General features: G+C 46.9%; 40 protein-coding genes. 14 read left to right on the top strand and 26 right to left on the bottom strand.

The genetic code is table 11. The features are described from left to right. The first annotated feature begins 626 nt into the window (after window positions 1-626). The 3 genes from WG89_RS02430 to WG89_RS02420 all read left to right on the top strand — a co-directional run bounded on the left by WG89_RS02430 (window position 627) and on the right by WG89_RS02420 (window position 3738). The gene (locus tag WG89_RS02430; RefSeq protein ID WP_062260765.1) at window positions 627-1196 is read left to right on the top strand and encodes a PhnA domain-containing protein; all 570 of its coding nucleotides are present in this window, start codon (window positions 627-629) and stop codon (window positions 1194-1196) included. A gap of 72 nt (window positions 1197-1268) precedes the next feature. After that, the gene (locus WG89_RS02425) at window positions 1269-2783 is read left to right on the top strand and encodes an anthrax toxin-like adenylyl cyclase domain-containing protein (RefSeq protein WP_062260763.1); all 1515 of its coding nucleotides are present in this window, start codon (window positions 1269-1271) and stop codon (window positions 2781-2783) included. Further along, the gene (locus tag WG89_RS02420) at window positions 2776-3738 is read left to right on the top strand and encodes a hypothetical protein (RefSeq protein ID WP_153301381.1); all 963 of its coding nucleotides are present in this window, start codon (window positions 2776-2778) and stop codon (window positions 3736-3738) included. Before WG89_RS02425 ends, WG89_RS02420 begins: the two co-directional genes overlap by 8 nt. 92 nt (window positions 3739-3830) lie before the next feature. On the opposite strand, the gene WG89_RS02415 is transcribed toward WG89_RS02420, so the two are convergent. The 10 genes from WG89_RS02415 to WG89_RS02370 form a co-directional block, all read right to left on the bottom strand. Next, on the bottom strand, window positions 3831-4256 hold the full coding sequence (locus tag WG89_RS02415; protein WP_062260759.1) for a F0F1 ATP synthase subunit epsilon: 426 nt from the start codon (window positions 4254-4256) through the stop codon (window positions 3831-3833). Between the two features lie 110 nt (window positions 4257-4366). Beyond that, a complete protein-coding gene (gene atpD / locus WG89_RS02410; protein WP_062260758.1) occupies window positions 4367-5743 on the bottom strand; it encodes a F0F1 ATP synthase subunit beta in 1377 nt (458 codons plus the stop codon). A 25-nt stretch (window positions 5744-5768) separates the two neighbouring features. Next, window positions 5769-6629, bottom strand: coding sequence for a F0F1 ATP synthase subunit gamma (atpG, locus tag WG89_RS02405; protein ID WP_062260755.1), 861 nt, complete (start codon window positions 6627-6629; stop codon window positions 5769-5771). 60 nt (window positions 6630-6689) lie between these two features. Beyond that, window positions 6690-8231, bottom strand: coding sequence for a F0F1 ATP synthase subunit alpha (gene atpA / locus WG89_RS02400; protein WP_062260753.1), 1542 nt, complete (start codon window positions 8229-8231; stop codon window positions 6690-6692). 23 nt (window positions 8232-8254) lie between these two features. Next, the gene (locus WG89_RS02395; RefSeq protein ID WP_216638419.1) at window positions 8255-8788 is read right to left on the bottom strand and encodes a F0F1 ATP synthase subunit delta; all 534 of its coding nucleotides are present in this window, start codon (window positions 8786-8788) and stop codon (window positions 8255-8257) included. Between the two features lie 13 nt (window positions 8789-8801). Beyond that, window positions 8802-9272, bottom strand: a complete 471-nt coding sequence (locus WG89_RS02390) for a F0F1 ATP synthase subunit B (RefSeq protein ID WP_062260750.1) — start codon at window positions 9270-9272, stop codon at window positions 8802-8804. Window positions 9273-9463: 191 nt separating this feature from the next. Next, window positions 9464-9718, bottom strand: a complete 255-nt coding sequence (gene atpE, locus WG89_RS02385; protein WP_034840208.1) for a F0F1 ATP synthase subunit C — start codon at window positions 9716-9718, stop codon at window positions 9464-9466. Between the two features lie 172 nt (window positions 9719-9890). Further along, the gene (gene atpB / locus WG89_RS02380; protein WP_062260748.1) at window positions 9891-10772 is read right to left on the bottom strand and encodes a F0F1 ATP synthase subunit A; all 882 of its coding nucleotides are present in this window, start codon (window positions 10770-10772) and stop codon (window positions 9891-9893) included. Window positions 10773-10826: 54 nt separating this feature from the next. Then, window positions 10827-11261 carry an ATP synthase subunit I gene (locus tag WG89_RS02375; RefSeq protein ID WP_062260746.1) on the bottom strand — a complete coding sequence of 145 codons (435 nt, stop codon included), beginning with the start codon at window positions 11259-11261 and terminating at the stop codon, window positions 10827-10829. A 283-nt stretch (window positions 11262-11544) separates the two neighbouring features. Further along, window positions 11545-12447, bottom strand: coding sequence for a LysR substrate-binding domain-containing protein (locus WG89_RS02370; RefSeq protein WP_062260744.1), 903 nt, complete (start codon window positions 12445-12447; stop codon window positions 11545-11547). A 198-nt stretch (window positions 12448-12645) separates the two neighbouring features. On the opposite strand from WG89_RS02370, the gene WG89_RS30120 reads away from it, so the two are divergent. Beyond that, the gene (locus WG89_RS30120; RefSeq protein WP_153301380.1) at window positions 12646-12801 is read left to right on the top strand and encodes a hypothetical protein; all 156 of its coding nucleotides are present in this window, start codon (window positions 12646-12648) and stop codon (window positions 12799-12801) included. Window positions 12802-13877: 1076 nt separating this feature from the next. Here the strand turns inward: WG89_RS30120 and WG89_RS02365 are convergent. The 9 genes from WG89_RS02365 to mnmG form a co-directional block, all read right to left on the bottom strand. Then, window positions 13878-15809 (bottom strand): hypothetical protein, encoded by a 1932-nt coding sequence (locus WG89_RS02365; protein ID WP_062260742.1) that lies wholly within the window; start codon window positions 15807-15809, stop codon window positions 13878-13880. A gap of 73 nt (window positions 15810-15882) precedes the next feature. Next, window positions 15883-17784 carry a DUF3604 domain-containing protein gene (locus WG89_RS02360; RefSeq protein WP_062260740.1) on the bottom strand — a complete coding sequence of 634 codons (1902 nt, stop codon included), beginning with the start codon at window positions 17782-17784 and terminating at the stop codon, window positions 15883-15885. 64 nt (window positions 17785-17848) lie between these two features. Further along, window positions 17849-18568: a sulfite exporter TauE/SafE family protein gene (locus WG89_RS02355; RefSeq protein WP_062260739.1), complete on the bottom strand. Its 720-nt coding sequence runs from the start codon at window positions 18566-18568 to the stop codon at window positions 17849-17851. Window positions 18569-18674: 106 nt separating this feature from the next. Further along, window positions 18675-20648 (bottom strand): bifunctional 2',3'-cyclic-nucleotide 2'-phosphodiesterase/3'-nucleotidase, encoded by a 1974-nt coding sequence (locus WG89_RS02350; RefSeq protein WP_062260737.1) that lies wholly within the window; start codon window positions 20646-20648, stop codon window positions 18675-18677. Window positions 20649-21085: 437 nt separating this feature from the next. Next, window positions 21086-21571 (bottom strand): hypothetical protein, encoded by a 486-nt coding sequence (locus tag WG89_RS02345; RefSeq protein WP_062260735.1) that lies wholly within the window; start codon window positions 21569-21571, stop codon window positions 21086-21088. Between the two features lie 391 nt (window positions 21572-21962). Further along, the gene (locus WG89_RS02340) at window positions 21963-22865 is read right to left on the bottom strand and encodes a ParB/RepB/Spo0J family partition protein (protein WP_062260733.1); all 903 of its coding nucleotides are present in this window, start codon (window positions 22863-22865) and stop codon (window positions 21963-21965) included. Beyond that, window positions 22865-23671, bottom strand: a complete 807-nt coding sequence (locus WG89_RS02335) for a ParA family protein (RefSeq protein ID WP_062260774.1) — start codon at window positions 23669-23671, stop codon at window positions 22865-22867. Before WG89_RS02335 ends, WG89_RS02340 begins: the two co-directional genes overlap by 1 nt. Window positions 23672-23723: 52 nt before the next feature. Further along, window positions 23724-24386, bottom strand: coding sequence for a 16S rRNA (guanine(527)-N(7))-methyltransferase RsmG (rsmG, locus tag WG89_RS02330; RefSeq protein WP_153301379.1), 663 nt, complete (start codon window positions 24384-24386; stop codon window positions 23724-23726). 495 nt (window positions 24387-24881) lie between these two features. Continuing rightward, window positions 24882-26756 carry a tRNA uridine-5-carboxymethylaminomethyl(34) synthesis enzyme MnmG gene (gene mnmG, locus WG89_RS02325; protein WP_062260771.1) on the bottom strand — a complete coding sequence of 625 codons (1875 nt, stop codon included), beginning with the start codon at window positions 26754-26756 and terminating at the stop codon, window positions 24882-24884. Between the two features lie 824 nt (window positions 26757-27580). Here mnmG and WG89_RS02320 point away from each other — a divergent pair. The 3 genes from WG89_RS02320 (at window position 27581) to WG89_RS02310 (ending at window position 31524) form a co-directional block, all read left to right on the top strand. After that, complete coding sequence (locus tag WG89_RS02320) at window positions 27581-28594, top strand: Fe(3+) ABC transporter substrate-binding protein (protein WP_062260731.1); 1014 nt, start codon at window positions 27581-27583, stop codon at window positions 28592-28594. Between the two features lie 162 nt (window positions 28595-28756). Next, entirely contained in the window at window positions 28757-30469 is a 1713-nt protein-coding gene (locus WG89_RS02315) for an ABC transporter permease (RefSeq protein ID WP_079253611.1), read from the top strand. Further along, window positions 30466-31524, top strand: coding sequence for an ABC transporter ATP-binding protein (locus tag WG89_RS02310; RefSeq protein WP_062260730.1), 1059 nt, complete (start codon window positions 30466-30468; stop codon window positions 31522-31524). The genes WG89_RS02315 and WG89_RS02310 overlap by 4 nt, the downstream gene beginning before the upstream one ends. Window positions 31525-31531: 7 nt before the next feature. Here the strand turns inward: WG89_RS02310 and WG89_RS02305 are convergent, their stop codons facing one another. Beyond that, window positions 31532-33319 (bottom strand): SGNH/GDSL hydrolase family protein, encoded by a 1788-nt coding sequence (locus WG89_RS02305; protein ID WP_062260729.1) that lies wholly within the window; start codon window positions 33317-33319, stop codon window positions 31532-31534. A gap of 256 nt (window positions 33320-33575) precedes the next feature. Between WG89_RS02305 and WG89_RS02300 the strand changes: the two genes are divergently transcribed. Beyond that, window positions 33576-34013 (top strand): DUF1499 domain-containing protein, encoded by a 438-nt coding sequence (locus tag WG89_RS02300; protein WP_062260727.1) that lies wholly within the window; start codon window positions 33576-33578, stop codon window positions 34011-34013. Between the two features lie 74 nt (window positions 34014-34087). Beyond that, window positions 34088-34729, top strand: a complete 642-nt coding sequence (locus WG89_RS02295) for a MarC family protein (RefSeq protein ID WP_062260725.1) — start codon at window positions 34088-34090, stop codon at window positions 34727-34729. Window positions 34730-34735: 6 nt separating this feature from the next. Here the strand turns inward: WG89_RS02295 and mnmE are convergent, their stop codons facing one another. Next, a complete protein-coding gene (mnmE, locus tag WG89_RS02290; RefSeq protein ID WP_062260723.1) occupies window positions 34736-36112 on the bottom strand; it encodes a tRNA uridine-5-carboxymethylaminomethyl(34) synthesis GTPase MnmE in 1377 nt (458 codons plus the stop codon). A gap of 172 nt (window positions 36113-36284) precedes the next feature. Between mnmE and WG89_RS02285 the strand changes: the two genes are divergently transcribed. Then, window positions 36285-36656, top strand: coding sequence for a hypothetical protein (locus tag WG89_RS02285; RefSeq protein WP_153301378.1), 372 nt, complete (start codon window positions 36285-36287; stop codon window positions 36654-36656). Between the two features lie 75 nt (window positions 36657-36731). Here WG89_RS02285 and yidC read toward each other — a convergent pair whose 3' ends face one another. From yidC to rpmH, 4 genes are all read right to left on the bottom strand, one after another. After that, a complete protein-coding gene (gene yidC / locus WG89_RS02280; RefSeq protein ID WP_062260719.1) occupies window positions 36732-38414 on the bottom strand; it encodes a membrane protein insertase YidC in 1683 nt (560 codons plus the stop codon). Beyond that, window positions 38390-38635, bottom strand: a complete 246-nt coding sequence (gene yidD, locus WG89_RS29165) for a membrane protein insertion efficiency factor YidD (RefSeq protein ID WP_342669242.1) — start codon at window positions 38633-38635, stop codon at window positions 38390-38392. Before yidD ends, yidC begins: the two co-directional genes overlap by 25 nt. A 281-nt stretch (window positions 38636-38916) precedes the next feature. Beyond that, the gene (gene rnpA, locus WG89_RS02270; protein ID WP_062260715.1) at window positions 38917-39294 is read right to left on the bottom strand and encodes a ribonuclease P protein component; all 378 of its coding nucleotides are present in this window, start codon (window positions 39292-39294) and stop codon (window positions 38917-38919) included. 13 nt (window positions 39295-39307) lie between these two features. Beyond that, window positions 39308-39442 carry a 50S ribosomal protein L34 gene (rpmH, locus tag WG89_RS29160; RefSeq protein ID WP_034840262.1) on the bottom strand — a complete coding sequence of 45 codons (135 nt, stop codon included), beginning with the start codon at window positions 39440-39442 and terminating at the stop codon, window positions 39308-39310. Window positions 39443-40258: 816 nt separating this feature from the next. Here rpmH and dnaA point away from each other — a divergent pair. The 4 genes from dnaA to gyrB all read left to right on the top strand — a co-directional run bounded on the left by dnaA (window position 40259) and on the right by gyrB (window position 46695). Beyond that, window positions 40259-41857, top strand: coding sequence for a chromosomal replication initiator protein DnaA (gene dnaA, locus WG89_RS02265; RefSeq protein ID WP_414630386.1), 1599 nt, complete (start codon window positions 40259-40261; stop codon window positions 41855-41857). A gap of 90 nt (window positions 41858-41947) precedes the next feature. Further along, window positions 41948-43051: a DNA polymerase III subunit beta gene (dnaN, locus tag WG89_RS02260; protein WP_062260713.1), complete on the top strand. Its 1104-nt coding sequence runs from the start codon at window positions 41948-41950 to the stop codon at window positions 43049-43051. Between the two features lie 82 nt (window positions 43052-43133). After that, the gene (gene recF, locus WG89_RS02255; protein ID WP_062260711.1) at window positions 43134-44288 is read left to right on the top strand and encodes a DNA replication/repair protein RecF; all 1155 of its coding nucleotides are present in this window, start codon (window positions 43134-43136) and stop codon (window positions 44286-44288) included. Continuing rightward, a complete protein-coding gene (gene gyrB / locus WG89_RS02250) occupies window positions 44281-46695 on the top strand; it encodes a DNA topoisomerase (ATP-hydrolyzing) subunit B (RefSeq protein WP_062260709.1) in 2415 nt (804 codons plus the stop codon). Before recF ends, gyrB begins: the two co-directional genes overlap by 8 nt. A 65-nt stretch (window positions 46696-46760) precedes the next feature. On the opposite strand, the gene WG89_RS31050 is transcribed toward gyrB, so the two are convergent. Further along, window positions 46761-47193: hypothetical protein (locus tag WG89_RS31050; protein WP_172806682.1), on the bottom strand; the 433-nt coding region annotated here is incomplete at its 5' end.

The raw sequence follows: 47193 nt of genomic DNA, 5'->3' as shown, positions 1-47193 counted from the left end.
TTGCAATTAAACGTACATGAATTTACAGGTATGTTCGCTTGCTTGATCAGCATTTAAATCATTTCAAAAGCCGAAGCTTTTGTTGACCGATGCCATTCACACAAGCGCCCACACGAATTGTCTGATATGTTTTTAAAGAACATTGATTAGAACCGGAAGGTTTTAATCGGCTGAATCAGCGGTTGGCGCCGATCAGCGAGATCGCTCATCTTACCGTGGCGCCGTTCGTTGTCAAGCGATCATTTCAAGGAAGAGAAATAAAATACTTGAAAACATCGCTGAACATCCTACCCAGAAGATAGAAACCTCGTTCAGCGAGGTGTGCATATCTGCACTCACCAAGACATCTGCCAACAACTGCAATATACTGCTCTTGCAATGACAACTTGGCTGCCGGTCGGTACATCTCAGCCCCGATCGATGTACATAGATTACTCCTGCAACCGCTTTACTGAAAAGATCGGATTACACCTATCTTTGTGCGAGAGATACCTTAGAGGCTTTGCTACGCAAGGCCTTGGGGGAATATAGAAAGCCCCACTGATAATTAACGATGATTAGTCAGCCTTTATAAAAGGGGGCATAATCGCTGCCCACTTCTTCCTTCGTAAGATCAGTACTTATATATGTCTATCGAAAACACTCTGCAAGAACGCAGTGGTTCCAAATGCGAGCTCTGCTCTTCCAACGAAGACCTTTCTATATATGTTGTACCAGAGTCACCTGACTCTTCTGCTGAAAGTCATCTCTTGCTTTGCACAACTTGTGTTGATCAGATTGATCAGCCCAATAACATCAATGCAAATCACTGGCGCTGTCTGAATGACAGTATGTGGAGCCAGGTGCCTGCTGTTCAGGTCATGGCATGGCGTATGCTCAATCAGCTTTCATCAGAGCCCTGGGCTCAGGATCTGCTGGATATGATGTATCTGGAAGAAGAGGTAAAAGAGTGGGCAGAGGCAGGACTTTCTAATGATGATGATTCTGCCCCTACATTGGATAGCAACGGTACTCGCCTTGAAGCTGGCGATACGGTCACTCTGATTAAAGATCTTGATGTTAAAGGTGCGGGTTTTACAGCCAAGCGGGGAACCACCGTCAAAAATATATCCCTGACCAGCAACCCTGAACATATAGAAGGTCGGGTTAATGGTGTAAGGATCGTTCTGGTGAGCAAATTCCTTAAAAAAGCCTAGTAGATAATAGCTATAACCCTATCCGGGTTATACTTGGCTATCCTTAAAGCATTAATCACAAGGAATGTGGCTATGGCTGGTGGCGTCACGACAGGCGGGTATCCAACTGACTATTCATTCGGTCCAAAAAAGACTGAGGCTGATGAACTCCTTATTCGTCAGGCTTTTGCCAGAAAAGTTGAACTGCACCCCGTACAAGAAGCTTATTTAAAACTCCAACCTAAACAAGCTTTTCTGACAGACAGCCAACTCCTGGTAAAACCATTAAGGGAGCGAAGTTTAGAAAAGCAGAAAGTTGACAATCAGATACCAAGACCTGGCCGTGACAGCGACAACATTCCAGCCTCTCCTCCACCTGTCAGGCCCAAGCCAAAAGTAGATCGACGTTCGATAGACCTTGATAAGAATCCGTTCCTTAAATCTGATCACCGGGTACTGAATAAAAAAGAACCTGAAAGCCCACCTCAATCACGAAGGGGTAGCTTTCAAGCTCTTGCCAAAAAAGCCATTAATGTAGACTCAGTCCAGCGTGCCTTTTCCCGTAGAGGATCATTAAGTGAAAATGTGCTGATTGGTTTTAATAAAGTTTCTAACTATGAAAACCAGGGCATTCCTCCTGACTACTTGAAACAAACCCAGGCAGTAGCAGATCGAGAAAATGTCGTCATCGCCATCAGGCCGGTAGAGATGATCTGTCGAACTCTGATTGAGGAAGGTTTTCAATCAAAGCCTCTATCCATTAAAGGAAAGAGTTCCAATTGGGGGCCTATGGCAGGCCTGATTCCTGTTGACCAGCATTTCAGTAAACTATCAGGAAAGCCTGATAAGGTTGCAGATTCCAATGAGGTGAATCGCAAGGCTATTGAAGTTGATAAAGTCGCAGTACCTGAGCACCTTCATATATCCCAAAAGCGACTCAGAGAGCTGGAGTCAATGGGCATACTTGAGAACCTGACGCCAATACACCCCACCCCAGGCTACACAGAAGCTCTTACTTTCACATCAGCTCCTCGTAATGGCGCCGGTCCAGCAGAACCCTTTGAAGCTCATCTCAGAGAAGATGGTCAATGGGATATTTTCTCAGGCACAGGTGTGAGCAAACAAAAGCTAATGGTCTTACCTTATACCGCTGATTTTGACCTTCTATTTGTCCACTCCCGATATGAAGATGTCGACCTCGGTCAGCAGGATCGTTATGGCGAACTCGACCCGGTTCTCGGTATATATTCCAAAAGAAAACTGGAAGTCATTCACGCTCTCAACCTTGAATATGGTCGTGAAGACAATCCTATGGTGCATCACGGTACTGACAACAAGAACCCCTATACCGATATGAAAGCCAACCTGCCCACAACGGTTTTCATTCCAGAATCGATGCTCAACAAAATGGGTATCTACTCTGATACCCCTGTTCTGGTCAGGACTGAAGATGAATTATCCAGACTCTACAGAACCATGCGTGACAATGGCATCAAGATTGAAATGAATAATTTATGGGATGAGTTCAAGGATGTGGCTCTCGAACCCATCAGAGATAAAGTGAAGAGTTTAGAAAAGTCTGAAGGGAGAAAAGGTCAAAATGGATAGAATGGGACCCAAGGATGAAAAAGCCATAGGCTTTCAAAAAAGCTCTCCCCCTCCACGACGCAAGAAGTCAGACAAGGTGCAAGGAAGAACTCTGGAGGCTATTCAAGAAGATGTCGATCTTAAAGTCGGTCAGGAGCAAACTACAACGCCTTCAAGCTCAAGAAACCCGTCACCTAAAACCAGAAGAGCTAAAAAAGTAGAGACCAGGCAGTTTCTTAATCCTGAGAAAGGTCGCATTCTACTGCGACATCGGAATCTGGCTGAAGTCATCGCGTTGCTAACCCCCATTCCACTTCCAGAGAAAGGCTATGTTGAACCAGAAGTCATTGATGATCGAAGAGAGGCCATGTTCAAAGTACTTTCCATGGCTTCTGGCATTCAGCTTCTTCAACAGAAAGGGAAGAGCAGTAAAGTTAAAAGTACACAACTGATTTCGAAAGCTGAAACCCAGAATCTGGTGGCAAAACTCTTCGATAAACGTACTGATGCAAAGGAGATGAAAAAAAGTCTGAATTTGCACGAAGTACCAGATCAATTATTCAAAGAAATCAGCCAAGGTCTTGCGTACTGCGACAGTCCTGAAATGCTTTCAATACTGATCGCCTCTTCAGTGCTCTTACTTAAAAAGGAATTACCACCGACTGATGCTAACCACGAAGTCCTGGCTTATATCTTTCTCTACCTATGTGTCATCACTGGTCAAAATCCAGTAACGATTGACGTATCGGAAGCATTAGATGATGAAGCTTTTATGAAAAGCGTCATACCCCGAATTTTCAATCGCGATCAGGAGCCGCCTAAAGACGCTCGCCCCAAGCTGTCGCCCCACCTTAATGAAGCAAAAGATCGGTTAACTACAAAAAAAGCAGACTTGAGTGGCACCATGCCTTTATCCGAAGCAGATTTCTGGTTAACAGACGAGAATATTGAAGGTGATCCGTCAGACTGGGATTAAGACCTTTAAAGTGAAGTCTGCTGGTAAATAGCTTTTCATCAGACATAAAAAAACCCGGAACAAACCGGGTTTTTTTATAAGACGCAAGTTGCTTATTTACCAAGCTTCTTACGAATCGCCTGCAGAGTTCGCAGCTGGGCAGCGGCTTCAGCCAACTGAGTTGCTGCACGGGAGTAATCAAACTCACCGCTCTGATTTGTCAGCTCCTGTTCAGCCAGTTTCTTGGCTTCTTCAGCAGCTAACTCATCCATATCATCTGCACGCAGAGCCGTGTCAGCCAGTACCTTAACCTGGTTAGGCTGCACTTCCAGGAATCCACCCGAGATGTAGAACACCTCTTCTTCACCACCCTGGGTGATCAGGCGGATTGGACCTGGGTTCAGATCGGTCAGCAGAGGCGCGTGGCCAGGGGCAATACCCAGGTCACCCAGAGAACCGGTAGCAATAACCATCTCTACCAGCCCGGAGAAGATCTCCTCCTCGGCGCTAACGATGTCACAGTGAACCGTGATCGCCATTTGTGTCACCTCCTGTTATGTCCATGCACGGACGGTACGCTAGAAATGCAGGAGCAATTTCTAGCGTGAGGAGACGCTCTTCCTTATAGAAAGGTTGAGCGCCCCAGGCATTACATGGACTTGGCTTTCTCGATAGCTTCGTCGATTCCGCCGACCATGTAGAACGCCTGCTCAGGCAGGTTGTCATACTCACCAGCCAGGATGCCCTTGAAGGCACTGATGGTGTCTTTCAGGGAAACGTATTTACCTGGAGAACCGGTGAATACTTCCGCTACGAAGAATGGCTGAGACAGGAAACGCTCAATCTTACGAGCACGGGTTACTGTCTGCTTGTCAGTTTCAGACAGTTCATCCATACCCAGAATGGCGATGATGTCTTTCAGTTCCTTGTAACGCTGCAGTACAGTCTGTACGCCACGAGCAACATCATAGTGATCCTGACCAATAACCAGAGGATCCAGCTGACGGGAAGTAGAGTCCAGAGGATCGATCGCTGGGTAGATACCCTTGGAAGCGATGTCACGGCTCAGTACTACTGTCGCATCAAGGTGCGAGAAAGTGGTCGCTGGAGACGGGTCAGTCAAGTCATCCGCTGGTACGTATACCGCCTGGATAGAAGTGATAGAACCTTTCTTGGTGGAAGTAATACGCTCCTGCAGTACACCCATCTCTTCCGCCAGAGTTGGCTGGTAACCTACCGCAGAAGGCATACGACCCAGCAGAGCTGATACTTCAGTTCCCGCCAGGGTGTAACGGTAGATGTTGTCGATGAACAGCAGTACGTCACGACCTTCGTCACGGAACTTCTCAGCCATGGTCAGACCGGTCAGAGCTACACGCAGACGGTTTCCTGGTGGCTCATTCATCTGACCGTAAACCAGAGATACTTTGTCGATTACGTTGGAATCGGTCATCTCGTGGTAGAAGTCGTTACCTTCACGAGTACGCTCACCTACACCGGCGAAAACCGAGAAACCGGAGTGCTCGATCGCGATGTTACGGATCAGCTCCATCATGTTTACGGTTTTACCTACACCGGCACCACCGAACAGACCGACCTTACCACCTTTCGCGAAGGGGCAAACCAGATCGATTACCTTGATGCCGGTTTCCAACAGTTCGTTCGAAGCGGACTGTTCAGCATAGGAAGGTGGTTTACGGTGGATGGACGCACGCTCTTCTTCACCGATTGGACCCTTCTCATCGATAGGGTTACCCAGTACGTCCATGATACGACCCAGAGTCTTGGTACCTACTGGTACCTGAATGGGTTCGTTGGTATTGCTAACTGTCAGACCACGGGATACACCTTCGGTGGAACCCATGGCGATGGTACGAACGATACCGTCACCCAGCTGCTGCTGAACTTCCAGTACCAGTTCTTTGCCTTCGACGTTCAGAGCGTCGTAGACTTTGGGAACACTTTCCCTTGGGAATTCGACGTCAACGACGGCGCCGATGATTTGTAAGATACGACCGCTACTCATAGCCTTTCCTCTACCCTTTAATCTTTTATACAGCCGCTGCGCCACTGACGATTTCGGACAGTTCCTGTGTGATTGCAGCCTGACGGGCCTTGTTGTATACCAACTGAAGCTCATCGATCAGGTTGCCGGCGTTATCGGTTGCGTTCTTCATCGCAATCATTCGCGCGGCCTGCTCACAGGCGTTGTTTTCAACTACTGCCTGGAATACCTGGGATTCGATATACCTGACTAACAGGCCATCGAGCAACTCTTTGGCATCAGGTTCGTAAATGTAGTCCCAGGGTCTTTTCAGTGACTCATCTTCATCGGGGACCAGAGGCAACAACTGCAATACCTCGGGAGACTGGGTCATGGTGTTGACGAAGCGGTTGTGAACAACGTACAGGCGGTCAATTTCACCGTTTTCGTACTTGTCCAGCATCACCTTTACACCACCGATCAGATCAGCAATGTTGGGTGAGTCACCAATATGGGTTGTGGCTGCCACGACGTTCCCGCCGTAACTACGGAAAAATCCAACTGCCTTGCTGCCGATCAGGCAAAGATCTATCTCAGCACCCTGATCTTTCCATTGAGTCATACTCTCAATGGTTTTCTTGAACAGGTTGATGTTCAGACCTCCACAGAGGCCTCGATCCGTGGAAACGATGATAAAACCGACACGCTTCACCTCACGTTCTGTCATGAAGGTGTGCTTGTACTCGGCATTGGCGTGAGCTACATGCCCTACGACCTGACGGATACGTTCAGCATAAGGGCGGCTGGTTTCTCTCCGCTCCTGAGCTTTACGCATCTTACTCGCCGCCACCATTTCCATGGCGCTGGTGATCTTCTGCGTACCTTTGATGGACGATATCTGCGTCCGGATCTCTTTTGCGCCTGCCATTGTGTTTCCTCAGCTACCGTTGACGGCTACCGAGGCAGGCAGCCGTCAACCATGAGCCTGTTACCAGGACTGGGTGGCCTTGAACTTCTCAATGGCCCCTTTGATACCCTCTTCAATTTCACCGTTGTAATCTCCAGATTCATTGATGCGAGCCATCAGCTCACTGAATTCAGAGTTCACAAAGCTCAACAGAGCAGCTTCAAAGTCCAGGATCTTGTTCAGCTCAACGTCTTCCAGGTAGCCTTTTTCAGCGGCATAGATGACAACACCCATGTCGGCAACAGACATTGGCGCGTACTGCTTCTGTTTCATCAGTTCAGTAACACGCTGACCGTGCTCAAGCTGCTTACGGGTAGCTTCATCCAGGTCAGAAGCAAACTGGGCAAACGCCTGCAGTTCACGATACTGAGCCAGCGCCAGACGGATACCACCGCCAAGCTTTTTGATGATCTTGGTCTGAGCAGCACCACCTACACGGGATACAGAGATACCGGCGTTCATCGCAGGACGGATACCGGCGTTGAACAGGTCTGTTTCCAGGAAGATCTGACCGTCAGTAATAGAGATTACGTTGGTCGGTACGAATGCAGATACGTCACCTGCCTGGGTTTCGATGATAGGCAGAGCGGTCAGGGAACCTGTCTGGCCTTTCACTTCACCGTTAGTGAGGTTTTCAATGTGCTCAGCGTTAACTCGAGCAGCACGCTCCAGCAGACGGGAGTGCAAGTAGAAAACGTCACCCGGGTAAGCTTCACGACCCGGTGGACGACGCAGCAGCAGGGAAATCTGACGATAGGCCCAGGCTTGCTTGGTCAAGTCATCGTATACGATCAGGGCGTCTTCACCCAGATCACGGAAGAATTCACCCATGGTGCAACCGGCGAAAGGAGCCAGGAACTGCATGGAAGCAGGATCAGAAGCACCCGCAGCCACAACAATGGTGTGTTCCATAGCGCCGTGTTCTTCCAGCTTGCGTACTACGTTGGCAATAGAAGATTGCTTCTGGCCAATCGCTACGTACACACACTTGATGCCGGTGCCTTTCTGGTTGATGATCGCGTCGATGGCCAGAGCGGTCTTACCGGTCTGACGGTCACCGATGATCAGCTCACGCTGACCACGACCAACAGGAACCATGGCGTCAACGGACTTGTAACCTGTTTGAATCGGCTCATCAACAGACTGACGAGCAATAACGCCGGGCGCTACTTTTTCGATTGGAGCGGTTTCGGTAGCTTCAACAGGACCTTTGCCATCGATTGGGTTACCCAATGCGTCGACAACACGTCCCAGCAACTGCCTGCCTACAGGTACTTCAAGAATTCGTCCGGTGCACTGAACAGTCTGGCCTTCGGCCAGCTGACTGTAATCACCTAATACAACGGCGCCGACGGAGTCTTGCTCCAGGTTCAACGCCATACCGTATACACCGCCGGGGAATTTAATCATTTCCCCGTACATAACGTCTGCAAGACCGTGTATACGAACAATACCGTCAGTTACACTGACGATGGAGCCCTCATTGCGGGCTTCACTGGACACATCAAGTTGCTCTATACGGCTCTTGATAATGTCACTGACCTCGGAAGGATTCAGTTGCATAGCTTACCTGCCAAACCTTGTAACTATGAAATCATCGCATCGGCAAGCTTAGTCAAGCGTGAGCGGACACTACCGTCGATAACGAGGTCTCCAGCTTTCACGATGACGCCGCCGATCAGGTAGTTATCTACCTGTGTATGCATTCGTACTGAGCGACCAAGACGTTTTTCAACCTTCTCCGCGATCTTGTCCTGCTGTTCATCGGACAGCGGGAAAGCGGAAGTAACGACTACATCCTGATAACTCTGATCTTGTGCCTTCATCTGCTCGAAGATCGCGTCGATCTGGGGAAGCAGAAAAATGCGTTTTTTATTCGTTAGGATCCGAATGTAATTCTCGACTTCAACCGTAAGGCTGCCTTCGCACAGTTTGATAAAGGCGTCTGCCTTCATGTCCCCAGTGGTGGACGGGTCTTTAAGCATCCTGCCCACAGCCTCACGCCTGGAAACGCTCGCACATAAAGTTAGCATCTGAGACCATTCACACAATTGGTCATGCTCTTTTGCTATCTTGAAGGCGGCCTTGGCATAGGGACGGGCACATGTGGTTAATTCCATGATCTATCCCCTATTAGAGTTCCGCAACCAGGTCATCAACCAGACGGCTGTTAGCAGACTCATCCAGGTTCTCACCCAGAATACGCTCAGCACCCGCTACAGCCAGAGCTGCAACCTGGGTACGCAGAACTTCGCGAGCTCTGTTGGTTTCCTGCTCAATGTCAGCCTGTGCAGCGACTTTGATGCGATCAGCCTCTTCACGAGCCTGCTCTTTGGCTTCATCAACGATCTGTGCAGAACGCTTATTAGCCAGCTCAATGATTTCCTGAGCCTTTTCACGAGCTTCACGCAGTTCTTCGCGGACTTTTTCCTGAGCCAGTTCAAGCTCTTTCTGACCACGAGCTGCAGCGTCCAGTCCGTCAGCGATTTGTTTCTTACGGTCATTAAGGGCCTGCATGATGGGTGGCCATACATACTTCATGCAGAACCAGACAAAGACAGCGAAAGCGATTGTCTGACCAATGATAGTTGCATTGATATTCATGCGAACTCCAAATGCTCCAGTTGTTTTGTTTCAAACCCGACAGTACAGTCTTGTGCGACTATGAAATATCAGTGCGACTACTGGACCGGGTTTTGCTTCGGCTTTTGTTCCGACTCTGGTTACTTATAAAGCGTTACTCAATAAGTAACCGGCCGTACTGCAACACCTAGCCGGGCACTAAACTGCAGCTTTTACTGCACCAGGGCTACGAATGGGTTAGCGAAGGTGAAGAACAGGGCAATACCCACACCGATCATGGTTACAGCGTCAAGCAGACCAGCAACGATGAACATTTTAACCTGCAGCATTGGAACCATTTCAGGCTGACGAGCAGCACCTTCCAGGAACTTTCCGCCCAGCAGACCAAAACCAATAGCAGTACCCAGTGCACCGAAGCCAATCAGTAGAGCTACTGCAACTGCGGTCAGACCAACTACCAGATCCATATTTCCTCCCGACCTATGTCGATTTTTTAGATAAAATCAGTAAGTTTTGCTTTGATCCGGGTTGCAGTTTTTCAATCAGACTTGGCTGCAACCCAAATTTTTTGAACTCTTTTTTGAACAGTTACCCACTCAGTGCAAGTAACTGCTCATGACCTCGCGGCCATTCATTCGATCAGTGATCTTCGTGAGCCAGACTCAGGTAAACAATGGTCAGCATCATGAAGATGAATGCCTGCAGTGTCACTACCAGAATGTGGAATACAGCCCAACCGAAGTGCAATGGCAACTGAGCATAGCCCACCAGAGCAATCAGGATGAAGATAAGCTCACCTGCATACATGTTACCGAAGAGACGCAGAGCCAGAGAGATAGGCTTGGCGATCAGGGTAACGAACTCCAGCAGGAAGTTGATCGGAATCAGCAGAGCCTGAATAGCTTTATTCGGGCTGTTGAACGGATGCAGTGTTAACTCACCGAGGAATCCGCCAATACCTTTCACTTTGATGGAGTAGAAGATGATCAGCATGAAGACAGACAGAGACAGACCCAGTGTAATGTTAGGATCCGTACTTGGTACAATCTTCATGTATGGAATGCCTACTGCTGTAGCCAGACCTGGAATCCAGTCTACTGGAATCAAGTCCATCAGGTTCATGAAGAAAACCCAACAGAAGATAGTCAGAGCCAGAGGTGCGATCAGATTGTTCTTGCCATGGAAGGTGTCTTTCACACTGCCATCAACAAACTCAACAACCATTTCGACCAGGTTTTGCATACCGCCCGGAACGCCTGTAGATGCGCGTCTGGCAACCATGCGGAAAATAGTGACAAACACTACACCCAGCAGAACAGACCAGAACAAACTGTCTACATGAAACGCCCAGAAGCCCATCTCTTTAGCTTCAGCAGCGGTTTTAGCAAAGGTCCAGGTGTCTTCCGACAGAACACCCAGTTCTTTACCGTAATTATCGACACGTTCAAAACCTGCTGGCAGCTTACCGTATGTAAGATTCTGCAGGTGGTGACCTATGTACTCAGATGCAGTAGTCGCCATGAATTTTCCCGTACACCATCATCATTGTATAAATCTGTCGTCAGTAAACTGGCGTCAACTCTTTATGAGCAAGGGGGTCAGCCAGTTTACCGCCTGAATCAAAGCAAAAGCACCGAATAACGCCAAAGGCTCAATTGACGGTACCAGTGTAAAAATCAGAATGAACGCAAGGACAGTTAAAACAAACTTCCCAGCTTCACCCTGGTAAAAAGACCTGGCTATTTTCTGTGCTGCACTGGCTCCCCGATAACGAAACGCTCTCCAGACCAGAAAAGCATTGGGGATACTGCATGCCAAACCACCTGACAGAGCGGATATAGCGTAAAACTTACCCAAAGGTAACAAAAGCAGCGACAAACATACTGTAGCCAACAGCTGGGCAACGACAACACGATGCATTCGTGGCTGTTGCAAATGTGGGTACTTTTCCCCAACACCAGTTTTGAACATCACTTCACTTTTGCTTTTCCACGCCTTTACTACAGACATAGATTCCTGTGCCTGGCCTGACAACCAAGTCAGGCCTGAGTAAGTCTTAATCCGCCCCCTCAGAAACTAGCAGGGGTTTCAGCCTTTGCGGTGTGTGAAGACGGTGAAACATCAGATGACAAAACTTCACACGACTGAAAATCTTAGAACTTTTTTCACCCCTCCGGCGCGCGCAAGTATACTAGTGACATGCACCTACGTTCAACTAATATCTTAAGGGGTAGCGCTTATACGACTGCGGAATACGAACATCCCGCGACTCTCAAACAATTACACTTAATAGTTAACTGATTAAAAGCTTGTCTTCCCAGCCCAAAATGAATTCTGAGACTTTCTTGATCACTCCGCTTCGGTACTTTTTCCTGTTTAGTAACAGATAAAAATGACGATTCAGTGCCAGGTCTTTTATCTGGATCGTAGATACCAGACCCGCTTTCTTGGCTCGCCATATCGCCAGGTTAGAAATGCAACCAATTCCCAGCCCTTCCATCACTGCCTGCTTGACTGCCTCGGCCCGGTTCAAACTCATAATGACATTGGGAGTGCACAAACGTGTCGCCACTACTTCATCAAAAAGCTCTCGAGTCCCTGAACCTGACTCTCTCAATACCCACTCTTCATCTTTGAGTGCATCAAGATCGACAGTCTTTCCAGCCATTGGGTGATCTGGGTGACAAATGATTACAAGTTCATCTTCACGCCAGGGAATCACTTCAATATCCGGGTGCAGGCAACTGCCTTCGACAACCGCCATGTCAATTTCCATGGCTAGCAATCTCTGCTGGATACTCCTTGTATTATCAACAGCCAGCTCAGCCCTGATATGAGGGAACTCCCTGAAGAAGTCTCCCAAAATACGGGGCATAAGGTTGTTTCCGATGGTAGAACTCGCATGAATCTTGAGAGTCCCCTGCTCGTAACAACTGTCCTCGATAAACTGAGTTTCTATTTCATGAGCCCGATCAATCAGCTCTGCGGCCATTGGCAGTAATGCTCGTCCAGAGTCGTTCAAGGTCATGGAGGCGCCAGCATGTCGGTCAAACAATGGACCCAAATGCTTTTCAAGCTCTGACAGAGCCATACTGGCAGCAGGCTGAGAAATAAAAAGAGACTCTGCTGCGGCTGTGACTCTGCCGGACTGGGCGACCGCCTTGAATATCTCAAGCTGTCTCAATGTGATATGCATTTACTGCTCCGCTATCAATTGCCAACTCGAAAGATACGATACGACCTTGGGGTGGCATAGATTAAGGGCGATTGAAACCAATCTCAAGAGACATAAAAGACTCTTATATCTCTTGCATAAATTATTGATTTTTAATTAATAAGATAACTACTCATACTTCGCCCATCTTGTTTAAGCGCAAACGATTTAGGAGTCCGTATGAGCGAGCAAAGCATCAAGAGCTGGGTGGAACTGAAAAAAATGACACCCGCCTTTAAAGAAGTACTTCGCTATAAGCACATTATAAAGAAGAGCACCTCATCCCTCGACAGTCTTGAGACTTTCTGCAAAGAAGCCGACAAGGTTTTAAAGTAAAACAGTATTCCCCTGGATTAGCCTATTTTAAACAGCCCATAACTCTCGCTTATAAGTGTCTGTAGATTTATTGATTATTCAGGGAGCAAATTCGCTTCTTATAATGAGCTCACCATCACCAGACCAGTGAAACAAACGACTATAAGAGCCTTTCAAATCCGTACAGAGAGGTTCAAATAGTTACCTAGATAATCCAGGAACATCACTATGCACAGCGAGTATACTGATCCAGCCGTCAGACATTGGGTAGACCTTAAAAAGCAAACCTCGGTTCTTGAAAAGATCATGGATTGCAAACAAAAGAGAAAGCATACATCAACACTTGATAGTTTAGGTGCTTTTTTTCGCGAAGCGGACAAGCATCTAAAGTAATACTGCCAGAAAAAGTTACCGAGTTTTGTCCTCTCTCTTCCCCCTATAAAGGACAAAATCCGATAGCTTTTTCCAAGCTAACCAGTGTGCGACAAGGTATTAGGCTACTTATATAGTAGCCCTTTTTTTGTTTGAAATTTAAGAACAAAAAGCTCAGAACGGCTTATAGTATGATTAGGCATTACCAATCATCTGGGTTTAATGTCACCCTCCTCCTTCTATTTACCTGCATAACCTCTGATTCCACCTAAGGTCTCTTTTATTAATGCAGTCGACCTATAAAATTAATTTATCGGTGTATCTAGTTTTATTGATTATCCAGTGAGCTATTCCTCTCCTTATAATGAACTAACCATCATCAGACCAGACCAGTAATAACAAACGTCAGGTTGTTGCTTTCTAATCCGACAAAGAAAGATTAACAACTGCAAAAAAACCAGGAATTAATTTTAGTTAAGATCACTTTAAAACCTGTTTATTTAACATCTAAAAAGAACTGAAATATTTTTAAAATTCATAGCACATGCAAAGAAAAAATTATCATATTTTGTTTTTACTTCCATCATCATCAAGACAAAATCTGATAGCTTTTTCTAAGCTGACCAGTGTGCGACAAGGTATTAGGCTGCCCCAGGCAGCCGTTTTTTTATCTGCTATTTCTATTCCCATCACCTAAGCATCCCAAACTTTTCTTATACTTGGAATTAAATAAAGCTATTCAACAAGGCAATAAAACTAAGCGTCATCACTAAAACACTGATTCCTGATGTCATAGAAGCACTGTCAGGCGTAGGCGTTGCCGAAGGTGATGGCTGAGGGTATGCAATCAACGTCTGATTCAAGGTGTCTAATTGGGATTGGGCCCGCTGATAAGCCGCTTGATTATTTGCCACATTGGCTGCTTCTTTTAAACCTTCCAATGATTTTCTTCTTCTGGGAAAGAACTCATCCAGCTCCTTCTGAAAATATGTCACCGCACTGGCCATCTCCTGAGAAGGAACAATGACGACTGGAGTCGATCCTGCTCCTCCCTGCAATGCTGGCTGATAAGCTATCCCTGACCTGGCCATTTCCATATAAAGCTCACCGATGTATTCAAGCAGGGGCTTCACCACCAGCGGAACACCATGATCCCAGTGCATGTTCACATATTGGGATTCCACTGCCAGAGCGGTCTGGAGTGCACCACTCAGATTCTGCTTTTGTCTCAACTCTTCTGCTTTCAGTTGTTCCACCATGACCGGGATGGCGTCATTGTTCATAGGGGAAAGATCAATGCTGCTATCAGTGAGCAGTGCTTGCAGCTGATTCCGAAAGCTTTCAGCGCCCGAATACTCTTGCTGCTGCAGAGCATTCCAACTCTTCATAAAATAGTAAGCGGTTTTACCCCACCCCGATATCAGATTGTCTTCCAAGGCCTGCTGATCAAGATCAGTCAAGTGGGCGTTATTATCGGGTAGCTCAAGTTTCAGGTAAGCCTGTTCAAAAGCGTAATAAGTTCGCATAACTCTGGTATCTGCATCCGTTGTACCCGACTTGGCCTGAAGACTGGTAATTCTCTGATAAAGATCACTGGCATCACTCCAGGCATCTTCATAGAGTCCGGCTTGAAGAAGAGCGTAAACCCGCCACAGATGTTCATGAAAAGCTAAAGATGAATCACTTAAGTTCAGATCAGCCGCCCGCTGCAAAGCCTTACTCCAGGCAACACTGTTGATGGAGTAGGTGTTCACCCAGTCTCCTCTGGCAAAGTAATAATGAGTCGGCATATGAGTTAAATGAACAGAGCTGGTATTTTCTGGAGATATGCTCAGTGACTGCAGCCAGAAGGCTGATTGCTGAGAGGCAGGCATTCCCTTTGCCAGTTTTGGACTTTCAGACGCGTGAGTCAGGTAATGGTGCAAGCCGGGATGATTTTGCAGTTCAACTCTCTGCATCAAAGTGCTCATTTCATTGATCACCTCGGTTTCTAGCGGGTAATCCAGAACACTCTGGCGAGTGGCCAGATGAGCCAGACTCCTGAAGACCAGGACTTCTGATTCCAGTTGATCGCTATCTGTGACCTGCTGATCCAGATACTGATAAAACAACTGAACATTTGAGCCTGCTTCAAAGGGTTGCTTATTACGGCTATTAGTCTCATTGCCAAACAGTTTGCCCGCTGCGGTGATGAGAACCTGCTCTGAGAGGCTGAATGTTGCAGATGAATCCCTTTTCGCTTCCTGCAATCGGGTCAAAGTACTGTCACCAGCATCAAAGTCACGGGTAAACCACAGAATCTGGTAGTTACACATAAGTTCACCCCAGATAGCCATGACAAAATCCTGGTCGTCATGCCTTTTCTGGAGATCTTGAGCATTCCTGAAGGCGGCTCTGGCTTCGGGGTATTCAAAAGCATGAAGCAGCTTCAAACCGGTTAAAAATGAAGAACGGGCTTGTTCAGTGACAGGCTCCGACAATGAAAAGGAAACCCCTCCCAGATCTTTCCCTCCCTGCCAGGGGCCATATACTTGACCGTTGTCGTAGCTATAGGGTGTAGAAGATCTTGCCACTACCGCAGCGGTAGTATTGAAAGATAACCAATAGAAGAAAAAGGCAACGAAGAGAGCAGAGAATCGAGACTTCACAGAAAACATAATGATAGAGCTCCATTCATATAAGAACTCTATCACTATAGATCAGAAATATGAGTATATTTTTATACTGATCCTAAGAAGGAATGTACCAGATTGGAGAAGACCAGGCTCTTTCCTGAATAACCGGTTGATGTTCAGGTGAACAGCATCCTTCCAAACCCTCACCAATGGTTTCCGGCTTGCTGCAATCCACTTTATTGGCATTACAGATGTACTGGCTCCATCGGCAACTGGGATTCTCGACAACTCTCGTGTAATAAAAAGCACTCTGCCCGGGATCAAATTCCGGATCTTTCCAGACTGTACAGAGACTGGCGAAGCCTTCTCCTTTTCTTTCACAAGTAGCCAGATCCACCGTAGCCCCATTGTCAGGATTGCCCGCTACATCGAAGACTTTTTCCCGGCTCTCTCCCTTTTCATCAATCCAGCCTTTTATAACCTGAACACGCTGCAAAGAAGTACCGGGATTTGCCTGGGTGCCTGCATCCTTTAGGGTAGAAATCGAGAAAGTAAGGGGTTTATCGCCTCCGGAAAGGTCACCTCCCATGGGAACACCTTTAGCATATCCCTCTTTTACAAAGTCATGGCTTTGACAAAGGTTGTCTGGATACTCATAACCACCAAAGAAGCGTAAAGAAATTCTGGGTCCACTGGTTCCGTAGGCCTCTCTTCGCTTCATAGCTGAGAATAATGATTCCCGGGTATTCTCTTCAGCCCAGAGAACAGCTAGCCCTCCAGGGTTATATTCCAGCGCATCCGGCAATCCGGGTTTCACTTTATCTTTGTTAGGGCTTCCTGCACCGCCATGCCCTTTAAAATTTTTCTCATCCACTTCACCCGGTGCGCCCAGATGAGTGTCAGTACTGGCAATCATGCCGAACTTAAAAGGGTTTTCTCCCAGTTTCTTTTCCTGTTGCAGCCCTTCTCTTAGCACCTGTCGTATAAAACCACCGCTGGGTTTTGGTGCTTCCTTCATGAAGCTAAAGGTTCTGCCAGAAAACTGGTTATAGGGTAACTGCTCAAAACCACAGAGCTCATCAGCATTGTTCAAAGGCGCAGCTTGATTGAAATAGCACTCTGAACTGCCTTTATGCTGCATGACTTCCACCAGTTTTTCATAAGATGCCCTTAACTTTGCTTCTTCAGCAGTAATAGGTGTTCCGTCTTTTTTCAATGTCGGGAACATCAAGCCATTACTCAGATTGGAGTTATGGGGAATCGCCAAAGCATCACAACCCTTTTTTCCCTCTCGACACTCTTTTTCCAGTGACTGAAAAAGTTGCTCTGCAGAGGGCCCATCGATATAACTTACTGGTAATTCTGGAACCTGATTGTTTTTGAAAATCACATTTCGGTGGATGTTCTGACTGTCTGGTGCCCCAGTCCATTCGTAACCAATAAATGAAGTGAATTGACAACGATCATAAGCGCTTTCTGCCGCCGCCTGAATTTTCTTCCAGGGACCGATAGCTGCCTGCCGACAGAACTCACCACTCTCACCACAAAAACCCAATCGCTTACCTTCTGACATTCCCACCAGATTGAAAAGAAAATAACCACCACGGGGAAAATCCCTCAACATCACGCATTGCCAGGAGGAATAGAGCTCACTCTCAGGATTGTTGCAGATGCTCACTTCTCCCAGCAGTTCAGCATGGTCACTCACCATGGCAAAATCGAGAGGTCTGCTCAGCTGCAAAAACCTTTGAGCTTCGCCCTTACTATTCCAGGGCTGAATACCCAGTTTTTTCCCTCGGGCAAACTCATAAGCTTGTTCAGGTGTTGTCCTCGTATCCTGGGTACTGGCATCCAGAGAGTAACGGGAATGTATGTGGGTATCGCCAAAAAAGGCTGTTCGGTGGGGGTTATAGTCTTCACAAGTGGCAGAGTTGGTCACCGAATCCGCCACACTTAAATCAGTTATGAGTGAAGAAAAAATCATAACGACCAGGGTTCGCAAGGACTTATACGACATAAGTTTTATTCTTATTGTTCTTATGAGTGGTCAGTAGACCAACTATTTAAGTCGCATGCAATAATCAACCGCTTAATGAAATCCAGATCAACCTGAAGGCCAAAACTGTAATCACCCAACGAAAAACGGAATGGAAGGAAAACTCTGGCAGGAACTTTCTTATCCAGGTACCAGCCCAGGAGCCTAAAATGACACTGATGGTCATCCAAAGCATTAGCTGCCAGTAAGGTAAAAGATTAAATCCCAGCACACCAAATGCCACTGTTTTTAAAGCATGAGCTGTCCCCATGCACATACCCACCGTTGTCACCAGAGCATCACGTTTCAGACCTTCTCTTGAAAAAAAAGCCCCTGCCATAGGGCCTGTTGCTCCGGCCAGGGTGGCCATAAATGAATGGACAATACCAAAAGATAAAAATCGGAAAGGCAGTTTCTGTGTCGGGAGAACGGGCAACCAGGTCATCAGAAGAATCATGATGCCCAGCATCATAGGGATGTAGTGACTGTTGATCGACAAGACAATTTGAGAACCGATCAAAGCCCCAATAAAGGCACCTGGGAGATAACGCCACCACATATCCCAGCGAACATTTCGCCAGTCGAACAAAGCTCGACTGATGTTGCTGAAAAACTGCACAACACCATGAACCGGCACAATGGCAGCCGCTGGAATCAACCCTGGCATCAGGGTAATCAGTAAAACCCCACCTCCAGCACCAAGGACTGCCGTAGCTGCAGAGGTTAAAAAAGCAGCCACGACCAACAGGAGATGAGTGAATTCCATACAACTTCTCTATAGATAGCGATAAGCAAAAAAAGAGGACAACATGACGTTATCCTCTTCTTTTATATCACAGCTAAGACGTTACATTCAGGCAACGACTCTGCTATTAACCACGCTTTTCAGACAGATCGATCTGATACAGAGCAAATCCTGCTTTATCCGTAGCTGTCTTCTCCATTTTATAAACAGAGTTCTTCTCAACGAAGGCTTCTGCTTTTTTGCTTGGAGAAGTTTCCACCACAACATTCAGATCCACTTCGCTGTCGATCGGCGCAATGCTCCAGTTATTGGTAGCACTAGGGATAACCTGGCCTTCTTCTTTGGTGGTTCTGCTGATGTAATCTGCCACTACCTGACGGTTTTCATCAGGGGAAGCGAAGGCAATATGCTTCTCACCCGTCCCGGCAAAGTTACCCCCACCAAAGGCTCGGTAGTTGTTGGTTGCCAGAATAAATGGCTGATCATCTTTTACCGGCTTACCGTTCAGGGTCAGCTCAGTAATACGACGCGCGTCAGCATTGATCAGTTGGCCATCGCCACTGTATCGAGCAGGTTGAGTAATATCGATCTGGTATTCAACACCTTCTACAACATCAAAGTTGTAAGTACGGAAGCTATTCCAGTTAATCAGATGTTGTGGTTCTGTGCTGGCTGGATCAATCTGATTGAACTGACCGGCGGACATTTCCAGGTATTCTTTCAGGTCTTTACCGGTAATCTTCAGGGCTACCAGGGTATTAGGGTAGAGATAGAGATCTGCAGCATTACTGAAAGTCAGTGTGCCTGCTTCCACTTCGGTGTAGCCGTTTGGATCATCTTTACGACCGCCAGCTTTGAAAGGAGCAGCGGCAGAAATAACCGGGATACCGTCCAGGTCAGGATCGCCTTGAATAAAACGTTCAACATAAGCGATCTGGGCATCGTTCACGATCTGAACAGTAGGATCATCCTGAACCAGGGACAGGAAGCTGTACATACTGTCCGATGCTTTACCGATGGGCTGATTAACAAAGTTTGTGGTCCCTTTGTGTTCAGCTTTAACAGCTTTGAGCACCGCTTCATCGGACTTAGCCAGAGACTTGTTCTGAGCTCGATCAAAAATAGGACGGCTAATGGCCTTACCTTCAACCACTTCCCACTGACCATTACTGTCATCCAAAACCAGATCAACAACACCTAAGTGATCACCCCAACGACCAGGCATTACGGACGGCACACCATTGATGGTGCCTTTTTCCAGATCAACACCTTTCAGGCTGGCAAAGGTCTCACTTGGGAATACCGCATGGGAATGGCCAAACATGATGGCATCAATGCCTTCTACCTGTGTCAGGTAATAAACGGAGTTTTCAGCCATAGCCTTGTATGGCTCCTGGCTCACACCAGAGTGAGGAATGGCTATGATGACCTCGGCGCCCTCTTTCTTCATCTGGGGCACGAGCTGCTTGGCGGTTTCAGTAATGTCTTTGGCAATGACCTTGCCTTCCAGATTCTTCTTGTCCCACTGCATGATCTGCGGAGGCACGAATCCGATGTAACCCACTTTTACCGTCTGCTCTTTGCCTTCGGTATCCGTGAAAGTTTGTTCTTTAATAAGGTAAGGCTTGAAGAGGTGCTTGCCCGTTTTAGCGTTATAGACGTTAGCACTGATATAAGGGAAGTTGGCACCACTGGTTGCCTTGTCCAGGAAATCCAGACCGTAGTTGAATTCGTGGTTACCAATGTTGCCGACATCATAATCCATCAGGTTCATGGCTTTATAGACTGGATGGACATCACCTTTCTCCAGCCCTTTATCGGCCATGTAATCACCCATCGGTGAGCCCTGGATCAGGTCGCCATTATCAACCAGAACGCTGTTTTCAACTACAGAACGAGCTTCACGAATCAAAGTAGCAACACGGGCATAACCAAACTGGTTCGTTGGTTGTCCCTTGTAGTAATCGAAATCCATGATATTGGTATGAATATCAGTGGTTTCGAGTACTCTCAGCTCAATGGTGACAGCCTGAGAAAGGCCGCTCAGTGTGGCCAGACCAGCAAAAACAGCTGCGGAAAGAGTCGTTCGGTTGAAACGCATTGAAGATCCTGATGCTGTGGATGATATCTGGTGCTGAAGTTTATATTCGTTCAGTCCCCCTTAATATCAGGGTCTTTCGCAATTATTTTCACAATCAGGGAACATGATTCTTCGGTATTCCCCCTTTTTCAAACAAAAATGCACAACCGAAACGAAATCAGACCAAGACTCTTCGTCGAGATCTCTACAAAAGGAAGCTTTTTAACGAAAATTGCAGCACATACTGCAATCAGGGAGAAGTGATATACAAGGGCTTCAGGAAAACAGCCAGTTATCCTTGAAGCCGGGAGACGACTCTTCATCGCGCCCCGGTTAATGAATAATGATTTCAGAATCCTGTTGAAAAGGATTCAAGGCCTGAGTGAAAAAACAGATGGTCTCCACCTACATCTTCCGAAGTCGATGTACTGTTTTCTCATGACGACATGAAAGAATGATTAGCGGGTGAGCGCTAACCACTCCAGCTGCTGGTTCTTCAGCATGATGTTCAGCTCTTTTTCCAGAGATTCCTGATCGTTAAAAAGAGTGAGCCCTTTATTGATTTTCAACAAGTGCAGGGCAACCGCCTTTGAAGCACTTTCAATATCAATATTATAAGAGTGATCAATACCTGACAGACAGGATCTAACCAGATTCAAGACGGTATCTTCCACTCTGAAAAATGCTGTTTGAGGTTTATAGAAGTTAGCTATCAAACCAAGTGCCTGAATGGCATCGTTCAAACATTTAGGCTTTACAAACCAGCTTAATAATTTATCAGGATCTTCATTAAACAAAGTCTGATAAAAAACATAGTCTGCTGTAACAATATGAGAGAAAACTCTTGCTCGCTGTGGACTGCCCTCAAAGAGCAGATTCGCTAAACGACTGTGATTTTGTGCATGGCTCTGAATCTTACTGCAAAAGAATCGCCTGAAGTCCATCTTTTTGCCCCTGCCTAGTGTTCCCAGATCTCTTTATTATGGATTATTATTCAAGGCCGTTTACCAGCATACGCCATAAAACCAACAAAATAGAAGAGTTATTTTTAAATAAGTAACTCATTACTGAAATGACTATCCGTTTTTCATATTTGTATACATTTTATTCGACCGGATAATGAAGGAATAATTAAATATTTATGCAACATAATGGGCATGGTTTTACCCGTTAGGTTAATAAGGAATCCATCTATTCATTAAATAGCCATCATCTTTTCTATAAGCACAGATTATGACGAACGATATCAGTGTCGAGTCTGATAATGATTATGGAATTCAGTTTGAGCTAGCTACCCAGCAGCTTTTATACGTCAGGGTAGCCAGTCAGAAAAGACTATTGAATGTGTGCCAGAACGCCATCCAGTTCATCCAGGCTGTTATAGGAAATAACCAGTTTTCCCTTGCCTTTAGCGTTATGTGTAATGGCTACTTTTGCGCCAACACGATCAGACAGATCTTCTTCCAGACGTTTGATATCAGGATCTATCTTCTTCTGGGTCTTTTTCTTGCCCTGTTCTTTTTCCTGAATCATACGACGAACAAGCGCTTCTGTTTGTCGTACAGAAAGTCCTTTGGCAACGACGGTTCTGGCCGCTTCCAGCTGCTCCATATCGGATAATGGCAACAGTGCACGGGCATGACCCATTTCCAGATCGCCGTATTCCAGCATTTTCTTTACATCTGCGCTCAGGGACATCAGACGCAGAGTATTGGCTACCGCTGTTCTTGATTTACCTACCGCTTCTGCCACCTCCTGCTGGGTCAGCTCAAACTCTTTCTGAAGACGTGACAGGGCAATAGCTTCTTCAATAGGGTTAAGATCTTCACGCTGGATGTTTTCGATCAGGGCCATGGCAATAGCCGCTTCGTCGGGAACATCTCTCACCAGCGCTGGGACTTCCGCCAGACCTGCTATCTGGGCAGCACGCCAACGACGTTCACCGGCAATAATTTCATAGCGATTCTGTGAGACCGGACGCACCACAATGGGTTGCATGATGCCTTGAGCTTTGATGCTTTCGGCCAGCTCTTCCAGCGCATCCGGATGCATATCCCTGCGTGGCTGGTATTTGCCTCGAACGACAAACTCAACTGGAATCTCCTTCAGTTCTTTATCCTGAGGAGTTTCACTTTCAGAAGCATCAGTGGGAACGGTCAATTCATCAGACACGGACGAGGAGAGGTTCGCGCCTCCCATTAGCGCACTTAAATTGGTGCCAAGACGTTTTTTAGCCATTAGGTCCCTGTCTTCCTTTCAGTCTTGAGCTCTTTGACACTTTTTTCGTGTCTGCGAACCAATTCTCCCGCCAGAGCTAAATAAGCTACGGCCCCTCTGGATGTTCTGTCGTATGCCAACACCGGCTTGCCATGACTGGGGGCTTCAGCAAGGCGCACATTTCGTGGAATCACGGTACGGTATACCTGCTCACCAAAATGCCCGATCAGCTGCCTTGATACTTCGTTAGTCAAGCCAATGCGCGGGTCATACATGGTTCTCAGCAGGCCTTCAATGTGCAACCTGGGGTTGATGGTCTGCCGAATGCCGGTAATGGTTTCCATTAAAGCGGTTAACCCTTCCAGTGCATAATATTCGCACTGCATGGGAATGATCACCCCTTCAGCGGCCGCCAGAGCATTCAAGGTCAGCATATTAAGCGACGGCGGGCAATCAATCAGAATAAAGTCATAACGATCAGCAACGGAAGTCAGGGCATCTCTCAGCCTCGTTTCCTTGGCATCCATCGACATAAGCTCTACTTCAGCCGCAGTCAGGTCAGCATTGGTGGGAACTACATCATAACCGGCTTCTTCCGAACTCTGGATAGCGTCATCAATCGAGCATCGCCCGGTCAGAACATGATACGAAGAATACTCCAGATCATGTTTGTTGATGCCACTGCCTGTGGTGGCATTCCCCTGGGGATCCATATCGACCAGCAGCACCTTTCGTTTGGTGGCTACCAGGGAGGCGGACAGGTTGATGCAGGAAGTGGTCTTCCCTACCCCACCTTTTTGGTTCGTTACCGCAAGAATTTTTCCCACTGCCAATTGCTACCGTATCATCGTTGTGTTTGTTAAAAGCTGTCTGTTTAAATTACACGTCTGCCTTCAGAATAACCAGATGCCTCTGAGCTTCACAACCCGGGACATCCAGGGCATGACTTTCTAACAGGGATATTTCCGGTCTTTCCTGTTTCAGATCAGCCAGCTCCTGTTCAGGAAATATTCCCTTCATAGCCAGAAACTTACCATCCGCCTTGATCAGATGACGGGTACCATTGATCATATCGATCAGAGAACTGAATGCTCTGGACATAATAACGTCAAAAGGCTGTTCAACCTCAAAGGATTCTACCCGGCAATTCGCCACTGTTACATTCTCAAGGCCCAGCTCGGTCTTGGCTTGAGTCATGAAACGGGTTTTCTTGCCGTTGCTGTCCAGAACTGTGAACTGTTTTTCCGGATTCAGGATAGCCATGGGAATACCCGGCAAACCAGGACCTGATCCTACGTCCATCAAACGTTCCCCTTCCATGAATGGCGCAATACTCAAACTGTCGAGTATATGTCGGGACACCATTTCAACCGGATCACGAACTGCTGTCAGATTATAGGCTTTATTCCACTTGGCAAGCAGCTCCAAGTAACGCGTCAGCAAGTCTGCCTGGCTTTCTGTAAGCTCAGGGCTGTCCGTCAATGACAGGGATTGCGCAGCTGCGCCTTTGCAGATGCGTTCACGTAAGGACAGAAATGACATCAAGAAACAGTCCGGATAGGGTACATGGATTAATAGCCATACGGCTTGCTGGATAGTGTATTGCAAATAGCGGATTCAGTCGAATTCAGAACTTTGAGCCCGAGAGGTGATTTTCATAGCCAGCTTGATCGAAAAACAGTATCAATATAATTATGAAAAAAATAATCAAACGACTTTCTCAGGCTATTGCCAGCTCGCTAAAGTCAGGCATTCATCTTTTCTGTGATCGCACCACTGAGCATGGTCTTAGCATCAGAGAACAAACGCAGCTCATCACCGACTTCTCTCATTCTCTTCTTATACCTGTAAAACCAGCCAGCACTTCACGGCATAAAAAAACCCTTAGCTTGAGAAAGGGACGACTCCACGATCGCATTATTCTGAAAACAAAAAGACAGTCTTTGAGAGACTCCTCGTTAAAAAAGAGATCTCATCGAAGAAGGAAATGAGGCTTCACTTTCCAGAGCAAAGAGTGAAGCCTGTTTTGGGTCTGTATCAGGCGATCATTGATCGCTTTTTCAGATGGATCAACAACAGAGAAACCGCTGCTGGTGTCATCCCCTGAATGCGAGAAGCACGACCTAAGGTGTCAGGCCGGTTGTCGGTCAGTTTCTGCTTCAGTTCATTGGACAAGCCTTCAATGACGCTGTAGTTCATCGCTTCTGGAATCTTTGTGCCTTCGTAACGACGGAGGCGATCAATCTCTTCAGTCTGACGGTTGATGTAACCTTCGTATTTGGTAGCAATCTCAACCTGTTCACAAACCTGAGCATTTTCTTCATGTTCGCCCGACAGAGAAGCAATGTCGTCGTAAGTCAGTTCCGGACGACGCAACAATTCCTGCAGACTGTATTCACGACTGATGGGGTTGGAAAGCTTCCCGTCAATCTTGGCAGACGCTTCTGTCTTCGGATGAATGTAAGTGGTCCGCAGGCGTTCATTTTCCTTTTCAATCCGCTCTTTTTTGTCACAGAACGAAGCCCATCGCACGTCATCTACCAAACCTAACTCGCGACCTTTTTCAGTCAAACGCAAGTCTGCATTATCTTCACGCAGAATCAGGCGGTATTCAGCCCGGCTGGTAAACATACGGTACGGCTCACTGGTACCGTTGGTAATCAGATCGTCTACCAGAACGCCTATGTAGGCTTCATCTCTTCGAGGACACCAGCTCTCTTTGCCCTGGGCTCTCAGACCCGCATTCAAACCAGCCAGCAAACCTTGGGCTGCCGCCTCTTCATAACCTGTGGTGCCATTGATTTGTCCGGCAAAGAACAATCCGCCAATGGCTTTGGTTTCCAGAGAGTACTTCAGACCTCTTGGATCAAAGTAATCGTACTCAATGGCATAACCCGGACGAGTGATATGGGCATTTTCCAGACCACGAATAGAACGAACCAGATCCACCTGAACATCAAACGGCAGACTGGTGGAGATGCCATTAGGGTAAAGCTCATTGGTATTCAAACCTTCCGGTTCAAGAAATACCTGATGAGAATTCTTGTCGGCGAAACGGGTGATCTTGTCTTCAATGGAAGGACAGTATCTTGGGCCTATACCTTCAATAACCCCGGTAAACATGGGGGAACGATCCAGACCACTACGAATAATGTCATGGGTTCGTTCGTTGGTATGAGTGATATAGCAGGATACCTGACGTGGATGCTGCTCGACCGATCCCAGATAAGACATCACCGGAATGGGCGTATCGCCAGGTTGTTCTTCCAGAACAGAGAAATCCACTGAGCGGGCATCAATACGGGCAGGCGTGCCTGTTTTCAGACGCTCAACCGCCAGATCCAGATCTCTGAGACGGTTTGCCAGAGCAATGGATGGGGGATCACCGGCACGACCACCGCTGTGATTCTCCAGACCAATATGGATACGACCACCGAGAAAAGTACCTGCGGTCAGAACCACATTGGCTGAAAGGAATCTTACTCCCATATTGGTAACCACACCGGCTACCTGACCCTGCTCAACAATGAGGTCATCAGCGGATTGCTGAAATATCCACAGATTGTCCTGGTTTTCCAGAATGTTTCTGATGGCTTCTTTATAAAGTGCACGATCTGCCTGGGCACGAGTGGCTCTAACAGCGGGCCCTTTACGGGCATTCAATACCCGAAACTGGATACCGGCCAAATCAGTGGCCAGTCCCATAGCACCGCCAAGAGCATCCACTTCTTTAACCAGGTGACTCTTGCCAATCCCGCCAATGGCCGGGTTGCAGGACATCATTCCCAGAGTTTCGATGTTGTGGGTCAACAGAAGTGTGTTAACGCCCATGCGAGCAGAAGCCAGAGCGGCCTCTGTACCAGCATGGCCACCACCAATAACGATCACATCAAAACGGGTTGGAAAGTCCACTGCCAAGGGTAAATCACCTGTATTTGTTCATGGGATTAAAAAAGAGCGCGGATTATACATCAGCTCTCTTGTTCACAACATGCATCCTTTCATCTCAGAAGTTATTCAGTCTGTTTTACAGGCTGACTTCTCTCTACTCCGTTAGCTGAAGGCTCTCTATTCCATTAGTTGAAGACTCTAATCGTCTCATAGCTTAAAGGGGTAATGCCCAGTGGTTCAGTCGTAAAGCCCGAAGTTCTGTATGTCACCTCACTAAAGCTTCTAGAGACCCTTACTTGTGAATAACAGTAAATACAATTGCCATCGCTAATGTAGTGTTTAATAGATGTTTTTATAATAAATAGTGTGAGTACTTTCTGTGGATAACTAAAAAATAACTATACACATCATAAAGTTAGAAAATGGATAAGTCTGTCAGTCTATTGTTAGAATCTTCCTGTTAAGGTGTTCTTTAGTTGTGGATAAATGTCGTTTTATCCACAACTGGAATTCATCAAGATTTTATCCCTATACCTATAAATAGCTTCTTTATATAGCTTTCCACAGGACCGTTTCTTAAGACTGCTCTCACTGAAAGCGTTATAAAACCTGCTTCTTAGGTGTATTTAGACTTATAAAGCCCAACTTTTTATCCACAGCGATTTTTTTACAACTCAGACTTCAGTTCGAGACTTTGGTATCAGAGGAAGGTTGGTTGAATAGAACGAAATAGTTAGTACTTATGTACTTAAATAACTGGCGATCGGAGGGAATTTCTGTAGAATGCGCGAATGATAATGTTTCTTGTTTAGATTGATTGTTAATAAAATCAACGGTTGTCGCCCATGTTAAAAAAAGCCCTCATCGCACTGTCCGCTACAGGCCTTATGGCCGCGTCTGCTATTTCTCAGGCAGCAGAAGTCGTAAACGTCTACTCCTATCGCCAGCCATTCCTGGTTGAACCTCTGTTTAAAGAGTTCACCAAAGACACCGGTATTGAAGTCAAAGTGGTGTTTGCTAAAAAAGGATTGAGTGAGCGATTAGAGCGTGAGGGTAAACTGAGCCCTGCAGATCTGGTTCTGACCACTGATATCAGCCGACTGATGAATCTGGTTAACAAAGATCTGAGTCAGCCAGTGAAAAGTAAGACTATCAATGAAGACATCCCGTCCCAGTTCCGTGATCCAGACGGAGAGTGGTTTGCTCTGACCAAGCGTGTAAGAAACATTTACACCACCAAGCGTTCTGATAAGCCTGAAGGCATCACCTACGATGATCTGGCCGATCCTAAATACAAAGGCAAGATCTGCACACGCAGTGGCAAGAACGCATACAACGTAGGTCTGGTCGCTTCTTATGTAGCCAATAATGGTGAAGAAGCCACCCGTGAATGGCTGAAAGGCTTCAAGGACAATCTGGCCCGTCGCCCACAGGGTAACGACCGTGCCCAGGTTAAAGCTGTAAAAGAAGGTGTCTGTGATCTGGCCATCGGTAACAGCTACTACTTTGGCGCCATGATGGCGAACGAAGAACAACGTCCATGGGCTGAGTCTGTTTACATCAACTTCCCCGACCAGAAAGGTAACGGTTCTCATGTAAACGTCAGCGGCATGGTTCTGACCAAGTACGCTCCTAACAAGGACAACGCTGTCAAACTGATGGAATTCCTGGCGGGTGACAAGGCTCAGGCTACCTATGCTGAAGTGAACATGGAATACCCTGTTAATCCAGACGTACCGGTTTCTGACATGGTTGCTTCCTGGGGTGAGTTCAAGTCCGATGACCTGCCTGTTTACAAGCTGGCAGAAAACTACGCCACAGCTCAGAAACTGTTGGATGAAGTACGTTTCGATCTGTAATTAATTTTTGTTCTGCCGCAGCTTCTCGCTATGGGGTGATCGCTCACTATAAATAGATTGAGCTCGCTCAATCCATAGTAAAATAGGCTGTAAATTCTACTGAGATTCATTTCAGTTTCTGTAGAATGCGCAGCTCGGCAGAGCTTACTTAAACAGACTTTCATGAAACACGTGCCCACCGCACAGGCCAATGTACATACTCCGCTCTCGCAAACCGAGAGCGGCAAGGCCCGCTCAATCTCACGACAAGGCCTTTCAATCTATTGGAGAGCTGGCAGCTGGTTGCTGGCTCTTTTGCTTTTTACTCCTGTACTGGCTCTGATTTATGAAGCCTCTGCCCCAACAGGAGAAATTTTTGCCCATCTGCGCAATACCGTTCTTGGTACCTATATTCTCAATACTGTTTTACTGATCTCTGGTGTAGGCATTTTAGGTCTGATTCTCGCCTTGCCGGCAGCCTGGATCATGGCAAACAGTGAAATACCGGGAAAACGCTATCTGCAATGGCTCCTGGTTTTACCCCTGGCCATGCCTTCTTATGTTGTCGCCTATATCTATACCGACCTGCTTGAATATGCCGGTCCTGTACAAAGATTACTGAGAGATGTGACGGGTTGGGAAAGCGCTGCCGATTATTACTTCCCTGATATTCGCAGCCTTGGGGGTGCCATTATTATTCTGGCTCTGGTGCTCTATCCCTATCTTTACCTGCTGGCCCGAACCGCTTTTATGGAACATTCCCAGAGCCAGATTCTCGCCAGCAGACTGTTGGGCTGTTCTCCCATCAGCAGTTTTTTGAGAGTGTCCATCCCAATGGCCAGACCTGCCATCATTACCGGCCTGGCACTTATGGGAATTGAAACGCTCGGGGATTTTGCCACTGTCGATTATTTTGCCGTACCAACCCTGACCACAGCGGTATACGACACATGGCTAGGCTATGGCAGCCTGAATGCTGCAGCCAAACTGTCCGCTATTATGCTGGTTGTAGTCATGCTGCTGATTTCCATGGAGAAATACAGTCGGAGAAGACAGCAGCTATATCAGAAGAATACTGGTCAGGATCATAAGAAAGCCTCATCACTCAAAGGCTGGAAAAAAGCTCTGGCCCTGTTCTGGTGCTGGATGCTGGTTTCTCTGGGCTTTTTACTGCCAGCCATGGTTTTGCTGGATTATGTCTTCCGGTATTTCAGTGACTCCTGGAACATTGAACTACTGACGTACAGCCTAAACAGTTTGAAGGTTTCTCTGGGGGCAGCGACTTTCGCTACTCTGGTGGCTCTCTTTCTGGGTCTGTATCAGAGACTGCAAAAAAGCCGTTTTTCCAGTATTCCATCCCGTCTGGTTTCTACCGGTTATGCCCTGCCTGGTAACGTTCTGGCAATAGGTGTGCTGACGCCTCTGACTCTCTCAGATCATGGTTTGAATGGCATCATCATGGCCTTTGAATACCCTCCTGTGGGTCTGGTGTTCAGTGGTTCCATTTTTGCCATTATTTTTGCCTATGCCGTGCGCTTTTCAGCCGTCGCAGTAGGCAGTGTTGAATCCAGTCTCGGGCGCGTCTCTCCTTCTCTCGACATGGCCAGTAGAACTCTGGGATGTACTCCATCTGAAATGGTTCGTCGCGTCCATATTCCAATGGTTCGCAAAGGTCTGCTGACCGGCTTCCTGCTGGTCTTTATCGAATCCATGAAAGAGTTACCTGCGGCATTACTTTTAAGACCCTTTGGCTTTGAATCCCTGGCCACCTGGGTGTTTCAGTTCGTTTCTGACGAAAAGCTGGAACAGGCGGCTCTGGCCGCACTGATACTTGTACTGGCAGGGCTCGTTCCCCTGATACTTCTGAACCGATCACTGGAGGCAGAACAAAAATGACAGCCCTGAATATTTCTGGCCTGAGCTGCCAATACGACCAGACGACGGTGCTCTCCAATCTGGACCTTCAGGTTGAAGACGGTGAGATTGTTTGCCTGCTGGGCAGAAGTGGCTGCGGTAAAACCACTCTTTTGAAAGCTATTTCCGGATTACTACAACCTTCGGCAGGGTCGATTTCCCTGCATGGTCGAGAAGTCAGTTCTGCTCGTGGAACACTGCCTCCGGAACAGCGTAGTATTGGCATGATTTTTCAGGATTATGCCCTCTTCCCTCACCTTACCGTGTTTCACAACATCGCTTTTGGCCTGAAAGATTTATCCCGTAAAGACACTCGCAAACGGGTTGAAGAAATGCTTGAGCTAGTTAATCTTTCTGGCCTGGAAAAACGCTATCCTCATGAGCTGTCTGGTGGTCAACAACAGAGAGTAGCTATTGCCAGAGCGTTGGCGAACAATCCTTCACTGCTCTTGCTGGATGAACCTTTCTCAAACATCGACAGTCAAGTTCGCCAGCGACTGGTGAGAGAGATCAGGGATATCCTCAAGCAACAGAAAGTAGCTGGATTATTCGTGACACACAGCCGGGATGAAGGCTTTGCTTTTGCAGACTCTGTAGCCGTAATGCATGAAGGAAAGATTCTTCAGAGAGGCCGTTCCTTTGACGTTTATAATCGTCCGGCCAACCGCTTCGTGGCTGAGTTTATGGGGTCAGGCAACCTGCTACCCTGCGAGATCATTAACAGTCGAACCGTTTCAACACCGCTTGGTCTGGTGGAATCTTCCAAAGAAATTGCTGCGAAACCTGGACAGGTTGCAGAGTTGTTTATTCGCCCGCAAATGTTCTCCATTGAAAAATGTCAGTGTGAAAATCCGGCAGATCCCGCCCAGATCAAAAGTCAGCAGTTTATGGGAACGAATCTGAGAACCGAAGTTAAGCTGAAGGAAAGTATTCTGGTAGTAGAGAACTCCATCCCCTTCCCGGAAAGCACTGCGGTAGAGCTCTCAGTCCAACCTCATGATTTGGTGTTGTTTGATCAGAAAGGGCACTCACTCTGAGCTCAGTTCAGAGCTCATCCCTTTCAGGCTTGATCGCTGCCCCGAGCGTGGGATCGTGATATCTGCTGTCTTCACGAGCTTTGCTTAAAGGGTAATTGGCTGGATCACAGTAAAGACCTTTCTCTGACATCATTTCGCAAGCCATTTTGGCTATGGCGTAGTGAGCTTCTGCACTGGGGTGAACACTGTCAGCAAAAAAAGCCACTTTTTTATCCACAACCTTCTTAGAGGTGGCTTCTTGTCTGGAGCGTCCTTTCAACTTCCAGTTATCATCAAAGGCATGGTTATCAACCAGTTCCTGGACGACAAAGTTTCGGGTAGCTTCGGCCTCCTTTCTGACCTCCTCCTTTTTATCCACACCCGGCACTTCAACATCAAGCAAAGGATTCACTGTATCCCAGTGCTCCTGGGCCAGTAAAACATCGAAAATACGATCAGCATGAATGGTCGTTACCTGATAACCCCCTTCACCGTTAAAACGTGCTCTTAACAGCTGTAATCTTTGCTCCATGCTGTCATTGTATTTTGTTATCAGGCTGGTCACTTGACGGCCTTCATCGGTCCCGTTGAATCTTGGAGTTCTACCAATATCAGGCAAGAGAACTACAACCACTCTCCGAGCTCCGGACAAGAGAATGTTGAAGATATCGTTAATGTGCTCCTGGGACACATCGTCAGGGTCTGCCCACATATTCAGGAAGTCATTGGCACCGTTAAAAAATACGACCAGAGTATTATCGGGTATCAAATCATCCTTCAGCTTTGGCTTTCTCTGGTGGTCTTTTTTAAATATTTCCCGCTTTTGATTGAGATAAGATCGGACGATAAGTCCTTCACAAGGAGGGATCAGACTGCCCTGAAACAACATAACGAAACCTTCTTTCAAGCCAGCAGCCGTTTTTTTCAGGGTTTCCATATGCTCCACTTTAGATGAGGCACAAAGAGTCCAGCTACCCGCCATTGCCCGATTATCCAGCTTGACCTGCTTTTCAGTCGTAGACATCATGCGAATCACATATTCTGCCCAGACTTTGTCCAGTTCAACACCCGCTGTCCACTTTCCGGTTATGTAGTATTCGGGATCAGGCACTAGTGGAATCATATCTTTCAGTTGCCCCGTGATTTCCAGCAATTGATTCTCTGAAAAATCCAATAACAAATCTTCAAGATCCTGTTCAATAATGCCAGTCAGAAAGTAAATCTGTTTCTTCAGGGATCTTAATGCCGTCCAGGCAATGCCATTTTTCTTTACTTTTCTCATCCATGAATCAACTTTTCCAGAAGCCTGTTCCAGCGTCCACAAAATGGCTTTATCAAACCTTTCCTCCAGTTTATCCAACCAGCCCAGGACGCCAGTAATCGCCTCTCCTATAGCTTTAAGTCCGTCTGCTTTGAGCTCTCCAAAAAAGCGACCCGGAGCATCTTTCTCCTGACTTTCTCTATAAATCTCCCTGCTCATCAGTTCGAGGTTTATATGGATATTGTTGATGCTGGCTCTTTTACTGATGATTTCACTGAGATTCATGGGACGTACTTCTGAACCATTATCATCCTTCACCATGTCTCCATTAAGCGTTCTGAGCAGGTTATAGGTGGAATAGGCTCTCTCGGGTTTTAGAAAACTGTCACCATGGCTGTCGCTCAAGCTGTCACTGAATAAAGCCACCACGTCAGGCTGCCAGATTTCAGGCTCAACCTGTTCAGGTGAACCGATATCACTTTTATCAATGGCAAAGGACGTCAATGGAAAAACAATCAAAGAGCAGATTAGAAACAGTCGGGAAAGAGTAAACATCTTGCAACCCTGTATGGCACTATCACAGGTTTAGCACAGGGTCTGAACGACAATAGTCTTTTGAATTATGCTAAGAAGTTTATCAATAACAAAATTCAGGAATAAACCTTAATCTCAAACTGAAAATATCAGGGCTTTTTTCGGGGCTCAAGGAGCCTATCCATTTTGTATGAAGATTAACGATTATGGTTCTTTCAGCCCCTGTTCAGATCCGTCATACTTCGTCCATCAACCATAAAGCCACAGGTATGACAGGATGTTGGACTTTCTTTTTACGGCCATTGATGACCGGGTTATTGATTTCGACACTCTCAAGCTCCACGAAAAACCCAATCAGTATCTGGTTCTCCCTAAAGGCGAGTTCTCTGCCAGCCCTCACTTGGTCAGTCCTGTTCTGGACATGAGCGTAGAAGAACTTCAGAAACAGTTTTCTGAAGTTGCACAAAGTCAGGAAAAAGTGGAAGTGATTAGGACCAGTCAGGATGGTCGGCAAATTGATTACGTCCAGAGAACCCCATTTATGGGTTATCCGGACACCATTACGGTACGCTTTTACAGCCAGGGAGAAAACAGCAGTACTCTGGCGATCTATTCCCGCTCCAGTTACGGCTATTCCGATCTTGGGGCGAACCAGAAACGCATTGATGCCTGGCTGGATAGTCTGAAAGCATCGCTGACAGGCGCGGAAGAGTAGCTATACGCTATGTTCTGATGAAAAGTGCGTTCTGATCTATTCTTGAGCCTTATTGTCTGTTCTCCGGCTTGAAAATGACAGAACTCTTATCTTTTGCAGCCACTGTCTTTGTTGGCTTCTTTGCCATCATGAACCCCATTGCCAATACCCCTATTTTTCTGGGTTTAACCCATGGGATTGAGCCGGCCGAAAAGCGAAAAATCGCCATACAATCCAACTTTCTGGCTTTTGTCATTGTCAGTCTATTTTGCCTGTTGGGACATGTGATCTTCAGTCTTTTTGGCATCACACTCCCGGCTTTCAGAATTGCCGGGGGTATTCTGGTATTCCTGATTGGCAAGGACATGCTGTCGGGCAATAACTCAGAGTTGCATACTCCGAGTGTCGAAGATAATCAGAGAAGCCTGGATCACCCTCATGTCAGCATTGCTATCAGTCCGCTTGCTGTTCCCATTCTGGGTGGGCCAGGAACGATTGCAACAGCAATGAATTTTGCGACAGGCAAAGGCATCCCTGAAGTAATCATATGTATCACCGTTTTTGGGGTGCTCTGTGGCATCAGTTGTCTGTTTTTTCTTTCAGGTGAACGCTTTCTCCACTACATAGGAGAAAGCGCTGTAAAAGTAATCAGTCGAATGATGGGGCTGATTCTGGCAGTGATCGGTACCCAGCTTGTCATACAGGGTGTCTACGGTGCTTCGAAATTGAATCTCTGAAAAAGCTTACTTGCCAATACAGAACGAAGAGAAGATTCGGCCCAGCAGATCATCGCTGGAGAATTCTCCGGTAATCTCACCCAATGCTTTTTGAGCATGGCGGAGGTCTTCCGCTAACAACTCCCCTGCGCCCATGTATTCCAATTGCTTCTTACCGTTGTCCAGAAACTCTTCTGCTCTGCGTAAGGCGTCAAGATGTCTGCGACGGGCCGAGAATCCACCTTCCATAGCCCCCTCATATCCCATACAGGCCTTCAAATGCTCTCTGAGGGCGTCCAGGCCATGTTCTCTCATAGCACACGCCTTGATCAGGGGAACACCAGAAACGTCCTCTACGCCCGCCTCTTCGCCTGTCAGATCAATTTTGTTACGAATCACAGTGAGTTTTTCACGGGAGGGGAGGCGGTCAACAAATTCTGGCCAGATATCATGAGGATCCGTTGCATTCGTTGTCGAGCCATCAACCATCAGTAACACACGGTCGGCATCTTCAATTTCTTTGAAGGCTCTCTCCACACCGATTTGTTCTACCTTGTCGTCTGTTTCACGCAGACCTGCGGTATCAATAACATGCAAAGGCATACCATCGATATTGATATGCTCTCGCAGAACATCTCGAGTAGTACCGGCGATATCCGTTACGATGGCTGAGTCGCGTCCAGACAATGCATTAAGCAGACTGGATTTACCGGCATTGGGACGGCCAGCAATAACTACGGTCATCCCTTCTCTCTGGATGGCACCCTGACCGGCTTCTCTCATCACTTGTGCCAGATTACTGATAATGCCTCTCAGATCTCCAGCTACCTTGCCGTCAGCCAGGAAGTCGATCTCTTCTTCCGGAAAGTCGATGGCCGCTTCCACATAAATTCTCAATTCAATGAGAGATTCAACCAGTTCATTGACTCGTCTGGAGAAGGCTCCCTGAAGTGATCTCAAGGCAGATTTTGCAGCCTGCTCTGATGTACTGTCGATTAAGTCAGCAATAGCTTCGGCCTGGGCCAGATCCATTTTATCGTTCAGGAACGCTCTTTCAGAAAACTCTCCCGGGTTGGCCAGACGAATACCCAGGGCATTGATCCTCTTCAGCAGCATATCCAGGATCACAGGGCCGCCATGTCCCTGGAACTCAACTACATCTTCACCAGTAAAAGAATTGGGATTAGGAAAATAGAGAGCCAGGCCTTCATCCAGAACTTCATCTTTCTCGTCATGAAACGGACCGTAATGAGCATAGCGAGGCTTAGGTTCAATTTTCAGAATGTCTCTGGCCACTCGAAGTGCCTCAGGGCCGGACACACGAATGATACCCACCCCACCCCTACCGGGAGCGGTAGCTTGAGCTGCAATGGTGTCTTTATGAAGTTCACTGAGGTCAGACATAACGCGATTACTGGATGAGAAAAATGATCGCGTAGTCTAATCCATGGGAGAAACAGGCGCTATGGCCGTCAAGTACTTGGGACGTCAGTATTACCAACATACTGGTCAGTCACAACGAATGAATAGAAAGATACAGTCTTCAACTCAAATCATTTATCGGGGGAACTTATCTATGAGCCTGAATATCAGTATGCCAAGCCTTGCTACCATTGGATCAACCATTGCTGCTTTACTAGGGAATATTGCTGAAGGTATTTGTCGCTTTGGACGTATGGTGAGAAGACACACAACAGGAAGACTTTTAGAAAGCACTGTTAACCGGGCTATCCGTGATGGCTCTCATGACAAGATCACAAACCCTACAAAGAAAACCGTAGGTGAAAGAGGCACTTCTGTCGTCAAAGGTAAGACTCACTATAACCTTAAAACTTCTGAAGGTGATGTAGTTCGCTCCAGAGGATTTGGTGAGTACTGTCTGGACAGAGCTCTGAAGCCTGTCATGAAGGTTTTGATGAACAGTGAAAATCCTGCCACGTCAGTGTGATAAATCAGACTGGATGACATCTCAACCATAAAAAAACGGACCGTAAAGGTCCGTTTTTTGTATGAGACTTCAGGCTCAGGAGCCTTCTTTCTCAATCTTCTTGGTAATGAAGTATTGCTGAATAATGGACAGGGTGTTGTTAGTTACCCAGTACAGTACCAGACCTGCAGGGAACCACAGGAAGAATACCGTAAAGATCACAGGCATCAGCTTCATCACCTTGGCTTGAACAGGATCAGGTGGTGTCGGGTTCAGCATCTGCTGAATGAACATGGAAGCACCCATGATCAGAGGCAGAATGAAGTATGGGTCCATCTGGGACAGATCCTGAATCCAGCCTAACCATGGAGCCTGGCGCAGATCAACAGATTCCTGCAGTACCCAGTACAGAGCAATGAATACCGGCATCTGTACAAGAATCGGCAGACAGCCACCCATTGGGTTGACCTTCTCCTTCTTGTACATCTCCATCATGGCCTGGGACATCTTCTGGCGATCGTCACCAAACTTCTCTTTCAGCTCCTGCATCTTTGGCCCCAGCTTGCGCATTTTAGCCATAGAACGGAAGCTGGCCTGGTTCAACGGGTAGAATACCGCTTTTACACAGACAGTCAGCAGAATGATGGACCAACCCCAGTTACCCACCAGAGAATGGATAAATTGAAGCAGTATGAACAGAGGTTGGGCCAGGAACCACAGAATGCCAAAGTCCATGGTCAGCTGCAGGCCATCGGCCAGATTCTTCAGTACAGGCTGATCCTTAGGACCAGAGTACAGAGTTGCACCGGTCGAAACCTTCTCACCTGGATTCGCTACCAGTGGGTCGTTATAGAAACCGACCATGAAGTATTCATTGTTACGTGATACTTGCGTGTAGTAGGTGTGAGGCTGGTTCTGACTGGGCACCCATGCGCTTACAAAGTAGTGCTGAAGAATGGCAGCATAACCACCGTCAACTCTTTCCTTGAAGGTTTCTTTCTTGAAGTCATCGAAAGGCAGCTTTTTGTATGGCTCGTCAATGGAACGCACCGCGGCACCCAGATAGGTGTTCATCGGAGCATTGGAGTTCACAGAGCTGGGATCTTCAGAACCGTCACGCTTCAGCTGAGCGTAGAAGGTATCCCGCCAAACCTTGTCACTGTTGTTTTCAATGTCATAGGCCATGGCGACTTCATAGGTGCCACGCTCAAATGTATAGCGTTTGGTCACCTGAACATCGCCTTCGTTACGGGTCAGTTTAACGATCAACTGATCCTGCCCGGTTGGCAATGTATAGCTTGTCTGTTCAGAGCTATAGAGAGGTCGGTGATTCTGGTCGTTTTTAGGACCGTCAGTAGTGATCAGACCGCTCTGTGCGGTGTAGACACAGGTTACGTCTCCAGGTGTGCAGTCAGACCTGTTAACGAGCAACTGGAATGGTGTTGCTTTTTCGCCATCTTCAGGCAGCCAGGCAGGGTATTTTGGCAGGCTGAGTCCGATGATGTCACCACCGGCTGGGTCAATCTGAACGTCCAGAGTATCGGTCTTGACGCTAATCAGTTGGCCCGTTGTCTGAACCTTGGAGTCCAGAATTTCAGGGGAGGAAGATGACGTAGACGTGATAGTGGGTAAATCAGAACCACTTTGGGAAGTGGAGACATTAGCCACAACAGCTTCGCTGGCCGGCCGGGTCTGATTGTAATCTTCATTCCATTGCTGAAGTGTCAGTACACCAACAACGGCTATAGCACCTATCAAGAGTGTTCTTTGCAGATCCATGATGTCCGAGCCAAAGAGTCTTGGTGATGAATATGATCGTCTGATGACCGGTGTTGCTTGTCAGAGGGAGCGGGCACCGGATCAAAACCTCCTGGATGCCAGGGATGGCAACGCAGCAGTCGTTTCAAGGTCAGAAAACTGCCTTTCAGAAAACCATGATGTTCGAGCGCTTCCTGAGCATAGCTGGAACAGCTGGGATAAAAGCGACAATGCCTGGCCATGATTGGACTCAAGCAGTAACGGTATACCTTGATCAACCCCATAGCGATGCGTCTGGGCAAAAGCTTGAGAAAGTTCATCACAGGTCTGGTCATGTCGGTTTTACTCTGTCTGTACCGAATCGACAGGAAACGGTCGGCTGATTTGTGTGAGACAGTATGACTGGCCTTCTGAAGAGTGACTGGAGGTAATATCACTACCTCCACTGTCACGCAGCTCCATAGAGTGCCTGCTTCAGGCTATGGTTGACTGAATGACCATGGAAATACCAATGTATTTCAGCTCATGGCTGTTCAGAAACCTTCCGCTCATTCCTACGTCTGGCCAGTTTAAACCATTGGTTGGCGAGCAGTTTATTCATATCGCAGCTTTCCAGCTCACCCAGGCCTCTTCTGGCCAGAACAACAATATCCAGGTTTCCCAGTTCCTCCTGATGGAGGCGGAAGGTTTCCCGGATATGCCGTTTGACTCGATTACGGCCGGTGGCTTTACGGATATTTTTCTTGGCAATCACCAACCCCAAGCGGGGGTGGTCCAGCTCGTTCTCACAAGCCAGTATCAGCAAATGACGACTGCTGACCTTGATATCCGTATGGTCGAAAACCTGCTTAAAATCAGCTGCTGAGCAAAGTCGCAGATCGCGACCAAAAGCGAAGCTCACCTGTCAATCCAAATCAGGCGGCTAGACGCTTACGACCTTTGGCACGACGACGGTTGATAACCGCACGACCGTTTTTGGTTGCCATACGTGCACGGAAACCATGGCTACGTTTGCGCTTCAGATTGCTGGGTTGGAATGTTCTTTTCATGACGTTACTCGTTTTATCGATTTACAAAAAGACGGGCATTCTAAGTAATTGAGGGATTAGCGTCAATTTGCATTTGTCAAGAGTTTGCCGTTGGCACTAAAGGTCAAATCCCTAGGGCTCTGGCAGCTGGCTGAGGATATCCAAAAAGGCTAGTAAGAAAGTGCATTTTTATAAGTGAAATTACTCTGGCTATATATAGGCGTGAAAGGAATCCACTTTCTGTCAATACAGCCCTGTTTAACAATTCACTGACTCATAGGAAAGAGTAAATATGAAATATATATAGTACATATGTACTTGAGTAATGTTGTTTTGTTTTTACTATAGATATAAGGCAACTCTTTTTGTGTGGATAAGTCGTATAAAGCCAGCAGTTCTCTACCTTCAACCTTGTGTGTGATTGTGTAGAAAATGAGCGATTATGCTGTTCTCTTTCTGCAAACAGCTTGTGTATAAGTTGGCACTTTATTCACAGCCAGAAAATCAGGGCTACTTATACACAGCTCAGTCAGTATTCATTACCCCCTCCCAACACAGCCTTTTCCACATTATTTTTTGATTGTTTGTAGCGCCCCTATACGCACTTTTTTATAACTAACTATTTGATAAATATAGATATTATTGGTTTTAAGCTATGGTGTGGCGAAAATTTAAGGTGTGGATAACTTTTCCCTGAAAGGATACAATTGAAGCTGTTTTTTAGCTTATTCTTACCGCATTTCTGCATTGCTCAGCTGTGGAAGGGTAAGTGTTTCTGGACAGATTCTGTTTCCTGCCTTTAGAGAAGTCGACCAGCAGGCAGGCTGACTGACTTCCATGTCACCCATTTTCAGGAGAGCGCCTGTGCCCCTAGAGCTCTGGCAAAAGTGTGTGGACTTACTTCAAGATGAATTGTCCTCACAGCAGTTCAATACCTGGATTCGCCCATTAAAAGTGATGGGTGATGAGCATGACCTTTGCCTGCTGGCTCCAAACCGCTTTGTCGCTGACTGGGTAAAAGAAAAGTTTTTGCCTCGCGTAGAAGAGATTCTTGATGAATTGACGGATGGCCAGTCTCCAGCCGTTGCTCTGGCTGTTTCGAATCGTCGTCCCCAGTCTCTTAGCCGCAGGGTATCTCCACCTGTAAGCAGGCCAGTCCAGACAGAAACCGTTAGACCTGCTACTGAAGAAAAGAAAGTGGTGACAAGGGGGCTAGTGTCCAGCCTTAATGAAGCTTCATCCGGTTCTTCACAGGTACCCGTTCAACAGGAAGCGCCTGTTGTTATAGAGCCTCCTGTCATTCAGAAAAAGGTTAATCCTCTGAAAGTTAAAGAGGACTCTGCCAGAAGTATCGTAACTGAACCTGAAGAGCCTGCACCAGGCCGACAAATAGAAGTCGAAGGTTCAATAAAACACAATAGCTCACTGAATGCTCATTTTACCTTTGACACTTTTGTTGAAGGTAAATCTAACCAGTTGGCGCTTGCAGCAGCTCGACAAGTCGCTGAAAACCCGGGTGCGGCATACAATCCGTTATTTTTATACGGCGGTGTTGGTCTAGGTAAAACCCACCTTATGCATGCTGTGGGTAATTCCCTGGTTCGTCAAAATCGTAATGCCAGAGTCGTTTATTTGCATTCTGAACGTTTCGTAGCCGATATGGTAAAAGCGCTGCAATTGAATGCTATTAATGACTTCAAACGGTATTACCGGTCAGTTGACGCCTTATTAATTGATGATATCCAGTTCTTTGCCGGTAAAGAGCGTTCCCAGGAAGAGTTTTTCCATACTTTTAATGCCCTGCTTGAGGGTGGACAGCAGATGATTCTCACCTGTGACCGCTACCCCAAAGAGATTAATGGTGTAGAAGAACGTTTGAAGTCCCGATTTGGTTGGGGTTTGACCGTTGCTGTTGAGCCCCCAGAGCTGGAAACCCGTGTTGCTATTTTGATGAAGAAAGCTGAACAGCAGAAAGTGGATTTACCCCACGAAGCCGCTTTCTTTATCGCTCAGCGTATCCGTTCCAATGTTCGTGAACTGGAAGGCGCTTTGAAAAGAGTTATAGCCAGTGCTCATTTTATGGGACGCAAAATTGATATTGATCTGATCAGGGAATCTTTGAAGGATTTGCTGGCGTTACAAGACAAACAGGTCAGTATTGATAATATTCAGCGAACAGTGGCAGAGTACTACAAGATTAAAGTCGCGGATATCCTCTCTAAGCGACGTAGCCGTTCAGTGGCACGTCCCAGACAGATAGCCATGGCTCTTTCCAAGGAGCTGACCAGCCATAGTTTGCCTGAAATTGGTGATGCGTATGGTGGACGTGATCATACTACCGTTCTGCACGCCTGTCGCAAGGTGAAAGAGCTGGTGGATGAAGACGGTGAAATCCGTGATGACTACAAGAATCTGTTGAGATCCCTGACCAGCTGATAGGGTTCAGTTTCAACAGAGAGATATTTATTGAATTAAGGAAGAAAGTCACAGGGACTTTCTTTCGGCTAGCCAAGAGAAAGGAAAGCGATGAAATTTACCATTAATCGGGAAGCATTGCTCAAGCCACTGCAATTGGTGGCTGGCGTTGTTGAGCGCAGACAGACTCTACCTGTATTGTCCAACGTCCTGATGGTGGTGGACGGTGATCAACTCTCTCTGACAGGTACTGACCTGGAGGTAGAGCTGGTGGGCAGAGTCACCCTGGATGAAGTGTCTGAAGGTGGCGAGATTACAGTTCCAGCCAGAAAGCTGATGGATATCTGTAAATCCCTGCCTGAAAATGCTTTGATTGAATTTTCTCAGGATGAACAGCGAGTGAAGCTTAAAGCCGGACGTTCACGCTTTACGCTGTCTACTCTGCCTGCTAATGAATTCCCGAGCATTGAAGAAGAAGCGGGCTCTATGACCTTTACTATTGGTCAGACCCGTTTACGTCGACTAATTGACCGCTCTGGTTTTGCCATGGCGCAGCAGGATGTTCGTTATTACCTTAACGGTATGCTGATTGAAGTCAGTCAGAATACATTGCGTTCTGTCGCTACCGACGGTCACCGTCTGGCTATGTGTACTGTAGATGCGGATATTAATCAGCAAGATCGTCACCAAGTCATCGTGCCCCGTAAAGGCATTCTGGAAATGGCTCGCCTTCTGACTGAAGGTGATGAAATGGTACATATTTCTCTGGGTGCCAATCATATCCGGGCTAAAACCGGCGACTTTATGTTTACCTCCAAATTGGTAGACGGCAAATTCCCTGATTATGATCGTGTTGTCCCTCGTGGTGGTGACAAGATCATTATTGGTGATCGTCAGGAGCTCCGTCAGGCCTTTCAGCGAGCATCTATTCTGTCTAACGAAAAGTATCGCGGCATTCGCCTGATTCTTTCTGATGGCATGCTCAAGGTTATGGCTAATAATCCAGAACAGGAAGAAGCTGAAGAAGAGATCAGTCTGGCTTACCACGGTGAAACTATGGAAATTGGCTTCAACGTGAGTTATCTGTTGGATGTACTGTCAGTGATTTCAGGAGAGTCCGTGAAAATCACACTTTCTGATCCAAACAGTAGTGCCCTGCTGGAAGAGTCAGATACCAGTGATTCCACCTATGTTGTTATGCCTATGAGACTTTAATGAAGGATCAACTTCCATCATTAAAGGCTCTTCTGCCGTCGGTTTCGATGAATAGCATCATTCCTGTGAGTTGCTGTGACTGATGACTATTCACAAGCTGATGATCAAGGATGTCAGGAACCTGGCATCCGCTACCTTCTCTCCCTCCCCTGACATTAATATTCTCTATGGTCTTAATGGCAGCGGGAAAACCAGCATTCTTGAGTCTATTCATCTTCTGGGTTTGGCAAGATCATTTCGCAGTGCCAGACTCAAACCTGTTATTCGACACAAGCATCGAAAGTGTACGGTCTTTGCCCAGGTGCAAACCAGTAATGATCGATTAATTCCTGTTGGTGTTTCCAGAGACATTGAAGATGAGTATTTTCAAATCCGTGTGGCTGGAGAAACACTGAAGTCAACTTCAGAGCTGGCCAAGCTGTTACCGCTCCAGATTATCAATCCAGATACTTTCAAATTACTTGAAGGTTCTCCTAAGCAGAGAAGGCAATTTCTGGATTGGGGGGTGTTTCACGTGAAACATAGTGAATTTCTACCACTCTGGAAGAGAGCTCAAAAGGCACTTAAACAGCGGAACAGTTTGCTTCGTCATGGTAAAATAACGGGTTCTTCCTTGTCATCTCAGCTGTCAGTCTGGGATGCAGAACTGGTAAGAGCATCTGAGGCAGTAGATCAGCTCAGACAGCAATACTTTGATCAACTGACACCCATTTTCCAGGACGTCCTTAGTCAGCTTACTGATCTGGCTGATATCAAAATCAGCTATTACAGAGGATGGGATAAGGAACGCTCCCTGGCTGAAGTTTTACAAGAAAGTGCAGTGCGAGACCTTCAGACTGGGTATACACAATCTGGACCACAAAGAGCGGATATTCGCGTTCGGCTGGAAGGCAGTAATGCCGTCGATATATTGTCACGTGGTCAGCTAAAGTTAGTAGTTTGTGCGTTAAAACTGGCGCAGGGTTATCTTTTTTCTAAAGCAACCAATAGTCAGTGCATTTTCCTTGTGGATGATCTGCCGTCAGAGCTGGATGCTCCTCATAGGAAAGCCATGTGCAAAATATTACAGAATATGCAAAGTCAGGTATTTATTACCTGTGTTGAGACGGGCTCCCTGCTGGACTGCTGGGAACCTGAAATTGATCTTAAAGTGTTTCACGTGAAACAGGGATCTGTGAACTTGGAATCTGGGCGTGAGATTCGCCAGACTGAATCGCTGGAGAAAGAGTATGAGTGAACAAAATTACGATGCGTCCAATATTAAAGTGCTGAAAGGCCTGGATGCAGTACGTAAGCGCCCAGGGATGTACATAGGCGATACAGATGATGGCACTGGCCTTCATCACATGGTGTTTGAGGTCGTAGATAACTCTATAGATGAAGCTCTTGCAGGTTTCTGTGATGAGATTGCTGTCATTATTCACCCTGATGAATCCATCACTGTTCGTGATAATGGCCGTGGTATCCCAGTTGATATTCATGAAGAAGAAGGCGTTTCTGCGGCCGAAGTTATCATGACCGTTCTCCATGCCGGCGGTAAATTTGACGACAACACTTACAAGGTTTCTGGTGGCCTTCATGGTGTAGGTGTATCTGTGGTGAACGCTCTCTCGAAAGAGTTAAAGCTGACGATTCGCAGAAGTGGTCAGGTGAACCAACAGATCTATTCTCACGGTGTTCCACAAGAACCGATGAAAGTCATTGGAGAAACTGAACGAAGCGGTACAGAAGTTCATTTCGTGCCTTCAGAAGAGACTTTCTCCAACATCCAGTTCAGCTACGATATTCTGGCAAAACGCCTCAGAGAGCTCTCATTCCTTAACTCTGGCGTATTTATCCGACTGATTGATGAGAGAACCGGTAAAGAAGATGAGTTCCGTTACGACGGTGGTCTCAGTGCCTTTGTTGAATACCTGAATACGAATAAGACCAATATCAACAAGGTTTTCCACTTCACCAAAGTCAGAGAAGACGGAATTGGTGTTGAAGTGGCTCTCCAGTGGAACGATGGCTTCCAGGAAAATATTTACTGTTTTACCAACAATATTCCCCAGCGTGATGGTGGTACCCACCTGGCTGGCTTCAGGGCAGCCCTCACCCGAAACCTGAACTCTTATATTGAGCGAGAAGGTTTCGCCAAGAATCAGAAAGTATCAACCTCCGGAGATGATGCTCGTGAAGGTCTGACAGCCATTATTTCGGTTAAAGTCCCTGATCCCAAGTTCTCATCCCAGACTAAAGACAAGCTGGTTTCTTCTGAAGTTAAAACAGCGGTCGAGCAGGAAATGAGTAGCTATCTTGCTGACTACCTGATGGAAAACCCTCAGGAAGCCCGGGCTGTTGTGAACAAGATGCTCGATGCAGCAAGAGCTCGTGAAGCCGCCCGTAAAGCCCGTGAGATGACACGGAGAAAAGGGGCTCTCGATATAGCTGGGTTACCCGGAAAGCTCGCAGACTGTCAGGAAAAAGACCCTGCACTGTCCGAACTCTACATAGTGGAGGGTGACTCTGCGGGTGGTTCTGCCAAGCAAGGACGTAACCGTAAAACACAGGCTATCCTGCCTCTGAAAGGTAAGATCCTGAACGTTGAGAAGGCCCGCTTTGACAAGATGCTCTCTTCCCAGGAAGTAGGTACCCTGATTACGGCCATGGGTTGTGGAATTGGTCGGACTGAATTCAATATTGAAAAACTCCGCTATCACAACATCATCATCATGACCGATGCGGATGTCGACGGTTCTCACATCCGTACCCTGCTGCTGACTTTCTTCTTCCGTCAGATGCCTGAGCTGATTGAAAACGGTTATATCTACATTGCTCAGCCTCCTCTCTATAAAGTGAAAAGAGGCAAGCAGGAACAGTATCTGAAAGACGATGTTGCACTGGATGATTACCTGACTCAGTCTGCCCTGGAAAGCGCCACTCTGCATGTTAATGAGAATGCTCCTGGCATTGGTGATGAGGCTCTGGAATCTCTGGTTAAAGAGTACAGAAAAGTCATAGCTACTATCGATCGCTTGTCCCGGGTTTATCCTTCCGAGATCATGAAAGAAATGATCTATATGGATGCAGTCTCTGAAGAAAACTTGAAAGATCAAAGCACAATGCAGACCTGGCTGGACGCTCTGAATGCCCGCATTGAAGAGCTGAAATTAGCGGGTCGAACCATGAGCTTTGAACTGTTTGAAGATCGTGAACATCAGGTTTGGTTGCCTAAAGTCACTATCGTTTCTCATGGTGTACCCACAGAGTACACCTGGAATGTAGACTTCTTTGGATCGGGTGATTACAACAAAATCAAACAGTTGGGTTCCAAGCTGCAGGGGTTATTGGAAGAGTCTGCGTTCATACAGAAAGGTGAGCGTAAAAAGGCTATAGAAACCTTCGAAGAAGGTCTGGAGTGGCTGATGACAGAGTCTACCAAGCGTCACAACATTCAGCGCTATAAGGGACTGGGTGAAATGAACCCTGAACAGCTCTGGGAAACCACAATGGATCCAGACGTGCGCAGGATGCTGAAAGTGACAATTGAAGATGCTATTGGTGCTGACCAGATTTTTAATACATTGATGGGGGATCAGGTTGAGCCTCGCAGAGACTTCATTGAGTCTAATGCTCTGAATGTGGCAAACCTCGATATTTAACTACTGTCAGGTTACTGCTGGTATACGAGAGCCACTCCAAGAGAGTGGCTCTTTTATTTTAAGTATTAGTTTTCCTTTGGGCACATAAAGGTCTGGTGTATCGTTAAAGCAGTAGCCGGGCAATTATAAGCACCCTGCCAGCTTTCTCCTTCTCTGACCTCGACGGTTATCTTGTCCTGGCCACTCTCACCTTCGCTGATAGTGACGTTTCTGATATAGAGTGTTGGTGCAGTTTTGACATCGTCAGGCAACATATAGTCATTCAGCCTGAGGTTGTAACTAGGCTTGATATCAGCTCTGCTTCGACTGAAAACCTTGGTTGCGGTAGCTCCTTTGAGACTGAAAGAATATGTCCAATCATCTTCTTTTTCTGTTGAGGGCTGGTCACTACGCTTCTCCAAATTGCAACCACTGATATCAATGACTGCTCGGTAATCACTGCCGTGATCATAACTGTGTTCTACCCATTTAAATGTTTCACCAGCATAACTGGATGGC

Source organism: Endozoicomonas arenosclerae (genome assembly GCF_001562015.1).
In the GTDB taxonomy this organism is placed as follows: Bacteria; Pseudomonadota; Gammaproteobacteria; order Pseudomonadales; family Endozoicomonadaceae; genus Endozoicomonas_A; species Endozoicomonas_A arenosclerae.
The sequence above is the reverse complement of the archived record's forward strand: the minus strand, read 5'-3'. Positions and strand labels throughout refer to the sequence as shown.

Excerpts from the sequence above, each read along its gene's own strand:
- WG89_RS02415 (WP_062260759.1), bottom strand. The coding sequence starts at position 4,256 with ATGGCGATCACGGTTCACTGTGACATCGTTAGCGCCGAGGAGGAGATC.
- dnaN (WP_062260713.1), top strand. The coding sequence starts at position 41,948 with ATGAAATTTACCATTAATCGGGAAGCATTGCTCAAGCCACTGCAATTG.
- WG89_RS02370 (WP_062260744.1), bottom strand. The coding sequence starts at position 12,447 with ATGCATATCACATTGAGACAGCTTGAGATATTCAAGGCGGTCGCCCAG.
- WG89_RS02300 (WP_062260727.1), top strand. The coding sequence starts at position 33,576 with ATGTTGGACTTTCTTTTTACGGCCATTGATGACCGGGTTATTGATTTC.
- WG89_RS02310 (WP_062260730.1), top strand. The coding sequence starts at position 30,466 with ATGACAGCCCTGAATATTTCTGGCCTGAGCTGCCAATACGACCAGACG.
- WG89_RS02345 (WP_062260735.1), bottom strand. The coding sequence starts at position 21,571 with ATGGACTTCAGGCGATTCTTTTGCAGTAAGATTCAGAGCCATGCACAA.
- yidC (WP_062260719.1), bottom strand. The coding sequence starts at position 38,414 with ATGGATCTGCAAAGAACACTCTTGATAGGTGCTATAGCCGTTGTTGGT.
- WG89_RS02355 (WP_062260739.1), bottom strand. The coding sequence starts at position 18,568 with ATGGAATTCACTCATCTCCTGTTGGTCGTGGCTGCTTTTTTAACCTCT.
- WG89_RS02360 (WP_062260740.1), bottom strand. The coding sequence starts at position 17,784 with ATGTCGTATAAGTCCTTGCGAACCCTGGTCGTTATGATTTTTTCTTCA.
- atpG (WP_062260755.1), bottom strand. The coding sequence starts at position 6,629 with ATGGCAGGCGCAAAAGAGATCCGGACGCAGATATCGTCCATCAAAGGT.
- atpD (WP_062260758.1), bottom strand. The coding sequence starts at position 5,743 with ATGAGTAGCGGTCGTATCTTACAAATCATCGGCGCCGTCGTTGACGTC.
- WG89_RS02420 (WP_153301381.1), top strand. The coding sequence starts at position 2,776 with ATGGATAGAATGGGACCCAAGGATGAAAAAGCCATAGGCTTTCAAAAA.
- WG89_RS02295 (WP_062260725.1), top strand. The coding sequence starts at position 34,088 with ATGACAGAACTCTTATCTTTTGCAGCCACTGTCTTTGTTGGCTTCTTT.
- WG89_RS02430 (WP_062260765.1), top strand. The coding sequence starts at position 627 with ATGTCTATCGAAAACACTCTGCAAGAACGCAGTGGTTCCAAATGCGAG.
- recF (WP_062260711.1), top strand. The coding sequence starts at position 43,134 with ATGACTATTCACAAGCTGATGATCAAGGATGTCAGGAACCTGGCATCC.
- dnaA (WP_414630386.1), top strand. The coding sequence starts at position 40,259 with ATGTCACCCATTTTCAGGAGAGCGCCTGTGCCCCTAGAGCTCTGGCAA.
- WG89_RS02305 (WP_062260729.1), bottom strand. The coding sequence starts at position 33,319 with ATGTTTACTCTTTCCCGACTGTTTCTAATCTGCTCTTTGATTGTTTTT.
- WG89_RS02375 (WP_062260746.1), bottom strand. The coding sequence starts at position 11,261 with ATGTCTGTAGTAAAGGCGTGGAAAAGCAAAAGTGAAGTGATGTTCAAA.
- WG89_RS02320 (WP_062260731.1), top strand. The coding sequence starts at position 27,581 with ATGTTAAAAAAAGCCCTCATCGCACTGTCCGCTACAGGCCTTATGGCC.
- WG89_RS02365 (WP_062260742.1), bottom strand. The coding sequence starts at position 15,809 with ATGTTTTCTGTGAAGTCTCGATTCTCTGCTCTCTTCGTTGCCTTTTTC.
- rsmG (WP_153301379.1), bottom strand. The coding sequence starts at position 24,386 with ATGTCATTTCTGTCCTTACGTGAACGCATCTGCAAAGGCGCAGCTGCG.
- gyrB (WP_062260709.1), top strand. The coding sequence starts at position 44,281 with ATGAGTGAACAAAATTACGATGCGTCCAATATTAAAGTGCTGAAAGGC.
- WG89_RS02350 (WP_062260737.1), bottom strand. The coding sequence starts at position 20,648 with ATGCGTTTCAACCGAACGACTCTTTCCGCAGCTGTTTTTGCTGGTCTG.
- yidD (WP_342669242.1), bottom strand. The coding sequence starts at position 38,635 with ATGGCCAGGCATTGTCGCTTTTATCCCAGCTGTTCCAGCTATGCTCAG.
- WG89_RS02390 (WP_062260750.1), bottom strand. The coding sequence starts at position 9,272 with ATGAATATCAATGCAACTATCATTGGTCAGACAATCGCTTTCGCTGTC.
- mnmE (WP_062260723.1), bottom strand. The coding sequence starts at position 36,112 with ATGTCTGACCTCAGTGAACTTCATAAAGACACCATTGCAGCTCAAGCT.
- WG89_RS02425 (WP_062260763.1), top strand. The coding sequence starts at position 1,269 with ATGGCTGGTGGCGTCACGACAGGCGGGTATCCAACTGACTATTCATTC.
- WG89_RS30120 (WP_153301380.1), top strand. The coding sequence starts at position 12,646 with ATGAGCGAGCAAAGCATCAAGAGCTGGGTGGAACTGAAAAAAATGACA.
- atpA (WP_062260753.1), bottom strand. The coding sequence starts at position 8,231 with ATGCAACTGAATCCTTCCGAGGTCAGTGACATTATCAAGAGCCGTATA.
- atpB (WP_062260748.1), bottom strand. The coding sequence starts at position 10,772 with ATGGCGACTACTGCATCTGAGTACATAGGTCACCACCTGCAGAATCTT.
- WG89_RS02340 (WP_062260733.1), bottom strand. The coding sequence starts at position 22,865 with ATGGCTAAAAAACGTCTTGGCACCAATTTAAGTGCGCTAATGGGAGGC.
- WG89_RS02285 (WP_153301378.1), top strand. The coding sequence starts at position 36,285 with ATGAGCCTGAATATCAGTATGCCAAGCCTTGCTACCATTGGATCAACC.
- atpE (WP_034840208.1), bottom strand. The coding sequence starts at position 9,718 with ATGGATCTGGTAGTTGGTCTGACCGCAGTTGCAGTAGCTCTACTGATT.
- rpmH (WP_034840262.1), bottom strand. The coding sequence starts at position 39,442 with ATGAAAAGAACATTCCAACCCAGCAATCTGAAGCGCAAACGTAGCCAT.
- WG89_RS02395 (WP_216638419.1), bottom strand. The coding sequence starts at position 8,788 with ATGGAATTAACCACATGTGCCCGTCCCTATGCCAAGGCCGCCTTCAAG.
- WG89_RS02315 (WP_079253611.1), top strand. The coding sequence starts at position 28,757 with ATGAAACACGTGCCCACCGCACAGGCCAATGTACATACTCCGCTCTCG.